54 protein-coding genes and 5 tRNA genes (2 of these 59 running past the window's edge) are annotated in these 57,671 nt (G+C 53.8%); 41 read left to right on the forward strand and 18 right to left on the reverse strand.

Going from position 1 to position 57,671, the window contains the following annotated elements; genetic code table 11:
* A protein-coding gene (rsgA, locus tag SHEW_RS02855) for a small ribosomal subunit biogenesis GTPase RsgA (RefSeq protein ID WP_041406337.1) crosses the window boundary here: on the reverse strand, positions 1-293 show its start. The gene continues 763 nt to the left of window position 1, outside the view; only the first 293 of its 1,056 coding nucleotides appear in the window; it begins with the start codon at positions 291-293; its stop codon lies beyond the left edge, outside the window.
* Positions 294-408: 115 nt separating this feature from the next.
* On the opposite strand from rsgA, the gene orn reads away from it, so the two are divergent.
* The 28 genes from orn (at position 409) to SHEW_RS02990 (ending at position 27,179) form a co-directional block, all read left to right on the forward strand.
* Positions 409-954: an oligoribonuclease gene (gene orn / locus SHEW_RS02860; RefSeq protein WP_011864365.1), complete on the forward strand. Its 546-nt coding sequence runs from the start codon at positions 409-411 to the stop codon at positions 952-954.
* 186 nt (positions 955-1,140) lie between these two features.
* Positions 1,141-1,216 (forward strand) — tRNA-Gly (locus tag SHEW_RS02865).
* A 45-nt stretch (positions 1,217-1,261) separates the two neighbouring features.
* A tRNA-Gly gene (locus tag SHEW_RS02870) sits at positions 1,262-1,337 on the forward strand.
* Positions 1,338-1,344: 7 nt separating this feature from the next.
* Positions 1,345-1,420, forward strand: a tRNA-Gly gene (locus SHEW_RS02875).
* 8 nt (positions 1,421-1,428) lie between these two features.
* Positions 1,429-1,504 (forward strand) — tRNA-Gly (locus tag SHEW_RS02880).
* A 39-nt stretch (positions 1,505-1,543) separates the two neighbouring features.
* A tRNA-Gly gene (locus SHEW_RS20650) sits at positions 1,544-1,650 on the forward strand.
* A gap of 554 nt (positions 1,651-2,204) precedes the next feature.
* The gene (locus SHEW_RS02885) at positions 2,205-2,660 is read left to right on the forward strand and encodes a hypothetical protein (RefSeq protein ID WP_011864366.1); all 456 of its coding nucleotides are present in this window, start codon (positions 2,205-2,207) and stop codon (positions 2,658-2,660) included.
* A 436-nt stretch (positions 2,661-3,096) separates the two neighbouring features.
* Complete coding sequence (locus SHEW_RS02890) at positions 3,097-4,575, forward strand: bifunctional ADP-dependent NAD(P)H-hydrate dehydratase/NAD(P)H-hydrate epimerase (protein WP_011864367.1); 1,479 nt, start codon at positions 3,097-3,099, stop codon at positions 4,573-4,575.
* Between the two features lie 100 nt (positions 4,576-4,675).
* Positions 4,676-5,149 (forward strand): tRNA (adenosine(37)-N6)-threonylcarbamoyltransferase complex ATPase subunit type 1 TsaE, encoded by a 474-nt coding sequence (tsaE, locus tag SHEW_RS02895; protein WP_011864368.1) that lies wholly within the window; start codon positions 4,676-4,678, stop codon positions 5,147-5,149.
* Positions 5,136-6,455: an N-acetylmuramoyl-L-alanine amidase gene (locus SHEW_RS02900; protein WP_011864369.1), complete on the forward strand. Its 1,320-nt coding sequence runs from the start codon at positions 5,136-5,138 to the stop codon at positions 6,453-6,455. Before tsaE ends, SHEW_RS02900 begins: the two co-directional genes overlap by 14 nt.
* 9 nt (positions 6,456-6,464) lie before the next feature.
* A complete protein-coding gene (gene mutL / locus SHEW_RS02905) occupies positions 6,465-8,360 on the forward strand; it encodes a DNA mismatch repair endonuclease MutL (RefSeq protein WP_011864370.1) in 1,896 nt (631 codons plus the stop codon).
* The gene (gene miaA / locus SHEW_RS02910; protein ID WP_011864371.1) at positions 8,353-9,279 is read left to right on the forward strand and encodes a tRNA (adenosine(37)-N6)-dimethylallyltransferase MiaA; all 927 of its coding nucleotides are present in this window, start codon (positions 8,353-8,355) and stop codon (positions 9,277-9,279) included. Before mutL ends, miaA begins: the two co-directional genes overlap by 8 nt.
* 92 nt (positions 9,280-9,371) lie before the next feature.
* Positions 9,372-9,650, forward strand: coding sequence for an RNA chaperone Hfq (hfq, locus tag SHEW_RS02915; protein WP_011864372.1), 279 nt, complete (start codon positions 9,372-9,374; stop codon positions 9,648-9,650).
* 20 nt (positions 9,651-9,670) lie between these two features.
* Positions 9,671-10,969, forward strand: a complete 1,299-nt coding sequence (gene hflX / locus SHEW_RS02920; RefSeq protein WP_011864373.1) for a ribosome rescue GTPase HflX — start codon at positions 9,671-9,673, stop codon at positions 10,967-10,969.
* 43 nt (positions 10,970-11,012) lie between these two features.
* On the forward strand, positions 11,013-12,155 hold the full coding sequence (gene hflK, locus SHEW_RS02925) for an FtsH protease activity modulator HflK (RefSeq protein ID WP_011864374.1): 1,143 nt from the start codon (positions 11,013-11,015) through the stop codon (positions 12,153-12,155).
* 2 nt (positions 12,156-12,157) lie between these two features.
* Positions 12,158-13,036 (forward strand): protease modulator HflC, encoded by an 879-nt coding sequence (gene hflC / locus SHEW_RS02930; RefSeq protein WP_011864375.1) that lies wholly within the window; start codon positions 12,158-12,160, stop codon positions 13,034-13,036.
* 334 nt (positions 13,037-13,370) lie between these two features.
* Positions 13,371-13,961: a ubiquinol-cytochrome c reductase iron-sulfur subunit gene (gene petA, locus SHEW_RS02935; protein WP_011864376.1), complete on the forward strand. Its 591-nt coding sequence runs from the start codon at positions 13,371-13,373 to the stop codon at positions 13,959-13,961.
* Positions 13,961-15,175, forward strand: a complete 1,215-nt coding sequence (locus SHEW_RS02940; protein WP_011864377.1) for a cytochrome b — start codon at positions 13,961-13,963, stop codon at positions 15,173-15,175. The genes petA and SHEW_RS02940 overlap by 1 nt, the downstream gene beginning before the upstream one ends.
* Entirely contained in the window at positions 15,175-15,876 is a 702-nt protein-coding gene (locus SHEW_RS02945) for a cytochrome c1 (protein ID WP_011864378.1), read from the forward strand. The genes SHEW_RS02940 and SHEW_RS02945 overlap by 1 nt, the downstream gene beginning before the upstream one ends.
* Positions 15,877-15,984: 108 nt before the next feature.
* Positions 15,985-16,614 (forward strand): stringent starvation protein SspA, encoded by a 630-nt coding sequence (gene sspA, locus SHEW_RS02950; RefSeq protein WP_011864379.1) that lies wholly within the window; start codon positions 15,985-15,987, stop codon positions 16,612-16,614.
* Between the two features lies 1 nt (position 16,615).
* Positions 16,616-17,074 (forward strand): ClpXP protease specificity-enhancing factor, encoded by a 459-nt coding sequence (locus SHEW_RS02955; protein ID WP_011864380.1) that lies wholly within the window; start codon positions 16,616-16,618, stop codon positions 17,072-17,074.
* Between the two features lie 205 nt (positions 17,075-17,279).
* Entirely contained in the window at positions 17,280-17,867 is a 588-nt protein-coding gene (locus SHEW_RS02960; RefSeq protein ID WP_011864381.1) for an anthranilate synthase component II, read from the forward strand.
* Positions 17,868-18,037: 170 nt separating this feature from the next.
* Positions 18,038-20,524, forward strand: a complete 2,487-nt coding sequence (locus SHEW_RS02965) for a S9 family peptidase (RefSeq protein ID WP_011864382.1) — start codon at positions 18,038-18,040, stop codon at positions 20,522-20,524.
* Between the two features lie 110 nt (positions 20,525-20,634).
* Positions 20,635-21,780, forward strand: a complete 1,146-nt coding sequence (locus tag SHEW_RS02970; RefSeq protein ID WP_011864383.1) for an HDOD domain-containing protein — start codon at positions 20,635-20,637, stop codon at positions 21,778-21,780.
* Positions 21,781-22,394: 614 nt separating this feature from the next.
* Positions 22,395-23,612, forward strand: coding sequence for an aspartate aminotransferase family protein (locus tag SHEW_RS02975; protein ID WP_011864384.1), 1,218 nt, complete (start codon positions 22,395-22,397; stop codon positions 23,610-23,612).
* Positions 23,613-23,748: 136 nt separating this feature from the next.
* Positions 23,749-24,768 (forward strand): arginine N-succinyltransferase, encoded by a 1,020-nt coding sequence (gene astA, locus SHEW_RS02980; protein ID WP_011864385.1) that lies wholly within the window; start codon positions 23,749-23,751, stop codon positions 24,766-24,768.
* 9 nt (positions 24,769-24,777) lie between these two features.
* The gene (gene astD, locus SHEW_RS02985) at positions 24,778-26,238 is read left to right on the forward strand and encodes a succinylglutamate-semialdehyde dehydrogenase (RefSeq protein WP_041406340.1); all 1,461 of its coding nucleotides are present in this window, start codon (positions 24,778-24,780) and stop codon (positions 26,236-26,238) included.
* 140 nt (positions 26,239-26,378) lie between these two features.
* Entirely contained in the window at positions 26,379-27,179 is an 801-nt protein-coding gene (locus SHEW_RS02990) for a DUF1338 domain-containing protein (protein WP_011864387.1), read from the forward strand.
* Positions 27,180-27,276: 97 nt separating this feature from the next.
* Here the strand turns inward: SHEW_RS02990 and SHEW_RS02995 are convergent, their stop codons facing one another.
* The 4 genes from SHEW_RS02995 to crp form a co-directional block, all read right to left on the reverse strand.
* On the reverse strand, positions 27,277-28,614 hold the full coding sequence (locus SHEW_RS02995; RefSeq protein WP_011864388.1) for an ATP-binding protein: 1,338 nt from the start codon (positions 28,612-28,614) through the stop codon (positions 27,277-27,279).
* A complete protein-coding gene (locus tag SHEW_RS03000; RefSeq protein ID WP_011864389.1) occupies positions 28,611-29,285 on the reverse strand; it encodes a response regulator in 675 nt (224 codons plus the stop codon). Before SHEW_RS03000 ends, SHEW_RS02995 begins: the two co-directional genes overlap by 4 nt.
* A 110-nt stretch (positions 29,286-29,395) precedes the next feature.
* On the reverse strand, positions 29,396-29,734 hold the full coding sequence (locus SHEW_RS03005; RefSeq protein WP_011864390.1) for a PepSY domain-containing protein: 339 nt from the start codon (positions 29,732-29,734) through the stop codon (positions 29,396-29,398).
* Positions 29,735-29,815: 81 nt separating this feature from the next.
* Positions 29,816-30,451, reverse strand: a complete 636-nt coding sequence (crp, locus tag SHEW_RS03010; RefSeq protein WP_011864391.1) for a cAMP-activated global transcriptional regulator CRP — start codon at positions 30,449-30,451, stop codon at positions 29,816-29,818.
* Positions 30,452-30,894: 443 nt separating this feature from the next.
* Between crp and SHEW_RS03015 the strand changes: the two genes are divergently transcribed.
* On the forward strand, positions 30,895-31,674 hold the full coding sequence (locus SHEW_RS03015; RefSeq protein ID WP_011864392.1) for a tetratricopeptide repeat protein: 780 nt from the start codon (positions 30,895-30,897) through the stop codon (positions 31,672-31,674).
* A 336-nt stretch (positions 31,675-32,010) separates the two neighbouring features.
* On the opposite strand, the gene SHEW_RS03020 is transcribed toward SHEW_RS03015, so the two are convergent.
* From SHEW_RS03020 to SHEW_RS03030, 3 genes are all read right to left on the reverse strand, one after another.
* Entirely contained in the window at positions 32,011-32,898 is an 888-nt protein-coding gene (locus SHEW_RS03020; RefSeq protein ID WP_011864393.1) for a phosphoribulokinase, read from the reverse strand.
* An 83-nt stretch (positions 32,899-32,981) separates the two neighbouring features.
* On the reverse strand, positions 32,982-33,245 hold the full coding sequence (locus SHEW_RS03025; RefSeq protein ID WP_011864394.1) for a YheU family protein: 264 nt from the start codon (positions 33,243-33,245) through the stop codon (positions 32,982-32,984).
* A 2-nt stretch (positions 33,246-33,247) separates the two neighbouring features.
* A complete protein-coding gene (locus SHEW_RS03030) occupies positions 33,248-34,231 on the reverse strand; it encodes a hydrolase (RefSeq protein WP_011864395.1) in 984 nt (327 codons plus the stop codon).
* A gap of 134 nt (positions 34,232-34,365) precedes the next feature.
* On the opposite strand from SHEW_RS03030, the gene SHEW_RS03035 reads away from it, so the two are divergent.
* Both SHEW_RS03035 and SHEW_RS03040 read left to right on the forward strand, forming a co-directional pair.
* Complete coding sequence (locus tag SHEW_RS03035; RefSeq protein WP_011864396.1) at positions 34,366-34,872, forward strand: twin-arginine translocation signal domain-containing protein; 507 nt, start codon at positions 34,366-34,368, stop codon at positions 34,870-34,872.
* A 150-nt stretch (positions 34,873-35,022) separates the two neighbouring features.
* A complete protein-coding gene (locus tag SHEW_RS03040; protein ID WP_011864397.1) occupies positions 35,023-36,612 on the forward strand; it encodes a GMC family oxidoreductase in 1,590 nt (529 codons plus the stop codon).
* A gap of 56 nt (positions 36,613-36,668) precedes the next feature.
* Here SHEW_RS03040 and SHEW_RS03045 read toward each other — a convergent pair whose 3' ends face one another.
* Complete coding sequence (locus SHEW_RS03045) at positions 36,669-37,118, reverse strand: TIGR02444 family protein (protein ID WP_011864398.1); 450 nt, start codon at positions 37,116-37,118, stop codon at positions 36,669-36,671.
* Positions 37,119-37,185: 67 nt separating this feature from the next.
* Positions 37,186-39,096: an ABC transporter ATP-binding protein gene (locus tag SHEW_RS03050; RefSeq protein ID WP_011864399.1), complete on the reverse strand. Its 1,911-nt coding sequence runs from the start codon at positions 39,094-39,096 to the stop codon at positions 37,186-37,188.
* A 174-nt stretch (positions 39,097-39,270) separates the two neighbouring features.
* Between SHEW_RS03050 and SHEW_RS03055 the strand changes: the two genes are divergently transcribed.
* Positions 39,271-39,471 (forward strand): YheV family putative zinc ribbon protein, encoded by a 201-nt coding sequence (locus SHEW_RS03055; protein WP_011864400.1) that lies wholly within the window; start codon positions 39,271-39,273, stop codon positions 39,469-39,471.
* A 65-nt stretch (positions 39,472-39,536) separates the two neighbouring features.
* On the opposite strand, the gene SHEW_RS03060 is transcribed toward SHEW_RS03055, so the two are convergent.
* Both SHEW_RS03060 and SHEW_RS03065 read right to left on the reverse strand, forming a co-directional pair.
* Positions 39,537-39,848, reverse strand: a complete 312-nt coding sequence (locus SHEW_RS03060; RefSeq protein ID WP_011864401.1) for a hypothetical protein — start codon at positions 39,846-39,848, stop codon at positions 39,537-39,539.
* 100 nt (positions 39,849-39,948) lie between these two features.
* Complete coding sequence (locus SHEW_RS03065) at positions 39,949-41,871, reverse strand: methyl-accepting chemotaxis protein (protein WP_011864402.1); 1,923 nt, start codon at positions 41,869-41,871, stop codon at positions 39,949-39,951.
* A 274-nt stretch (positions 41,872-42,145) separates the two neighbouring features.
* On the opposite strand from SHEW_RS03065, the gene SHEW_RS03070 reads away from it, so the two are divergent.
* The 7 genes from SHEW_RS03070 (at position 42,146) to SHEW_RS03100 (ending at position 49,358) form a co-directional block, all read left to right on the forward strand.
* Positions 42,146-43,555 carry an MFS transporter gene (locus SHEW_RS03070; protein ID WP_041406349.1) on the forward strand — a complete coding sequence of 470 codons (1,410 nt, stop codon included), beginning with the start codon at positions 42,146-42,148 and terminating at the stop codon, positions 43,553-43,555.
* 225 nt (positions 43,556-43,780) lie between these two features.
* Complete coding sequence (dbpA, locus tag SHEW_RS03075; RefSeq protein WP_011864404.1) at positions 43,781-45,187, forward strand: ATP-dependent RNA helicase DbpA; 1,407 nt, start codon at positions 43,781-43,783, stop codon at positions 45,185-45,187.
* A gap of 544 nt (positions 45,188-45,731) precedes the next feature.
* Complete coding sequence (locus SHEW_RS03080) at positions 45,732-46,508, forward strand: nucleotidyltransferase domain-containing protein (RefSeq protein ID WP_011864405.1); 777 nt, start codon at positions 45,732-45,734, stop codon at positions 46,506-46,508.
* Between the two features lie 65 nt (positions 46,509-46,573).
* Complete coding sequence (locus tag SHEW_RS03085) at positions 46,574-46,888, forward strand: hypothetical protein (protein ID WP_011864406.1); 315 nt, start codon at positions 46,574-46,576, stop codon at positions 46,886-46,888.
* Positions 46,889-47,196: 308 nt separating this feature from the next.
* The gene (locus SHEW_RS21040; protein ID WP_502577621.1) at positions 47,197-47,403 is read left to right on the forward strand and encodes a hypothetical protein; all 207 of its coding nucleotides are present in this window, start codon (positions 47,197-47,199) and stop codon (positions 47,401-47,403) included.
* Between the two features lie 79 nt (positions 47,404-47,482).
* Positions 47,483-47,869, forward strand: coding sequence for a hypothetical protein (locus SHEW_RS03095; protein ID WP_011864407.1), 387 nt, complete (start codon positions 47,483-47,485; stop codon positions 47,867-47,869).
* Between the two features lie 835 nt (positions 47,870-48,704).
* A complete protein-coding gene (locus SHEW_RS03100; protein WP_011864408.1) occupies positions 48,705-49,358 on the forward strand; it encodes a methyltransferase in 654 nt (217 codons plus the stop codon).
* A gap of 24 nt (positions 49,359-49,382) precedes the next feature.
* Here SHEW_RS03100 and SHEW_RS03105 read toward each other — a convergent pair whose 3' ends face one another.
* Both SHEW_RS03105 and SHEW_RS03110 read right to left on the reverse strand, forming a co-directional pair.
* A complete protein-coding gene (locus SHEW_RS03105; protein WP_011864409.1) occupies positions 49,383-49,802 on the reverse strand; it encodes a GFA family protein in 420 nt (139 codons plus the stop codon).
* Positions 49,803-49,975: 173 nt separating this feature from the next.
* Positions 49,976-51,451, reverse strand: a complete 1,476-nt coding sequence (locus tag SHEW_RS03110; protein ID WP_011864410.1) for a DEAD/DEAH box helicase — start codon at positions 51,449-51,451, stop codon at positions 49,976-49,978.
* Positions 51,452-51,714: 263 nt separating this feature from the next.
* Here SHEW_RS03110 and SHEW_RS03115 point away from each other — a divergent pair, with 263 nt between their 5' ends.
* Positions 51,715-52,050: a DUF3622 domain-containing protein gene (locus SHEW_RS03115; protein WP_011864411.1), complete on the forward strand. Its 336-nt coding sequence runs from the start codon at positions 51,715-51,717 to the stop codon at positions 52,048-52,050.
* 84 nt (positions 52,051-52,134) lie between these two features.
* On the opposite strand, the gene nrfD is transcribed toward SHEW_RS03115, so the two are convergent.
* From nrfD to SHEW_RS03135, 4 genes are all read right to left on the reverse strand, one after another.
* Positions 52,135-53,076 (reverse strand): NrfD/PsrC family molybdoenzyme membrane anchor subunit, encoded by a 942-nt coding sequence (gene nrfD / locus SHEW_RS03120; RefSeq protein WP_011864412.1) that lies wholly within the window; start codon positions 53,074-53,076, stop codon positions 52,135-52,137.
* Entirely contained in the window at positions 53,073-53,645 is a 573-nt protein-coding gene (locus SHEW_RS03125) for a 4Fe-4S dicluster domain-containing protein (RefSeq protein WP_011864413.1), read from the reverse strand. The genes nrfD and SHEW_RS03125 overlap by 4 nt, the downstream gene beginning before the upstream one ends.
* A 12-nt stretch (positions 53,646-53,657) precedes the next feature.
* Positions 53,658-55,940, reverse strand: coding sequence for a thiosulfate reductase PhsA (gene phsA / locus SHEW_RS03130; RefSeq protein WP_011864414.1), 2,283 nt, complete (start codon positions 55,938-55,940; stop codon positions 53,658-53,660).
* A 290-nt stretch (positions 55,941-56,230) separates the two neighbouring features.
* Complete coding sequence (locus tag SHEW_RS03135) at positions 56,231-56,830, reverse strand: response regulator transcription factor (protein ID WP_011864415.1); 600 nt, start codon at positions 56,828-56,830, stop codon at positions 56,231-56,233.
* A 203-nt stretch (positions 56,831-57,033) separates the two neighbouring features.
* Between SHEW_RS03135 and SHEW_RS03140 the strand changes: the two genes are divergently transcribed.
* Positions 57,034-57,671: the 5' portion of a sensor histidine kinase gene (locus SHEW_RS03140; RefSeq protein ID WP_011864416.1), read on the forward strand. Its footprint extends 1,243 nt past the window's final position; the window shows 638 of its 1,881 coding nt (coding positions 1-638); its start codon is at positions 57,034-57,036; its stop codon lies beyond the right edge, outside the window.

Genomic DNA, 57,671 nt, shown 5'->3' on the forward strand with positions numbered 1-57,671 from the left:
ACGCCGGCTATGGTGGCTGTGGTTTCACTGGCTTGGCGCATGATCACCTTATCGCCGGTGACCAGGCTTTGAATATTTCGGCGAATGTTACAGCGAACCAGTTCACCGTTTTCCGTTTCGACATCAGCGTGTTGGCCGAAGCGAGAGATGACGGTGCCCAGCTGTTCTGGCCCCAGTGAGCTATCCTGTAACTCAATGGTTGTTTCTTTTGCGTCTTTGCGCTGCAGCCGTTTCTCATGATTGGCGCGCATGCGGCGGCGTTGGCCTTGGCTTAGGGGTTTCTTTTTACTCACAGTGTCGTCATCGTCAAAATAAGGTTATTTTGTGTCTTCTAAAAAAGCAGTATGATACACGGTCTTAAATAAAAAAGCCTGAATTTAGGCAAACACGCATTGATAAGGCAGATATATGGCTGCAGATGAAACAAATCTGATCTGGGTAGATCTGGAGATGACGGGACTAGAGCCCGAGGTCGACAGAATCATTGAGATAGCTACGATTGTGACCGACAAGGAGTTAAACATCTTGGCGGAAGGGCCAGTGATTGCCATCCATCAGAGTGAAGATGTGCTTGCGGCGATGGATGACTGGAACCAGAAGCATCACGGCGAGTCGGGTCTGATCGACAGAGTCAGGGCGAGTGATTTTAGCGAGCAAGATGCCATCGAGCAGACGATTGCCTTCTTATCTGAGCATGTACCTGCCGGTGTATCGCCAATGTGCGGCAACAGCATAGGTCAGGACAGACGTTTCTTGAATCGTTACATGCCGACTTTGGAAGATTATTTCCACTACCGCAACATAGATGTCAGTTCTGTCAAAGAGTTAGTGCGTCGCTGGAGGCCAGAGGTGATGGACGGTTTTAAGAAGCAGGGCACACATCAGGCACTGGTTGATATCCAGGAATCGATCGCCGAACTCCGATATTATCGTGAGAAAGTATTTAAAATTTGACCAAACGGTAGAAAATTTTAAATTAGGGGGTTGCAGAGGGGCGAAATTCTCCTATAATGCGGCCTCAACTTTTTACTGGCGTGTTCGCTGGTAAAGATTGAAATGCGACATTAGCTCAGTTGATAAAAGGTGAAAGACGATACCTTTTGTTGATAATGACAGTTAATTTAGCTCGAAAAAATTTATGCGACATTAGCTCAGTTGGTAGAGCGATACCTTGCCAAGGTATAGGTCATCGGTTCGAACCCGATATGTCGCTCCAAATTACAAAAGTTTGGCTACACCAATATCCAGACTCACAGATTTTGCGACATTAGCTCAGTTGGTAGAGCGATACCTTGCCAAGGTATAGGTCATCGGTTCGAACCCGATATGTCGCTCCAAAATTATGCGACATTAGCTCAGTTGGTAGAGCGATACCTTGCCAAGGTATAGGTCATCGGTTCGAACCCGATATGTCGCTCCAAAATTTATGCGACATTAGCTCAGTTGGTAGAGCGATACCTTGCCAAGGTATAGGTCATCGGTTCGAACCCGATATGTCGCTCCAAATTTTCTCCCGCTAGTACCAATCATCTAATTCGGCCTTGCGACATTAGCTCAGTTGACTCTTTGTATAGAGCAAAAGGGCGATACCTTGCCAAGGTATAGGTCAAGTTTTTAGATTTACCGATTCGAATCCGATATGTCGCTCCAAATTTTCTCCCGCTAGCACCAATCATCTAATTCGGCCTTGCGACATTAGCTCAGTTGACTCTTTGTATGGAGCAAAAGGGCGATACCTTGCCAAGTCTTAGATCGAGAAGACATAGGTCGAGTTTTTAGATTTACCGATTCGAACCCGATATGTCGCTGCAAATTTTCTCCCGCTAGTTTCAGCTTCCAGTTTTCCTTTGTTTGTACCCTGAGAGTCATCTAGTCGTCTGTTTTTTTGCTGTAATCGATTCCGCGCCATGGTTTTACTTTGGTGAATTTTTATTCATTTTAGGACGATTATTTTAGTGAGTCGTTCATCGTCTGTTTTGTCCATAAAGCCCTTAAGCTAGCGATTATTGGCCCTTTATCGGCGTGAAGATCACAAAAATGCCATTTGCGTGATGTGAGATAAAATTCTTTAAGCTTGTCTAATGTAGCGACTTCAGAAGTGCGCAAACTATGACATTGTTCAAAAAAAACTGTGCTAATTACTCCCATAATGAAATTAAATCAGTATTAACGCCTAAAACTTGGCATCGATTGGAGAAGGAAAGATGAGATTTCAACAACTTAATGAACAGTTGGCATATGTCTCTAAGTGTCGCTTGGAAATGGCCCGTTTATATGCGCGTTTGCACAGTGCGGTAGACTCGTCTCGCGTGAAATTGATGCTGGAGTATTTGCAACAACATGAGAAAGAAGTTTCTCAGAAGATCGATGACTACATCGAAGAGGCGCCACGCCGTCTGCTGGAACTCTGGTACAACGATATCGTGTTTGAAGACTTCATCAAACGCTGCCAGGAGGTGATTCCTGCGGCCAACATGAACGAAGATGATCTGTTGGAGCTGCACCTGGATCTCGACAACCGTCTGATCGGCTTATTTGAGAAGACGGCGGAATCCTCTGTACCGGGTGATGTGAAGAACGCACTCAACGATCTGGTGCGTGTCGAGAAGATCCAGCAGCAACGTCTGGTGCACAGCAGCCTGAGAATGGAAGACATATAATCTGAGCTCATTTAAGTTGAGCTTTCTAGCCGGTTGCTAGTGAGAAACTTAATAAAAAGGCGCCTTGGGCGCCTTTTTTCATTTATGCCGAGACAATTGCAAGCAGGCATTTATAGCTAATTATTTTTCATTGCTTTTTTCTTCTTACGTTAGAGCAAAATTATCACTTTCTTGCATCTATATCGCGATTTCTGGCGCATCTAGCTCAGTAATTTGACTGACTGATTAGCGAGTTCAATTCAGTTTGATGAAATGTTTTGTTATCGCCTCGTTGGCCTTTTTGTCGCTGAGGCGGTGGATTTATTGTGCCAGATCAAACTTCTTACATTCTCTGGCGTTTAAGCGGAATCTATTGGCGATTAAAAACTCAAATATCGAATATGCTTAGGCATAGGGTAACCCGCCCCGGTGATGAGTCTTGTTAAGGAGAATCCAGATGTTGTTTAGTGACGGGCAGCTACCATCGGCCTTATATACGGCGCAGATGATTCGTGATGCCGAAGCGCGCTTGATCGCGTCCGGTGAGGCTAACTTGTGCCAATTGATCGACAGCGCCGGACAGTCGGCCTTCGAGTTGCTGCAACGAGAGGGTAAGCTCAATAGTAAAATTCTGGTGTTGGCGGGTTATGGCAACAATGGCGCCGATGCCTATATCTGCGCCACCCTGCTGCTCGAATCTGGCTGTGATGTCGCCCTCTATGCGGTGGAGCGTTCTGAGGCGGGCGAGGGGATCAGCTACGCCAAGGCGGCCTTTCTCGCCGCGGGCGGGCATCAGTTATCTGACTATGAAGAGGCGCTCAAGGAGGCCGAGGTCGTCGTCGATGGCCTGCTAGGCACGGGTGTCAAGGGTGAGCTACGTGCCCCCTTTGCCGAGATGATAGTGGCGATCAATCGTTATTCTCCCTGGATCTTATCCTTAGATGTGCCATCGGGTATCGATGTGGATACCGGCGCCGGTCAGCTAGCGGTAAAGGCCGATGTGACCTTGACCTTCGGCGCGCCGAAACAGGGACTGATCACGGGTAAGGCCAGGGACTGTGTTGGCAGGCTCTGGTTTGCCGATATCGGTCTGCAGGAGTATCTGCCAGAGTCTAAGGTGCTTAACATTGCCCACAGGCTGACGGACCTCGGATTGCCTGCCAGGGCGCAGAACAGCCACAAGGGGGCCTGCGGTAAGGTGACCGTTATCGGCGGCGATATCGGCATGGCCGGGGCACCACGTCTGGCTGCCGAGAGCTGTCTGCGGGCGGGCGCCGGACTGGTGGCGGTGATTTCAAGACCCGAGCATTTGACCGTGGTGAACTCGGGGCGACCGGAAATTATGTTCTGGGGCTGCGAGCTGGTGGATATGGAAGTGTATCAACGCTTGGGCTGGGCGGATATTCTGCTGATTGGTCCAGGACTGGGTAAACACGACTGGGGCTACAACCTGCTTAAGGCGACAGGGCTGAGCGACAAGTCCTGTGTGATGGACGCCGATGCACTTAATCTGCTGGCGCTCGAGCCTTCACGCCAGAGTAATTGGGTGTTGACCCCTCACAGCGGTGAGGCCGCCAGGTTGTTGGGGATTAGCATCGCCGAGGTGGAGGCGGATCGCTTCGCCGCCGTCTATGCCTTGCAGGCTAAATATGGCGGCGTGGTGGTGCTCAAGGGCGCAGGCACACTTATCTATGACGGTAAGGTGTGTCATGTGGCGCCGGTGGGAAATCCTGGTCTCGCCAGCGGCGGCAGCGGTGATGTCCTAGGTGGCATCATAGCGGCCTTGATGGCCCAGGGAATGGCTAAGATGGAGGCGGCGAGCGCCGGAGTGGTGGTTCATGGGGCCGCAGCGGATCTGGCCGCGAAAGATGGCGAGCGAGGCATGCTTGCCTGCGATCTGTTTGCTCACATACGCGCCCTGGTCGATAAGATTTAGCCTCAGCATTAAAATACAGTAATGTCTGTTTAGATAAACGCCGGTTTAGGTTAAAGTATCTGGCTCAAAAAAGGATTGTCCTTAATTAGCGATAGATACGATGACACCAGTAAAAGTTTATCTTGAAAATGAAGCAGAAACCGTTAGCTTAGGTCAAAGGCTAGCCAGTGCGATCAAGCCGCCATTGACCCTCTATTTGAGTGGTGAACTGGGGGCGGGTAAAACAACCTTTAGTCGTGGCCTCATTCAGAGCCTGGGACATAAGGGGGCGGTGAAGAGTCCGACCTACACGCTGGTTGAGCCCTATGAGCTAGGTGATATTGATGTGTATCATTTTGATCTATATAGACTAAGTGATCCAGAAGAGCTCGAGTTTATGGGGATTCGAGACTACTTTACCGAGTCGAGCCTGTGTATTGTCGAGTGGCCCGATAAGGGCGTCGGCCTACTGCCCGAGGCGGATCTGGCGATCCATATTCAGTATCATCAACAGGGCCGAGAGGTCATGCTGACGGCGCACTCGCGCGCCGGAGAGATTTTGTTAGATAGTTTACATAATAATGATAAGAACTGAGTCACTAATAAAACGCCTATTATTGATAGTCTTGCTATGCATTCCTTCCGTTGCCTATAGCGCAAATAAACTGGAAGGCGTGCGTATCTGGGCGGCGCCAGAATCCACGCGGGTGGTGTTTGACCTGCGCGAGCCGCCAAAATATTCCCACTTCACCCTCACCAGTCCCTACCGTTTGGTGGTGGATCTGACGACCACGGCTACCGGGCTGGATCTCAATAAGATCGAGAACAACAGTAAGCTGGTTAAGCGGGTGCGTATCAGCAAGCCGCCCAAGAAGGGCACCCTTAGGCTAGTGATCGATCTGGTTAAGCCTGCCAAGGCTAACCTCTTTGCCCTGTCGCCCACGGCGCCTTACGGCAATCGGCTGGTGGTGGATCTTGAAGGGGGCAACCAGAGTCCTAAGACGGTAAAGGTCGAGCCTGAGCAGAAGCTTAGGGATATCATAGTGGCCATCGATGCCGGCCATGGCGGCGACGATCCCGGCTCCATCGGCCCCTCTGGCATCTATGAGAAGAAGGTGGCGCTGCAGATAGCCAAGAAGGTGGAGGCCAAGATCAACGCCACGCCGGGCATGCGCGCCATCATGACACGTTCCGGTGACTACTTTGTCAATCTGAACAAACGCTCGGAGATCGCCCGCAACAGCAAGGCCGACCTGCTGGTGTCGATTCACGCCGACGCCTTTACCTCACCGCAACCACAAGGAGCCTCTGTGTGGGTGCTGTCGATGCGCCGCGCCAACAGTGAGATTGGTCGTTGGTTAGAGCAGAAAGAGAAGCACTCAGAGCTGCTGGGCGGTGCCGGTGAGATTATCCAGAATGCGGATAACGAGCAGTATCTGGCCATGACCCTGCTGGATATGTCGATGGACAGATCCATGGCGATTAGCCATAACATCGCCGGAGATGTGCTGGCTAATCTGGGCAAGGTGACTCGCCTGCACAAGCACAAGCCTGAGGCGGCCAGCCTGGCGGTACTCAAGTCGCCGGATATTCCCTCTATCCTGGTGGAGACAGGCTTTATCTCGAACCACAAAGAGGAGCGCCTGTTGACCCAGAGGGATCACCAGAACAATATCGCCAACGCCGTCCACAAAGGCGTGGTGCGCTATTTCGAGAATAATCCTCCGGCCAATACCATGATGGCCAGTAAGAGCGGCATCAAACACAAGGTGACCGCAGGTGAGTCACTGTCTGTGATCGCCCACCGTTACCAGGTGTCGGTCGATAGCATCAAGAAGGCCAACAAGCTCAAGTCTAATACCCTCTACATCGGTCAGAAGCTGATCATTCCCCGGGCCTAAGGAGCCAAGATGACCATACGTATTTTGCCTCCTCAACTGGCTAACCAGATTGCCGCCGGGGAGGTGGTAGAGCGTCCTGCCTCTGTGATCAAGGAGTTAGTAGAGAACAGCCTGGATGCCGGTGCGACCCGGGTCGATATCGAAATAGACAAGGGCGGCAGCAAGCTGATTAAGATCACCGACAACGGCTCAGGCATTCCCAAGGAGGAGCTGAGTCTGGCACTGTCCCGTCATGCCACCTCTAAGCTGGCCTCGTTAGACGACCTCGATGCCATCTTAAGCTTTGGCTTTCGCGGCGAGGCGCTGGCCAGTATCAGTTCGGTATCCCGCTTGACGTTAACCTCCCGCACCCAGGAGCAGAGCGAGGCCTGGCAGGCCTATGCCGAGGGCTCCGAGATGGCGGTTCGGGTGATCCCGGCGGCGCACCCTGTCGGTTCGACGGTGGAGGCGGCGGATCTCTTCTTCAATACCCCGGCCAGACGTCGATTCTTAAAGAGCGATAAGACAGAATTTACCCATATCGATGAGTGGCTTAAACGTATCGCTCTGGTGCGCAGCGAGATCCATTTTACCCTTAAGCACAACGGCAAGCAGGTGCGTAATTACCGCCCGGCCAAGACAGAGGCGCAGTATCTGCAGCGCCTGGCGCAGGTCAGCGGCAAGGCCTTCGCCGACAATGCCCTCAGGGTAGATTGTAACCATAATGGTCTTAGCCTCAGCGGCTACATTCAGTCGCCATTTAGCGAGATGGCGGTTGGCGATACTCAATATTTCTATGTAAACGGCCGCCTAGTGCGTGATCGCCTGGTCAATCATGCGGTGCGTCAGGCCTTTGCCCAGCAGCTGCAGGGGGAGCAGGTCGCCTTCGTGCTCATGCTGAACCTGGATCCCCATCAGGTGGATGTCAACGTGCATCCGGCCAAGCATGAGGTGCGCTTCCACGAGAGCCGATATGTGCATGACTTTATCCTGCAGGCGCTGGAATCGGCACTGCGTCAGTCGAGCGAGTTAGCCTTCGAGGCAGCACTCGACACTCAGGTAACTGACCAGAATAGATCCGCCTCCTATATTCGTCCGCTACAGACTCAGCAAAGTGACACAGGCTCTAATCAGATTGCCCATGGCGATACCGAAGAAAACGCCTTATGGCTTGCGAATGAACGCCCAGCCTATGGCGAGCGCGAAGCCAGTCGCCAAGCAGGTGGCCAGAGAGTGCAAGAGACCCAGATGAGCAGCTATGGTAGCGGCCAGTCTGGCGGGCGAGGGCGCAGCTATGCCAGTACCGAGCTTCCTAGCCAGGCGGCAGTCGATAGTTATGCCCAGTTGATGACCACGCCAGGCGTGTCGAGTCAGGCAAACCAAGCAGATGACAGCCATCTTCCGCCCATGCCTCAGGTGCTCGACGGTCAATATTGGCTCTTAGTCAGGGGTAGTGAGCTGGCGCTATTGAGCCTTAGCTGTGCGGCGCGCGAAGTGACCCGCCGCGAGATTGAAGCCAAGCTGGATGCGGGGCTGATTGGTCAGCCGCTGTTGATGCCTGTGTCGGTCAAGGTGGATGAAGATTGGCAGCAAACCTTGGTCGAAAGAGAGCTTTTGGTTAGAAAATTGGGTTTAGAGCTAACTATTCGCCTCGGCCAGTTGATAATTAAAAAAGTGCCCCCATATCTAAGGCAGAGTCAGCTGGCGAGCGTGATCCCTGAGTTTCTCCAGTGGATTCGCTTCGAAGAGCCGACAACGGAAGCCCTGGTTAACTGGTTGGTGAACCAGTCGGGTGAACAGTTTAATTCGGCGAGCCGACTCTGGGCCGGCCTCATGGGGTTACCCGAGTCGCAGCAGCAAGAAATTTTATCTTTGGCCAAGGTGATGCCTTGGCAAACATGGTTAGGTGAGCAAACGAGTGAATAGCGAGAGTCAGCCGACAATTATCACCCTGATGGGGCCGACGGCGTCGGGTAAGACAGCGCTCGCGATGGCATTGGCCGAGCAGCATAACTGCGAGATCATCTCGGTCGACTCGGCGCTCATCTATCGGGACATGGATATTGGCAGCGCCAAACCGACCCAGGAAGAGCTAAGCCGCGCGCCGCACCGTTTGATCGATATTCGCGATCCCAGTGAGAGCTATTCGGCGGCGGATTTTCGCAGCGATGCTATTGCCAATATCGAAGCGATCCTCGCTGCGGGCAAGACGCCTCTGTTGGTGGGCGGTACCATGCTCTACTTTAAGGCGCTACTCGAAGGCCTGTCGCCATTGCCATCGGCAGATGAGGCGATTCGGGCCGAGATAGCCAAAGAGGTCGAAGCCAAAGGCTGGCAGGCGCTACATGACGAGCTGCGTCAGATTGACCCTGTATCGGCTGATCGGATCCACCCTAACGATCCCCAGCGTCTGTCGCGGGCGATCGAGGTGTACCGGATTAGCGGCAAGAGTCTGACCGAGTTGACCCAGGTGAAGGCCGAAGCCTTGCCCTATAAGGTGGTGCAATTTGGCATAGCGCCGAAAGATCGCAAAGTGCTACACCTTGCTATAGCAGAAAGATTCAAATTGATGTTAAATCAAGGTTTCGTCGAAGAGGTGCAGCGGCTCAAGGCGCGAGCGGATCTGCATCTAGACCTACCTTCGATGAGATGTGTCGGATATCGCCAGGTGTGGCAGTATCTCGATGGGGAATATGACTATGATACTATGGTCGAAAAATCCATAGTTGCGACTAGGCAATTGGCCAAGCGTCAATTAACATGGTTGCGAGGATGGGCTGATCTAAATTGGCTGGAGAGTGGGGATGAATCTAATCTGGCGCGACTATTAGAGCATTGTCGCTAGCTAATTCATTCACTCTATATAATACTAAAACCAAACCAGAAATTGATGCTGTATTAGGTTTTAATTAATTTTAATAAAAAGGAAATTACATAATGGCAAAGGGGCAATCTTTACAAGACCCATTTTTGAACGCATTACGACGTGAACGCGTTCCGGTATCTATCTACCTAGTTAACGGTATCAAGCTTCAGGGACAAGTTGAGTCATTCGATCAGTTTGTTATTTTATTGAAGAACACTGTCAGCCAGATGGTTTATAAGCACGCTATCTCTACCGTGGTGCCTGCGCGTCCATTTAACGTGAGCAGCCATCACAATACGCCTAACCAGGCGGCGGGTTACAATGCATCACATGACGATAGCGCTGAGTAATTTCCTGAGGAGTTCGATTTTTGTTTGAACGCTATGAGGCGGGAGAAGCTGCAGTACTTGTCCATATCGACTTTTCAGATGAAGACAGTAGGGAAGATATTACCGAACTTCGTTTATTGGTCGAATCGGCAGGCGCTGAAACCGTTGGCGTGATCACGGGAAGTCGTCGTTCTCCAGATAGAAAGTATTTTGTTGGTACAGGTAAAGCGGAAGAGTTGGCAGCCATGGTTGCCGCCACTGACGCCAATGTGGTGATTTTTAACCACGCCTTGAGTCCTGCACAAGAGCGTAATCTTGAGCTGATCTGTCAGTGTCGGGTCTTAGACCGTACGACGCTGATTTTGGATATTTTTGCTCAGCGCGCCAGGACCTATGAGGGTAAGTTGCAGGTGGAGCTAGCGCAATTGCGCCACATGTCGACGCGCCTGATTCGTGGTTGGACTCACCTTGAACGGCAAAAAGGTGGTATCGGCCTGCGGGGACCGGGTGAAACCCAGCTGGAAACCGACAGACGTCTGCTGCGTGGTCGCATTAAGACCATCAACAAGCGGCTGGAAAAGGTCGATAAACAGCGTGAACAGAGTCGCCGGGCGAGGCAGCGAAGCGAGCTCGCCACCGTGTCTTTGGTGGGTTACACCAATGCCGGTAAGTCGACCCTATTTAACGCCTTGACCGTCTCCGAGGTCTATGCCGCCGACCAGCTGTTTGCGACACTCGATCCGACCCTGCGTAAGTTAGACTTACAAGACGGTTCGGTCATTTTGGCCGATACGGTCGGTTTCATCAGACACCTTCCCCATGATCTCGTGGCGGCGTTTAAGGCCACCCTGCAGGAAACCCGCGAAGCGGATCTTCTGCTGCATGTGGTCGACAGTGCTGATGAAAACATGGGCGACAATTTTGAACAGGTACAGCTGGTACTCAAAGAGATTGGCGCCGAAGAGATTCCACAGTTGATCGTCTGTAACAAGATAGATCTGTTGGAAGATGTGGGACCTAAGATCGACTATGACGGCGATGGGGTCCCTATACGTGTTTGGGTTTCGGCCCAGCAGAGTCTAGGCTTGGATTTGCTCGAAAAGGCCATCAACCAGTTGGTTGGACGGGCCATATTGGAGCTTACCTTGCGAATTCCGGCGACGGCCGGGCATTATCTTGGTCAGTTTTATCGACTGGATGTGATACAGCAGAAAGAGTATGACGATCTGGGGAACTGTATCTTGTCTGTTCGTTTGTTGGAGGCCGACTGGCACCGATTAGCGAAGCAGAGCCAAGGGGAGTTGGAAACCTTTATTGTTGAAACCGCAGCAATAGAGTAGTTTTTAGTAATCTCGTTTATTTCATACACCTATGGAGTGCTAAATGGCTTGGAACGAGCCCGGTAACAAGGGTCAAGACCCTTGGGGAAACAAGAACGGCAATGACAAGGGGCCGCCAGATCTCGACGAAGTATTTAAGAATATTTCGAAGCGTTTTGGGGGTAAAGGAAATGGCGCTGGCGGTGGATTCAGCGCGCTAGGTTTTATCATTGTATTAGGCATCGCCGTTGTCGTATGGGGCCTGTCAGGTTTCTATACGGTGAAAGAAGCCGAAAAGGGTGTGGCGCTACGCTTTGGCAAGTATATTGGCCAAGTGGAGCCGGGCCTACAGTGGAAGGCGACCTTCATCGATGAAGTCTTCCCAGTGAACGTGAGCAACGTTCGCTCAATTCCAGCCTCGGGCAGCATGCTCACCGCCGACGAGAACGTCGTCCTGGTGGAGCTGGATGTACAGTATATTGTGGTCGATGCCTATCGCTACCTGTTTAGCGCGGTCGATGCCAATTCGAGCCTACGTGAGGCTACCGATAGCGCGCTGCGTTATGTGGTGGGCCACAACAAGATGGACGATATCCTGACCACAGGTCGTGATCAGATCCGTCGTGACACCTGGGAAGAGGTCGAGCGCATCATCAAGCCTTATAACCTGGGCATAGAGATCCGCGACGTGAACTTCTTGCCGGCCCGTCCGCCGGAAGAGGTGAAAGACGCCTTTGATGACGCTATCGCCGCACAGGAAGATGAGCAACGTTTCATTCGTGAAGCCGAAGCCTATTCTCGTGAAGTCGAGCCTAAGGCTCGCGGTACGGTGCAGCGCATGGAGCAGCAGGCGAACGCCTATAAAGAGCGTGAGATCCTAGAGGCTCGCGGTAAGGTGGCTCGCTTCGAGAAGCTGTTGCCTGAATATAAGGCGGCGCCGGAAGTGACGCGTGCTCGTCTCTACATAGATGCCATGTCTAATGTCCTCTCGGGTACCAACAAGGTGCTGGTGGATTCGAAGGCGGGCAACAACATGATGTATCTGCCACTGGATAAGTTAATGGAGCAGCGTCCACAGACCAAGACCAGCAAGCCTGTCGAGGCAGACTCGGTCAATGACTCAGTTAACAGCATAGTAAATAGTGTTGGCATGCCGTTAGATGGAAGGCCTTCTCGTAGCGACCGCACTCGCCAGGGGAGAAACTAATCATGGGTAGATTATCTGTTATTATTGCGGCCATCTTAGTCGCTATGGGTCTATCGTCCCTGATGGTGGTCAACGAGGGTGAACGCGCTATCGTGTCGCGCTTTGGTAAGATCATCAAAGATGAGGGGGTAACCCGCATCTATAAGCCGGGTCTGCATATCAAGCTGCCGGTGATCGATAAGATCAAGTATCTCGACTCTCGCATCCAGACCATGGATGGCGCGGCGGATCGTTTCGTCACCTCAGAGAAGAAAGACTTGATGGTCGACTCTTACGTGAAGTGGCGCATCAAAGATCACGAGAAGTACTATCTCGCGACCAATGGTGGTAATAAGGTTCAGGCGGAGTCTCTGCTTCAGCGTAAGATCAACAACGACCTGCGTACCGAGTTTGGTCGTCGTACCATTAAGGATATCGTCTCTGGTAGCCGCGATGAGCTGCAGCAAGATGCGCTTCGAAATGCCTCTGATAGCGCCCAGGATCTGGGTATCGAGGTGGTCGACGTGCGTGTTAAGCAGATCAACCTGCCTGCCAACGTGAGCTCTAGCATCTACCAGCGTATGCGCGCCGAGCGTACCGCTGTGGCGAAAGAGCACCGCGCTCAGGGTAAGGAGCAGTCTGAGATCATTCGTGCCAAGACAGACGCCAGCGTGACCATTCAGATCGCAGAAGCCGAACGTAAGGCGTTGCAGGTGCGTGGTGAGGGGGATGCCATCGCAGCTAAGATCTACGCCGATGCTTATAAGAAGGACCCTGAGTTCTTCTCTTTCCTGCGTAGTCTTGAGGCTTATCAGGCGAGTTTCGGTAACGGTTCTAACGTTATGGTGCTCGAGCCGGAAGGTGATTTCTTCAAGTATATGAAGAGCGCCGACGCGAAATAGTTCTCATTGAGGATTATTGAGATTAAAGCCCGACGAGTTCGGGCTTTTTTATCGCTTATTTCTGCAAGTTACTAATTTAGTTTTGATTGTTATTCTCGTTTACCATTTTATCAGGTAAAATCCTGACAGTTTTATCCCGCTCTTGCTGCACATTTTCTTCTAGAATGAGCAATTTCCTAACATAGTTAACTTTGTGCTTTGTTTTACTATGATCTGCTTCTAATTTTTGGCTATAATGAGCCCCGCCTCAAATTTGATTTTTGCGCTTTGGGGTAAAACCCCAATTTCAAAAATTTTTAAAACAAAAATTCCAACACTCTCTGGAGATAAGTGGATGAGCAATGCGCCAGTCGATACCGGACGTCGCAGATTCCTGACCGCAGCAACCGCCGTAGTGGGTGGTGCTGGTGCCGTCGCTGTAGCGGTTCCTTTTATAAAGTCGTGGAATCCGAGTGCCAAAGCGAAAGCTGCAGGTGCGCCGGTAGAAGTAAATATTAGTAAGTTAGAGCCGGGTCAGCTGATCCGTGTTGAATGGCGTGGAAAGCCTGTATGGGTTGTCCGCCGCACTGAAGAGATCTTAAAGGGTCTTGCTACTCACGATGATAAGTTGCGCGATCCAGCGTCTAACGAAGAGCAACAACCTGCCTACGCGCAGAACGCCGTTCGCTCAATCAAGCCTGAGTACTTTATTGCCGTTGGTCTATGTACGCACTTAGGTTGTTCTCCAACGTATCTGCCTGATACATTCGGTGAACAGGTTGAAGGCGTCGCTTCTGGTTTCTTCTGCCCATGTCATGGCTCTAAGTTTGATATGGCTGGTCGTGTATTCCAGGGTGTTCCAGCGCCGTTGAACCTAGTTGTTCCACCTCATCAATACATTGATGACGGCAACGTGATCATCGGTGTCGACCAGGGGGCTGCATAATGGTTAAGAATATTATCGATTGGATTGATGCGCGCATCCCTATGACGGCGACCTACAACCGTCACGTAGGTCAATATGCGACGCCGACCAACTTCAACTTCTGGTACTTCTTTGGCTCGCTAGCCATGCTAGTACTGGTTAACCAGCTGCTGACCGGTATCTGGTTGACCATGAACTATGTACCAACCGCAGAAGGTGCCTTCGCCTCTATCGAATACATCATGCGTGATGTCGAGTACGGCTGGTTGCTGCGTTACATGCACTCAACCGGTGCATCGGCCTTCTTCGTGGTGGTTTATCTGCACATGTTCCGTGGTCTGATCTACGGTTCTTATCAGAAGCCTCGTGAGCTGCTGTGGCTGTTCGGTATGTTGATCTTCCTCGTACTGATGGCTGAAGCTTTCATGGGTTACCTGCTTCCTTGGGGACAGATGTCTTACTGGGGCGCACAGGTAATTATCTCTCTGTTTGGTGCTATCCCTGTTATCGGTGACGACCTGACACTATGGATTCGTGGTGACTTCGTTGTTTCTGGTGCGACACTGAACCGCTTCTTCGCGCTACACGTTATCGCGCTGCCATTGGTGCTTGTGGTACTGGTGTTCCTACACCTGATCGCTCTGCACGAAGTGGGTTCTAACAACCCAGACGGTATCGAGATCAAGAAGAACAAAGATGAGAATGGCTGGCCGAAAGACGGTATCCCATTCCACCCTTACTACACAGTAAAAGATATCATGGGTGTCGCTGGCTTCCTGATCGTCTTCTGCTACGTATTGTTCTTCATGCCTGAAGGCGGTGGATACTTCCTCGAGAAGCCAAACTTTGAAGCGGCTAACCCGATGAAGACACCTGAGCACATTGCGCCAGTTTGGTACTTCACACCATTCTACGCCATCCTACGTGCGATTCCTGACAAGCTGTTAGGGGTTGTGGGTATGGGTCTAGCGATTGCCGTACTCTTCGTTCTACCTTGGTTAGATCGTTGTAAGGTTAAGTCAATCCGCTACCGTAGCATGATTCATAAGCTGAACATTGGTCAGTTTGCCGTATCTTTCGTTATCTTAGGCTACCTGGGTGCCGTACCTGCGACGCCAACGCTGACAATCGCTGCGCGCGTCTTCACTCTGACATACTTCGGTTTCTTCTTAGCGCTGTGGTTATACAGTAAGAATGAGAAAACTAAGCCTGTACCAGAGAGGTTGACCCACTAATGAAAAAATTACTGATTGCATTAGTTACATTAGTACCATCTCTTGCGTTTGCTGCAGGTGGTGCCCATGTTCATCTAGAAAGTGCTAACGTCGACCTGAAAGACAAAGAGTCACTGCAACGTGGTCTGGATACTTTCCAGCACTACTGCTCAGGCTGTCACAGCACTCAGTACCAGCGTTACAACCGTGTAGCAGAAGACCTGGGTATCTCAGTTGACGATATGCGTAACAAGTATATGCTCAACGGCGATGCCAAAGTCGGCGACCTGATGGAAAATGCTATTCCTGAAGTCGACGCGGCGAAATGGTTCGGTGCAGCGCCACCGGATCTGACTCTGGTTGCACGTGTACGTGGCGAAGATTGGATCTACACCTACCTGAAGAGTTTCTACAAAGATGAGACTCGTCCATTTGGTGTAAACAACACTGTCTTCCCGTCAGTGGCTATGCCGCACGTACTGCAAGAGCTGCAAGGTCTGCAGGTTAAGCAAGAAGACGGTAGCTTCGTTGCTACTGGTGGAAAGCTGACTGCTGAAGAATATGATCAAGTCGTTCGTGACATCACAGGCTTCCTGGTTTACTCAGGCGAGCCGGTAAAACTTGAGCGTGAAAGCTTAGGTTGGTGGGTAATGGGCTTCCTGTTTATTTTCTTTATTGTGGCCTACCTCTTGAAGAAAGAGTACTGGAAAGATGTACACTAACCCCCAATAGAGGTTAGAATATATTATCCGCATATTATAAACGGGGGGCTTTGCCCCTCGTTTGTTTTTGCTTTTTTAGCTTTCATATTTAAATCTTGGAGGGTATCAATGGCTGTTGCTGCCAATAAACGCTCAATCATGACCCTGTTTTCAGGCGCCGACGATCTCTATAGCCATCAAGTCCGTATCGTCTTGGCGGAAAAGGGAGTGACTGTCGATGTTCTGCAGGTGGATCCTAGCGATATGCCTGAAGATCTTATTGAGCTAAACCCATACAACACAGTGCCAACTTTGGTTGACCGTGAGTTGGTGCTATATAACTCACGCATCATAATGGAATATCTGGATGAGCGTTTCCCGCATCCACCTTTGATGCCTGTCTACCCGGTTTCCCGTGGCCAGACGCGTCTGATGATGCACCGTATCGAAAACGACTGGTATAGCCTAGTCGATCGCATCCGTAAGGGTGATCGTGCCGATGAGGCGCGTAAAGAGCTTCAGGAGAGCCTGACCTCTATTGCCCCTATCTTTAACGAGATGCCTTACTTCATGGCCGAAGAGTTTGGTCTGGCCGACTGTTACCTGGGCCCACTGTTGTGGCGTCTGCCAGTACTGGGCATCGAGCTGGACAGCCGTACCGCCAAGGAAGTTAAAGCCTACATGACACGTCTATTTGACCGTGACTCATTCAAGGCGTCTTTGACCGAGGCTGAGCGCGAAATGCGCATGGGTATCTAAGATGAAACCTATGACCCCTAACCGTCCTTACCTGTTACAGGCCTATTACGACTGGCTCATGGATAACGAGCTGACCCCTCATGTGGTGGTCGACGCTTATGTGCCCGGTACCCAAGTACCGCAGCAGTATGTGAAAGATGGACAGATAGTGCTTAATATTACCGCCAGTGCCGTGGGTAATTTGCAGATAGGTCATGACTTCATCGAGTTTAATGCCCGCTTCGGCGGCGTACCGCAACAGGTGGTACTGCCTATGGCCTCGATTGTCGCCATCTACGCCAGAGAAAATGGCGCTGGCACAGTGTTCGATCAGGAAGAAGCCTATCAGCTCGAGGCCGATGCCCGCGACTTGGGCCTTTCAGTGGTTGATGAGCCCAAGACAGATGAGCCGGCTGTGGCCGAAGCTTCTGCCGAGAATGATAAGCCGAAACGTCGCGGTCATCTCACCCTGGTGAAATAACCAGCGCAAACTAAAAAAACCAGCTTAGGCTGGTTTTTTTGTGCCCGAGAAAAGACAGGCATGGGTGAGGGCATAGCGGGAGGTAAGCCCGAGGCGTCAGTAGAATGGATGATCCCGCCTGGACTCTGTGTTAGCATCTGCGCCAGAAAAATGCGGCGTAACTCACACCCGCAACTCACACCCAATATACACGAGCACTCTATTCATGATCCTGATGATCGACAATTACGACTCCTTTACCTTCAACCTGGTGCAGTATTTTCAGCAGCTGGGGGAGGAGATTGTCGTCAGGCGCAACGATGAGCTTAGCCTCGCCGATATCCAGGCTTTAGCGCCGAGCAGGTTAGTGATCTCACCCGGTCCCTGTTCGCCTAACGAGGCGGGTATCTCCCTCGAGGCCATTAAGGCCTTCGCCGGTAAGCTGCCCATATTGGGGGTCTGTCTCGGCCATCAGGCGATCGCTCAGGCCTTCGGGGCTCAGGTGGTACGCGCCAAGCGGGTGATGCATGGCAAGACCAGCGCCATCGCTCATGCAGGCAAAGGTCTGTTTACCGGGCTGAATCAACCGCTCACCGTCACCCGTTATCACTCCCTCCTGGTCGAGCAGCTGCCCAAGGACTTTACCCTGGATGCCTGGTTCGACGACCCGGTTCACGGCAGGGAGATCATGGCCATGAGCCGGCCCGAGCTTGGCTTGTTTGGCGTACAGTTTCATCCCGAATCTATCCTCACCGAGCAGGGACTCGAACTGCTGGCAAATTTCGTTAAGCAGAGCATTCCTTCCAGTAACTAAAAGGGTGCTCGAGCCTAGTGCCAAGAGCGAATTAGGCCAATTCTTTTTCAAACTGTTACAAGTTTTATCCCGCCCACATCCTCGTCCCACTCCCATTTTGTGATATAAAAGGCAGCAAAATAACAAGGCTGGGGCCTTAGCCTCGGCGACATAAATAATAAGGAAGGACGATGACGGGCGCGTTTCGTGGATTTGGTCTCAGCATTTTGACCCTCACCATCTTGGGGGGCTGTGCAGCCACCCCTTCAAGCGATACTCAACAGACTCAGGTAACGACTCAGGCAAGCACTCAGGTGGCGTTGGCCACGCCGCCAAGCGTGGATCAGCCGCTGACCCTCAAACAGATCATGGCCAATCCAGATTGGATGGGGATCCTGGCTAAGGGCGAATATTGGAGTGACGACAGCCAGTCGGTTTACTTTGCCCGTCAGGCCCATCAATCGCCGCTACTGGACTACTATCAACAGCCACTCGTCTCGGGTGAGGCCGCCAAGCTAGCGCTCGATGCCCTGCATCAGGCGGATCAGCAGTATGGCGTGATGGACGAGGCCCGCAGCCGCAAGGCCTATATTTATCAGGGCAACCTGTTCGTTAAAGATCTGCTCAGCGGCAAGGTGTCGCAGCTGACCCGTCAAAACACTAAGGTGGACGGGGTGCGTTTCCTCACCAACGGCGATATCGCCTACTGGCAGGGCGAGCAGGTGTTTCGCATTCACGGCGACAGTGGCCTGTATGAACAGATCGCCAACATCAAGATGGTCAAGCAGCCCAAAGGGGTCGAGGCGCCTAGCAGTTATATCGCCAAGCAGCAGCATAGACTGATTGAATATGTCGCCCTCAAGCAGAATCAGGCGAAAGAGAAAGAGCAATATCAGGTGGAACTGGCCAAGCAAGACCCTACCATGACGGCCAAGACCTGGTATCTGGGTGACGAGGAGACAGTTTCCCAGATGAGCCTGTCACCGGATGGTCGCTACCTGCTACTGTCATTGGTGGACAAGAATTACAGCTGGCGCGCCGAGCATGACATCATGCCTAACTATCTGGGCAGCCAGGGTTATGTGGATGCCGTACCTGCAAGGGCGCGTGTGGCCGAAGATAAGTATCCCGGCGAGCGCCTGGTGCTTTTGGATCTCGAGCAGCATGAGAAGCGTGATATCACCATCGAAGGCCTGACCGGCTTCGATGAAGACGTGCTGGCCTCGGTGAAGGCTGAAAATGCCAAGGCCAAGGGTGAGACCTACAAGAGTGAGAAGTCGCCGCGTAAGGTGCAGCTGATGCAGGACTGGGGCTGGACCCAGAGTGCCATGCAGTGGCAGGCCAAGGACAACAAGGTCGCCATCATGCTCGAGGCTGTGGACAACAAAGACAGATGGATTGCCACCCTCAACCTCAAGTCGGGCTCATTGAAGACAGAGCACAGGCTACATGACGATGCCTGGGTTAACTACAACTTCAACCAGTTCGGCTGGTTGCCACAGAGCGATACCCTCTATTACCTCTCGGAAGAGACCGGCTATTCCCACCTCTACCTCAAGGCGAGCGGCGCCAAGCCACAGGCCCTGACCCAGGGTAAGTATGTGGTCAGCGATATCACCCTAGGCCCCAAGGCAGAGTATATCTACTACAAGGCCAACAAGGACCATCCAGGTATCGACAACGTCTATCGCGTTAACATTGCCGATGGCCAGAGCGAGCAGCTCACCCAGTGGGATGGTCAGCTGGATTACAGCCTGAGCCCAGATGGCAGCAAGCTGCTGCTCAAGGCCTCTCGTCGTACTCAGCCGAGCGAACTCTACGTGCAGGCGATCGGTGGTGAACTTAAGCAGCTGACCCACTACACCTCGGATGCCTTCAAGCAATATGCTTGGCAGGCCCCTGAGGTGGTTAAGGTGCCATCTACCCATGGCGCCGGCGATGTCTATGCCAGAGTCTATCTGCCACAGGGCTTTGATAAGGCGCGTGCCGATAAGTACCCTGCGGTGATCTTCAACCATGGCGCCGGTTATCTGCAAAATGCCCACTATGGTTTCTCCGGCTACTTCCGCGAGTTCATGTTTCACAATTTGCTGACTCAGCAGGGTTATGTGGTCATGGACATGGACTATCGTGGCTCTAAAGGCTATGGCCGCGACTGGCGCACGGCGATCTATCGCAACATGGGCCATCCAGAGGTGGAAGATCTGAAGGACGGCGTTAACTGGATGGTGGCCAATACCCATGTGGATCTTAAGCGCGTCGGCACCTATGGTGGCTCTTACGGTGGCTTCCTCACCTTCATGGCGCTGTTTACCGAGCCCGAGCTGTTCCAAGCCGGTGCGGCGCTGCGCCCCGTGAGCGACTGGGCGCACTACAACGCGCCATACACCTCTAACATTCTTAACACACCGGATGTGGATGCTATTGCCTATGAGCGCAGCTCGCCTATCGAGCACGCACAGGGACTGCAGAAGCCGCTGTTGGTGATGAGTGGTGTGCTGGATGATAATGTCTTCTTCCAGGACAGCGTGCGTCTGGTGCAGCGCCTGATCGAGCTGGAGAAGCCTATGTTCGAGACTGCCATCTATCCGGTCGAGCCCCACGGCTTCCGTCAGCCTTCGAGCTGGTTAGATGAATACCGCCGCATCTTCAAGTTGTTCGAGCAAGAGCTTAAATAACCGACCAGGGCCTCATTCGAGGCCCTTTTTATTGCAAGGGGATCTGCCAAGTGCGTGATTTGGTGTAATATAAGCCTAATGCGCTCAATTAGCTGAGGAGAACGGCTTAGGTGGCAAAGTCCATTGCCGGTGGTGTCCGTCCGGGCATCATCATAGATATCGAACACAGGCTTCTGAAACAGATCATAGTGGGTAAGCAGAAGGCTGCGGCCTCCATGTTTGATGACTTAGACCGTGAACTGGAAAACGATGCCAATAAGCTCGCCATCGAGCGCGACGCCGTGTTCGAGCGCCTCTCCAAACAGATCCAGGCACGGCAGGTGTACGAGGCGGTATCCAAGCAGCTGATCACTACGGTCAACAGCACCCTGGATAATCAACTGGCGTCTCCCGAGCTCTTGATCCAGCACTCGGGCATCAACGCCAGTCAGATGTTGATGCTGGAGCTGCTACAGCAGAAGAACCTGGATCTGAGCCGGTTGCGCCTGCTTATAGCCGATCTGCCCTGGCTGGCGCGGGATCTCACCAACATGGTCAACAGTCCTTCGTTTCGTCACAAGCGACAGCAGCGCTCGGACGTGAAGGTCACTGAGATAAAGCTGGTGCTCAACTTCATCGGTGTCGAAAACCTCAGGCTGCTGATCCCCTATTACTGCTTGCGCAACTGGCTGCCAACCGGGCATGCCAATCTGCTTTGGACCACTCGTAAGCTGTGGCGTTACGCCATGGTCACCGGCATCGCCGCCAAGGCGCTGGCGCAGCTAAACGAGCAGGACATGGCCACCGCCTACACCAGCAGCCTGCTCTATCAGCTGGGGGTCTCTGTGGTGCTCAAGAATGGTGCCAAGGTCTACGAGAGCATCTGGGGCAACTGGCTCAGGGAGGCCAGTGCCAGTCGTGACAAGGAGCTGCATGACGCCGTACTGGCCACAGAATTTCCCGCCGAGGATATCTACCAGCAGGTGCTGCAACACGCCCATACTCTCAACTGGCGTCTGCCAGAGCTGCTGGATTTTTCCGCCAGCGGACTGACCCAGACTCAGAGGGAGCTGGATACCTGTCTCAGCTATAGTGAGTTGTCGACCGAGGCGGCTCTGGTCGCCCGGGCCAGCTGTTATGCCAAGGTGTTGATGCTAGATGAGATGCGGCTGATCTCGCCTAAAGAGAAGCAGATGATGTTCGACTATTATCAGCTCTCGGAGCAGGAGCAGATCCGCCTCAAGGGACAGAACTATCGCAAGCTAGACCTTTATTAGAGCTCTGCTAGCACATCGCGTGCTGGCCTATAGCGCTTCGCGTTAGCCCTTAGCCCGTAAAGCGCAGCTTCTCCCAAGGCGCCCAAAACTCAGCTTAACAGTGGCGCCTTCTCCTTACCCTTCGCTATGTATCCCATTGATAGTGATGACATCATTCACCTTACAGGCCGCGTCTGTCAGGTCACTCGCATCCTACTAATAACGAGTGGAAACGGCGGTGTACAACAGGGCAGTGAGAATGAACTGTTTTACTGATGCTTTTTAGTGTTATTTGCTGTGGAAATGTTTTACTATCCACGCCACGTCAAAATGTGACTATATATTCATAAAAATTATATTATTAGTTGAATTTTGGGTCGATAAACTTTTTTCTGACTATTTATGCTCAAGCCTAGGTTATAAACGCTTGTATAACCTTTAAGCTCAAATCTTTATGCATTTGTTATGCACATGCTAAGAAGGCTCGACTGGAGGAACTGGTATTTTGATCACGTTTTCGCTATTAATGTCCCCCTAGATAACAAAATAACCGTCACCGATAGGCGTCGCTTTTTGGAAAAAGACGGGTACGACAGGCGATTGAAGCCTTCGGCAACATTGAAAGGATGAGTAGAATGAGCGTGAACCATAAGCTAACCCGAGCCCAGTTTGATGAAGTAATGGTGCCTAATTATGCACCTTCGGCTGTGATCCCTGTCCGTGGTGAGGGTAGCCGTGTTTGGGACCAGGAAGGCAACGAGTTTGTCGACTTCGCCGGCGGTATCGCGGTGAACTGTCTTGGTCATTGTCATCCTGCGCTAGTGGGCGCACTGAAAGAGCAGGGCGAGAAGATCTGGCACCTGGCCAACGTGATGACCAACGAGCCAGCACTGGCACTGGCTACCAAGCTGGTTGAGGCCACTTTCGCCGAGAAGGTTTATTTCGCGAACTCAGGTGCAGAAGCCAACGAAGCGGCCCTTAAGCTGGCCCGTCGTTACGCCCTGGACAAGTTTGGCGCCGAGAAGGATCAGATAATCGCCTTCGACAAGGCCTTCCACGGTCGTACCTTCTTCACCGTGAGCGTGGGTGGTCAGGCGGCCTATTCAGACGGTTTCGGTCCTAAGCCACAGTCTATTACCCACCTACCATTTAACGACATCGCGGCGCTGGAAGCCGAAGTGTCTGACAAGACCTGTGCCATCATGCTCGAGCCACTACAGGGCGAAGGCGGTATCATAGACGCCGATCCTGAGTTCCTGCGTGCCGTACGTGCCCTGGCAGATAAGCACAACGCCCTGGTGATCTTCGATGAAGTTCAGACTGGTGTGGGTCGTCTTGGTGAGCTTTATGCCTACATGCGCACCGAAGTGACGCCTGACATCCTCACCACAGCCAAGGCGCTGGGTGGTGGTTTCCCTATCGCGGCCATGCTGACCACTACAGAGATCGCCTCTCACCTTAAGATTGGTACCCATGGTTCAACCTACGGCGGTAACCCATTAGCCTGTGCAATCGGTAACGCGGTACTGGATGTCGTGAACACGCCTGAGGTACTCGATGGTGTTAAACGTCGCGAGCAGCTGCTACGTGATGGTCTGAATCAGATCAACGAAAAGTACCATGTGTTCACCGAGGTTCGCGGTCAAGGCCTGCTGCTGGGCGCCGTGCTCAACGAGCAGTATCAGGGGCGCTCGAAAGATTTCTTGGTTGCCGGTACCAGCGAAGGCCTGATGTGCCTGATAGCCGGTCCAAACGTGATCCGCTTTACTCCTTCTCTTGTTATCCCTGAGGCCGATATCGCCGAGGGTCTTGCTCGTTTCGAACGTGCAGTAGCCAAGGTTGTAGCTGGCTAAGCGACAGCATAAGCGCGGCATAACAACCGCGCTTTTTTGTCTGAGAGAAAACCTTGAACCTCAAGCGTGGCATATAGGTCTTAATTGTTAAGGCTGTCTGCGTTTGAACGACAAGGACAAGTGAGGAGACCCGAAGATGTTAATTATCCGCCCCATACGATCGAGCGATTTCGATGCCTTGTATCAGATCGCCATCGAGTCAGGTCATGGATTCACGTCTTTACCCGTCAATGAAGAACTATTAAGAAATAAGATTGCCCGCGTCGAGGCCTCGTTCGTTAAAGAGATCGAGAAGCCGTTCGACGAGGGCTATCTTATGGTGCTGGAAGACACAGAGACTGGCGAAGTGGTCGGTACCTGTGGCCTCGAGGCCGCGGTCGGCATGGTCGATGCGTTTTATCACTACCGTCTGGGCACAGAGGTCTACTACTCTGAGCAGATCGACGTGCGCAACGAGGTGGAAACCCTGACCCTGTGTCACGACTACACGGGCGCCGCCGAGCTATGTACCCTGTTCCTGCGCGACACCTACCGTAAGAACAACAACGGGCGCATGCTGTCTCGCAGCCGTTTCCTGTTCCTGGCACAGCACGCCGAACGCTTTGGCGACACAGTGATCGCCGAGATGCGCGGCGAGAGCGACGCCGAGGGCAACTCACCTTTCTATGGCTGGCTGCAGAAGAACTTCCTCGGCATCGACTTCGTGCAGGCCGACTACCTGTCGGGCCTGGGTCAGAAGGCCTTCATGGCCGAGATGATGCCGAAAAACAGCGTCTATGTCTGTCTGCTGCCCGAAGAGGCGCAGAAGGTGATCGGCGAGGTGCACACCAACACTCGTCCTGCGCTTAACCTGTTACAGGCAGAGGGCTTTAGATGCCGTGGCTATGTGGATATCTTCGACGGCGGTCCAACGGTCGAGTGCAATCTTAACGATATTCGTTCGGTGAGAGAGAGCCGTCTGCTGACGGTCAAGGTGGGCGAGATGCCTGTCTCGAGCAGCAGTTTTATTATCTCAAATACTTTGTTAGCGGGTTACCGCGCCACCTCGGCCAACTTGATGGTCAGCGATGAAACCGATGAGGTGATCCTGTCACCCGAGCTCGCCGGTGCGCTGCTGGTGGCCGAAGGCGAACAGATCCGTGTCTTGGCAATGTAGGAATATATGATGAGTCAATTTATTAACGGCCAGTGGGTTGCCGGTCTGGGCCACGATGTGGTCTCGAAGAACCCAGCAAATCAAGAAGTGATCTGGGAAAGCAAGACGGCGACCCCAGAGCAGGTTAACGCAGCAGTAGAGGCGGCGCGTGCCGCTCAGTTCGACTGGTTCATGCTGGGCTTCGATGCCCGCCTGGCGATTGTCGAAGCCTACCGCGACCAGCTCGAGGCTCACAAGGGCGATATCGCCGAGGTGATCGCTCAGGAAACCGGTAAGCCACAGTGGGAAACCGCGACCGAAGCAGGGGCCATGATCGGTAAGATCGGCCTGTCGGTCGCTGCCTACCACAAGCGTACCGGCACCTCTGAAAACGACACCCCAGCCGGCCGCGCCGTGCTGCGTCACAAGCCACACGGCGTGGTGGCGGTATTTGGTCCCTACAACTTCCCGGGCCACCTGCCGAACGGCCATATCGTGCCTGCACTGCTTGCGGGTAACACAGTCGTGTTCAAGCCATCTGAACTCACCCCTAAGACGGCCGAGCTGATGCTCAAGCTGTGGGAGAAGGCGGGTCTGCCGGCTGGCGTGATCAACCTGGTTCAAGGCGAAGTGGAAACCGGCAAGGCGCTGGCGTCACATCCGCAGATCGACGGCCTCTTCTTCACCGGTAGCTCACGTACGGGCCACATCCTGCACCAACAATACGCGGGTCATCCGGGTAAGATCCTGGCGCTGGAGATGGGCGGCAACAACCCGCTGATCATCAAGGGCGTTAAAGACACCCTGGCGGCGGTTCACGATATCATTCAGTCGGCTTACATCTCATCGGGTCAACGCTGCACCTGTGCCCGTCGTCTCTATGTGGAGAAGGGCGCCGAGGGCGATGCACTGCTGGCTAAGCTGGCCGAGGCGGTTAAGCAGATCAAGGTGGGTCCTTGGAATGCGCAGCCACAGCCATTCATGGGCTCTATGATTTCTGAGGCCGCGGCCAAAGGCATGGTAGAAGCTCAACGTAACCTGATCAACCTGGGCGGTACACCGCTGGTTGAGCTTAAGCATCTGGAAGCCGGTACCGGCCTTGTGTCTCCTGGTCTTATCGATGTGACTCAGGTGATCGAGCTGCCAGACGAAGAGTACTTCGGCCCACTGCTGCAGGTGGTGCGCTACACAGACTTCGACGAGGCGATCAAGCTGGCGAACGACACCCGCTATGGCCTCTCTGCCGGTATCTTGGCGGACAGCCGCGAAGACTACGACTACTTCTTGGCGCGTATCCGTGCGGGTATCGTCAACTGGAACAAGCAGATCACAGGCGCATCAGGTTCGGCACCTTTTGGTGGCGTTGGCGCCTCGGGTAACCACAGGGCGAGCGCCTTCTATGCCGCCGACTACTGTGCCTATCCGGTCGCTTCGGTCGAGGCCGATGCCCTGGCCATGCCAGCCAGCCTGAGTCCGGGTCTGACCCTTTAGTAAACAAGCATGGGAGTGGGCGTCTTGCCTGCTCCCATTTTTATAGGCGTACACGAAAATTCTCGTTGTACTTATATCGTGAAAACAAACAAACCGGCGCGATAACGACCGGTAACACGATGATGTTAAGGAAGAAATTGATGCATACCGATGTAAACCAGCTATTTGCCGCCCTATGGGACGACTATGTTGAAATGACCCCCTCAGCCGCCAAGGTACACCAGCTATTGGCCAAGGGTGAGACCATCATCAACGATCATATCGCCCTACGTACCTTCAACATTGCCAAGGTAAACCTGAGCGTTCTGGCGAAGCATTTCGAGTCTTTGGGCTATGTGGCCTGTGGCGACTACGACTTCGAAGCCAAGAAGCTTAAGGCCAAGCACTTCGAACATCCGGATCCGACTCAGCCTAAGGTGTTTATCTCTGAGCTGATGGTCGAAGCCTTCAGTCCTGAGCTGCAAGCCATAGTTCATGGTCTGGTAGAGCAGGTGGATGAAGCCGCAACCACCGCGGATAACTTCCTCTACTCTGGCCGTCACTGGGAGCTGGATTACGCAACCTACGAGCAGCTACTGGCCGAGAGCGAGTACGCGGCGTGGGTAGCGGCCTTCGGTTACCGCGCAAACCACTTTACCGTGTCGATCAACCACCTGCCTGGATACAACACTATCCTTGAGGTGAACGAAACCCTGAAGCAGGGCGATTTCGTGCTCAACAGCGTCGGCGGTGAGGTTAAGGGGTCGGCGGACGTACTGCTCGAGCAGTCATCGACCATGGCCGACAAGGTCAATGTGGCCTTTAAAGACGTCCAGAAGACGATTCCAAGCTGTTTCTACGAGTTTGCCTTGCGCTACCCTAAGGCAGACGGCGAGCTTTACACAGGCTTCGTGGCAGCTTCTGCGGACAAGATCTTCGAGAGCACCAACAACGCAGGTTAATCCTGGGGTGAATCTCTGACAGTAAAAAGCCGATGCACTGCATCGGCTTTTTTTGTGGGCGAATGGGTTGTTTTAACTGGGTCTCGAAAGTTATCCGTTAAAGCCTATCCTTTAAGCCAAGGGTGATCTTCAGTCCGCCCAGCTGCTGGCTGTGCTCGAAGGCTAGGCTTATCTCATACTGCTCGGCAATATCCTTGACGATTGAGAGCCCAAGGCCATGGCCCATGATCGCCTCGTCTAGGCGCTTGCCCCTCTGGGTCAGCAGGCTGAGGGCCTCGTCGGCGACCCCCGGGCCATCATCTTCTATGGTCAGCAATATCTGCTCATCGGTTTGCGCCGTCGACACCGCCACCTTGCTGTCAGCCCACTTGAAGGCGTTATCCAGCAGGTTACCGATAAGCTCCATGCCATCTTCTCGGTGAATAGGCAGGCGGCTTAAGCGCTCGTCCAGGCTAAACTCGCAGGCGATCGCCTTGTGGCCGTGCACCTTGGTGAGGGTCTGGGCCAGATCCTGTAGATCTTTGGGTAGCTGCATCTGGGCCGCGGGCAGCATGTCGCCGGTAATTCGCGCCGCCGCCAACTTGCGCTCTATCATCTTGTGGATCTGATCCAGCTGGCTCTGCATGGCGCTGGCGGCCTCGGGATCTTTTAGTCCCAGCACCTCGACCTGCTGCTGCATCACCGCCAGCGGCGTCTTGAGGCCATGGCTGAGGTTGCCCAGGTTGTTGCGGCTGCGCTCCATCTGCTTGCTCGAGTATTGCAACAATTCGTTGTAGGTCTGGGCCAGGGGCGCCAGCTCTGGTGGGATCTTGCTGGTGTCCAGCGCGGTGATCTCCCCCTCTCTGAGCTTCATCAGCGCCCGCTGCATGTCGTTGATCGGTTTGAAGGATTGCCTCAGCAGAATGAAGATCCCCGCCACCATGGTAAGCAGCATGGCCAGGTTGACCGACAGCTTAGTGCCATAGACCTGGGAGAATACCTGGCGGCCGATACTGAGATCCTGGGCGACCGTGAGCGTCGCCTGCACCTTGGCATCGGCGCTGCTTAGTCCCAGGGAGAGCAGTTGAATATCGTGATTCTGTGGCCCCTTGGTCTGCCATACCCGGGTCTGGCCCTTGGAGAGGGGTTCTATCTCCAGGCGTTGATCCCAAAGGGAGCGGGATCTCAGCTCGATATCTTTGAGGTTGAGTTGGTAGTAGCGCCCGGAATAGACGGGCTTGTAGAAGTTAGAGACCTGGTTGGGGTCTATGCTGATGTCGCCGTTGTCGAACTGAATCGCCAGTAACACCTGCTCTAAATCTTCTTCGAGGCGGTCGATGATCGAGTCGTGAAATGCCTGACGCAACATGGACTCGAAGATGACGATCGCCACGAAGGTGGAGATGATGACTAAGGCCGACAGCCATAGGCTGAGCTTAGTGCGGATCGATATCATGGCTTGAGGCCGTGGAAGATGTAGCCCTGTCCCCTGCGGGTCTCGATGGCCGTCTTACCCAGCTTCTTACGCAGGTGGGTCACATAGACCTCCACCACGTTACTCTCCTTCTCGTCATCAAACTGATACAGCTTGTCGGTCAGCTGCGCCTTGGAGAGCAGTTTCTTGGGCGACATGAGGAAGATCTTCAGCAGGCGAAACTCCATGGCGGTGAGTTCGAACTGCTGCTCGCCAACGGTGACGCTCTGCTGGCTCTCGTCCAGGGTGACTCCCTCGAAGCTCAGCTCCTTGGTGGGGCTGTTGGTCTTGCCGTGGGCACGATTGATCAGGGCGTGAATGCGCGCCAGCAGCTCCTGGCTGTGGAAGGGCTTGCCCAGGTAATCGTCGGCGCCGGCGTTGAAGCCTTCGACCTTCTCGTGCCACTGGCTGCGGGCGGTGAGCATGATCACCGGCGTGTCTATGCCCTGGTTGCGCCAGGTCTCCAGCAGCTGCAGACCGTTGCCGTCGGGCAGGCCGATATCCAGGATGACACAATCATAATGGGTTTCTTTGATCAGGTAGTCGGCTTCGGCGGCTCTGTCGGTGACATCTGTGACATAGCCGGCCTGCTTCAGCTGTTTGGCAAGCTCATCGACCAGTAGGGTGTTGTCTTCAACCAGCAGCAATTTCATCGTTTTTCTCTACCTTAGCGCGGCAGGCGCTTCTGTCTACATGGAGGTGGCCGAGTCGCATCGACCTGAATTGATAATACACTTTTTCACCCTAAGCGGATATTTCGGCGCTAGTTTTTGTGCGGTACGCAGGCCTGGGGCAGGGGCTTGTTGGTGCTGTGACGGCCGGTGGTGGCGTCGATATCCAGGGAGATCAGCTCGCCATTGGCCGATTTGATCTGCAGATCGTAGCGCCAGTGGCCCTGGGCATGAAACAGGTGGGCGTCCACCAGTTTGCCATCGCAGTAGGCCTGTACCTGGCTGAGGGTGAGATCGAGAGAGAGGATTTTGCCTTCGCTGACCAGCTCTTGAGCCTGGTTGTGCTCCAGTTCGATAACGGCGGTCGCGGCAGGACTGAGCAGTGAGCAGACACTAAGCAGTAAGGTGCTGATAACGGCGGTCGGTTTCACTGAGGCTGTCCTAAAAAAATGGCCTGACTAAGGAGTCAGGCCACTTTAACTAAGATCTATTAAATCTAACTTAATGTTAGCTTAGCGGGTACCGTAAACCACGATAGTTTTGCCGTGTGCTTGGATCAGATTCTGCTCTTCAAGCATCTTGAGGATACGGCCCACGGTTTCGCGAGAACAGCCCACGATCTGACCAATCTCTTGGCGAGTGATCTTGATCTGCATGCCGTCTGGATGGGTCATGGCGTCTGGTTGCTTAGCCAGGTGCAGTAGCGTCTGCGCGATACGACCGGCAACGTCCAGGAAGGCAAGATCGCCCACTTTCTGGCTGGTGCTTTGCAGACGGTAAGCCATCTGAGAAGAGAGCTTCATCAGGATCTCAGGGTTAACCTGGATCAGCTGCTTAAATTTCTTGTAAGAGATCTCAGCGATTTCACAGGCTTGCTTGGCACGAACCCAAGCGGTACGCTCGGCTTGCTCTTCAAACAGACCCAATTCACCGATGAAGTCACCTTGGTTCAGGTAAGAGAGGATCATCTCTTTGCCTTCTTCATCTTTAATCAAGACGGCAACAGAACCCTTCACTATGTAGTACAGCGTGTCAGAGTCTTCACCCGCATGGATCAGAGTGCTTTTGGCTGGGTACTTATGAATGTGACAGTGTGATAAAAACCATTCCAACGTTGGATCAGGTTTAGGCTTACCAATCAGAGCCATGCCTATGTTCCTCGACTGATTAATGTAAATACAAGAATATGCTAAATAAGCAGATTACGTCAATTAGGGCCAAAAAACCTCGTCAGAGATCAAATTATTGCAATAAGTATGCAGCCGGTAACGTAATTTACTTTGCTGTCAATAGTGGGAGTTCATTTTGATACATTAGTAATATATGTCAACTAATACCGTAATCGGGCCAGTTTATTTGGCCGACAATGTTGCCCATATCACATCTGCCTAGGTGCTTATTGTCCGCCCAGGAGATAACACCTGTGATTTTCATGCAGTAAAACACGGTTTTTACTCGACTTGGCGGGGGGATTATTGATAGTGTTAGTCTCTGCGCCGCCGAATTTTATTCGGGCCTGGGCAGCTCAAAGTTGTGGCTATTTCGTGTCGCCCCCTAGGTGACATGAACTGGTGAAGGAGAGTCTTGAATCGTGACAAAGCATGTTTGGAAATTGGCCGCAGGCCTACTGGCCCTGTTTGCCGTGCAGCAGCCTGCCCTGGCATTTTCTGTGCCCGCTACCGAAGCGGCGGCGCCTGCCAGTAAGTTGGCCCATATTCAGCTAAAAGCCAGCCAAGGCGAGTCTGAGGCGCAATTTCTTCTCGGTTTGATGTATCTCTCCGGCCGTTTCGTTAGCCCGGATCCTCAGTTGGGTGCCAACTGGGTCGAACGCGCCGCCGAGACCGGCCACAAGAAGGCGGCCCAGACCATAGCGGATCTGGCCTTCGACGGTAAGATCATTCCTCGTGACTTGGCCCTGGCCGAACGTTGGTATCTGAGCCTGGCGAGCGAGCAGGACAAGTGGGCCCAATTCCGTTTAGGTTTCATCTATGCCGCCGGTGGTAATGGTGTGGCGCGCAACTGTGGTAAGGCGGTCGATAACTTCATGGCGGTGGGCGATGAGATCTCCCTGGGCAACGTGGTGTGGATCCTCTCTACCTGTCCCGAGGCCAAGTATCGTGACGGCGGTAAGGCCCTGGCCATTGGCAAGGGGCTGGTCGAGGCCAACAAGCAAGACCCGACTAACTTGGATAATCTGGCGGCAGCCTATGCCGAGATTGGCGATTACAGCTCGGCGGTGGATCTGCAGAAGCAGGCGATCAAGGCGCTCAAACAGACGGCCGAGTTCGATAAGTCAGATGAATTTGAATTAAGGCTGGAAAACTATCGCCAGCAGAAGCCATACCGTGAAGTGGTACCGCTGTCACAGTAGCTCTTACGTCAGTAAATACCGGTTTCCTAAAGATTAAGACGTCGACTCGGGTCGGCGTTTTTTATGTCTGAACGCTTTATGTTTGAAGTATTCGGCCTGAAATAGTTAGGACGGTAACGCAGGGAAATTAATGCAGAGTGGCGTGCAAGAGGTGGTGTCGGGACGCTAGCATACTCGAGGAAGCAAACAGATCAAGATGGGGGAATTCACTCCCAAGAGTATACTAACTATCAGTCTTTCGCCTGAAATCCCGATAGCCAGCATTGTATGTGAGCAGACTTAAATAAAGCTTAAGCGAATCTATCTCTGACTGAAGCGGGTGCGAGCGGTGAAAATTTATTCGCTATCCAGATCCAACAGGTGCTGACGCTTCTCCAGCAGATCCCGAATCAGCGGGGTAAGGATCAGCTCCATCGCCAGCGACATCTTGCCGCCGGGCACCACCAGGGTGTTGATGCGCGACATGAAGGAGCCATCGATCATCTTCAGATAATAGGGGAAGTCGACGTTCTTGATGCCACGAAAACGGATCACCACGAAGCTCTCATCCAGGCTGGGGATGGTCTTGGCGCTGAAGGGGTTAGAGGTGTCTACCGTAGGGACCCGCTGGAAGTTGATATGGGTGCGGGAGAACTGCGGCGTCATATGGTTGATATAGTCTTCCATGCTGCGCACGATAGAGCCCATCACCTTCTCGCGGCTGTGGCCTCTGTCTGAGGTATCGCGGATGATCTTCTGGATCCACTCCAGGTTAACTATGGGCACCATGCCGATCAGCAGGTCCACGTGCTGGGCCACGTCGCAGTCATCGGTTACCACGCCGCCGTGTAAGCCTTCGTAATAGAGCATGTCGGTGTTTTCCGGCAGCGGTCGCCACTGGGTGAAGGTGCCGGGCATCTGGTTGAAGGGCACGGCCTCGTCGAAGGTGTGCAGGTAGGAGCGGGTCTCGCCCTGACCTGTGGCGCTATAGTCGCTAAAGCACTGCTCCAGCTTGCCAAAATCGTTGGCCTCGGGGCCGAAATAGCTGATGTTGCGGTTCTCGTTCTGTGCCTGACGGATCTTCAGTTCCATCTCGGGACGCGTGTAGTGGTGAAAGCTGTCGCCCTCGATCATCGCGGCATTGATCCCCAACTGACGGAAGATATGGCTAAATGCTGTCGTGGTCGTCGTGGTGCCCGCTCCAGAGGAGCCGGTTACGGCAATAATGGGGTGTTTAGCAGACATTCTTTTACCTAAATAGCGCTAAGCTGATGCCCGATAACGGGCAATTGTGAACCAATAGTTATACGGCACGGATAACCTAAAGGTCAACAGGGCCCGTCATCTTGGCTCTGTTGTGTCAGGGTATCTTGCCGGTAGCGTATGGCGATAGATTCATCTTCTTCGCTGTATTCGACCACAAGTTCGCTGCGGGCCAACGCCTGGCGGCACTGTTTGATGGCGCGGGCCAAGGCCTCGCCATCCAGGCTGGCGAAGCTGCCATCCTCGGTCTGGGTGAAGAGAAACTCCTTGATCAGATTATCCAGGGTCTCGGCCGGCAGTTGCAGCAGGGATTGATAGGGGACCAGCATGGTTAAGCCTCCAGCAGAAAATGGACGATGCGCTGCTCCAGATAATATCTGGGTTTGAAGGGATGGCCGCCGTCGATAAAGCCAACGTGACCGCCCTGTGGGTGCAGCTCATAGGTGACCTGGGGCGAGAGCGCCTCCTGAGTCGGGATCACCTCATCTGTCATGAAGGGATCGTCCTTGGCGTGGATCACCAGGGTCGGCTTAGCCACCTGACTCAGGTAGGGCAGACCACTAGCGCGCCGGTAATAGTCTTCGACGCCATCGAAGCCGTGCAGCGGCGCGGTGACCCTGTCATCGAACAGATGAAAGGTGGTTAGGCTCTCCACCTCGGCCTGGGTCACCGGCATCTGGGCACTCAGATCTGGCAGGGCCAGCTTGTCGCGCACCTTCTGTTGTAGCTGCTTGATGAGATAGCTCTGGTAGACCTTGGAGAAGCCGTGTCTGAGGCGCTTGGCGCAGGCGCCCAGCTGCAGCGGCGCCGAGATCACCACGGCGCGATCCACCAGGCTGTCACTGCCATGCTCGCCCATATATTTGGTCAGCACATTACCGCCCAGGCTGTAACCCACCGCCAGCAGCGGCGAGTCGGGATAGTCCCTTCGCAGCTGGCTGAGAGTGGTGTGCAGATCTTGCGTATCGCCGCTGTGATAGCTGCGGGCGAGACGATTGGTCACGCCAGAACAGCTGCGATGATGATGCACCAGGGCGGCAACCTTGTGGTCGTCCAGCAGAGTGAGCAGACGTCTGGCATAGTGAGAGTCGGCGCTGCCTTCCAGCCCATGCACCAGCACGACTATAGGCTCAATCTGTGTGGGTGCCGTCTGTGTGGGTTTAGCCAGCCAGTCGAGATCGATAAAGTCGCCGTCTTCCAGCTCCAGGCGCTGGCGAGTGAGGGCGGGCTTGTTCACCTTGGTCAGCACAGGCAGGATAGTTTGCACATGGGGATTTCTTGCCCACCAGGGGGGCGTGAAGGTACGCTGGGTCATAAATCGCTGTTGCCGAAAATTAAAACATGTGTTTAATTGTTAGTTATCTAGCTAGTGTAACATAGATTCGAGTCGCTCCTTGTTTTCGAAGGGAGCTCATGGAATATCGCTAATCACAGAGCACAGGGAATAAGATGAATCGACGCACCTTTCTAACCACGGCCCTGGTGGGGACCGGCGCCCTGGCACTGGGGGTAAACCTGTATCACCCGCCGCAGGTGAGGGTGAGTGCATCTCTGGATCAGTCCCATCGCCTGCTGTTTAGCCTGCTGGTGCCCGTGTTTCTCGACGGCGCCTTGCCCCATACCCAGTCGCTGCGCGTGGCGGCGCAAAACCGCACCTTAGATGCCATAGTGGCGACCATGGATCTGCTGCCCGAGGAGTCCCGCGACGAGCTCGAGCAACTGCTGGAGCTGCTTGAGTCGCGCCTGGGACTGCTACTGCTTACCGGCAACATGACCCCCTTGCTGATGCGTCAACCCCAGGAGCTGGTGGCCATGCTGGAGGCCTGGCGGACGAGTTTTCTCGACCTTATGGTCACCGCCTTTCAGGGGCTGCGGGAGCTGGTGCTGGCAAGCTATTACAGCTGCCCCGAGCATTGGACACGATTAAATTACGAGAAGCCGCGGCTGTTTAATTGAGAGCTATTTTTTTGAGAGCCTAAATCCTTGAGAGCTTGAGAGCCTAAGTCCTGAGATCTTAAGTCATTAAGATCTTTAGCCCAAGAGAAGCCGAGCGATTAGCCTCGGATAGATAAACACTGACCCCGACAACGGGGCAAAGGAGCGCCATTGGCCATCGAAGATCCCATAGTGACCGGCCTTGCAAACGGCTGGAAACATATAGATGCCAGTCAACTGACCCAAGACCAAACCCTTGAGGCCGACGTGGTGATCGTCGGCAGCGGCGCCGGTGGTGGCGTGGCGGCCGAGATCATGACCGAGGCGGGGCTGTCTGTGATTATCATCGAAGGTGGGCCACTGAAATCGTCCGAGAGCTTCAACATGGAGGAAAGGCGCGCCTATCCCAACCTCTATCAGCAAGCTGCCTCGATGAAGACCAAGGACAAGGCGATCGGCATCTTTCAGGGACGCGCCGTGGGTGGCTCCACCACCATCAACTGGACTACCTCTATCCGCACCCCGGAAAATGCCCTGGCGTTCTGGGCCGAACACAAGTCGGTCGAAGGCCTCTCCAGGGAGGCGCTAACGCCCTGGTTCGAGAAGATGGAGCAGCGGTTGAGCATCACAAAGTGGCCCTTCGAGCCCAACCGCAACAACATGGCGCTCAAGCAGGGTTGTGAGGCTTTGGGCTGGGACTACACCGTCATCAAACGCAACGTGGCCGGCTGCTGGAACACTGGCTACTGCGGCATGGGCTGTCCGGTCAACGCCAAGCAGTCTATGCTGGTCACCACCATACCGGCGGCGCTGGATCGCGGCGCGACCCTGGTGAGCCGCGCCAAGGTGAGCAAGATAGAACACCATAACGACAAGGTGTACGCCCTCAAGGCTCAGGCGTTAACCGAGTCGCTGCGCCCCAGCGGTGTGCAGCTGATGTTAAAGGCCAAGCACTATATTCTCAGCGCTGGCGCCATCCATACGCCGGCCCTGATGATGCGCTCCCGCCTGCCGGATCCGCAAAAGCTGCTGGGTAAGCGCACCTTCCTGCACCCAACCGTACTCAGTGGCGCCCTGTTTAACGACGCCATCAATGGCCATAGCGGCGCCCCACAATCCATCTATTCGGATCAATTTGTCTGGCAAGATGGCGCCGACGGCGAGCTGGGCTATAAGCTGGAGGTGCCGCCCATTCATCCGGTGTTAATTGCCTCGAAATCCCTAGGATATGGCCAGAGTCACGCCGAGCTGATGGCCCAGTTTAATCAGCTGCAGGTGACGATTGCTCTGATGCGAGATGGCTATCATGCCGACAGCCCGGGTGGCCAGGTGCTGCTGACAGACAAGGGCTATACCCTGGATTACCCACTGACCGACGCCTTCTGGCGGGCCGCACGGCGCGCCTTTGCCAGCATGGCCGAGCTACAGTTTGCCGCCGGGGCGCAGAAAGTGTTGCCTATGAGCGAGGGGATGCCCTATCTGCCGAGTTGGCAGGCGGCCAAGGAGGCTATCGCCGATATGACGCTGGCGCCCTTTAAGACAGTGGTGGCCTCGGCTCACGTGATGGGCGGCTGCCCGCTGGGCGAAGATAAGCAGATGGCCATGGTAGATAGCCGGGGGCGCAGCCATTATCTGGAGAATTTGTCGGTGATGGACGGCTCGCTGTTTCCCACCAGTCTCGGTGCCAACCCTCAACTCTCCATCTATGGCATTACCGCCCGCAACGCCAGTCTGCTGGCCGAAGAGCTGAGCGGCGCTTAAATAGCTGGGCTCGGGATTTGGATTTGGGATTTGGCTTTGGTTTTGATTCTTAGGCCTTAGCGGATCAGTGTCTGTGCCAGCTGGTGGTATTGGTCTATCTCTATCTGAAACAGGCCGAGATAGCGGGGCAGGTTAGCCTGGCCCTGCTCATTGGGAAGCTGTCTGAGTTGGCGCAGTATCATCCCCTGGGACTTGCGCTCCAGCATGAGTTCTACCTCTAGCATCTGGCGATACTCGGCCTCGGCCAGGTTGTGTTTGCTCAGCTTTCTCAGCCTGCGGTAGGGCTTGAGCACCTTCAGCTCCCAGGCTTCGACCTGCTCGCTGAGCTGGCGCCAATCCTGGTCGCTCAGGTAGTAGTGCTGCTCGTCGAGCCACTGGGCCAGCAGCAGGAGATTGACGTTGAGCCCGTAGTCATCTTGCAGCTTGAGGTAGAGCAGCTGCCCCTTCTCGTAGAGGCTGTCGCAGGTCTGCCACAGGCTGGCGTCAAAATGATTTACATGGCTCATACTTCATCCTTGTATCGCTTAGGTTTTCCCTTTGGTGCTGGGTTGGCTTGAGTGAAAGCTTCGCGCGTTAGCTCTGCAGCTTGGCCTCTTGCTCTATGGCCTCTATGTTCTCTTGCAGCTCCAGCCACTCCATCTCGCTCTCTTCAAGCTGTTGAGTATGCTGGGTTCGCTCGGCCAGGATCTGGGTGAGCCTGGCCTTGTTATCGGCCTCATACAGGCTGGTGTCGGCCAGCAGGTTTTCCAGCTCGGCCAGCTTGTCGCTGCAATCTTGTTGGATCTTCTCAAGCTTGGCCTGAGCCTTCTTCAGCGGTGACAGCTTCTGTCTCAGCTCCGCTTCCAATCGTTTCTGCAGCTTCTTATCCTGGGCTGGTGTCGCATCATCCTGGGCGGCAGGTTTGTTAGCCTCCTTGGCAGCGTCCAGCAGCCACTGATGATAGTCGTCGAGATCGCCGTCGAAGCTCTTCACCTCGCCGCCATCCACCAGGTAGTAGTCGCTACAGCTCAGGCGCAGCAGGTGTCTATCGTGGGATACGATGATCATGGCACCTTCGAAGTCCTGCAGCGCCATGGTCAGGGCGTGACGCATCTCGAGATCCAGGTGGTTGGTGGGCTCATCGAGCAGCAACAGGTTAGGGCGTTGCCACACCAGCAGCGCCAGCACCAGACGGGCCTTTTCGCCGCCGGAGAAGGGGCGAACCGGAGACAGGGCCATGTCGCCGTTAAAGCCATAGCCGCCGAGGAAGTCCCTCAGCTCCTGCTCCCGGTTGTTTGGGGCGAGTCGCGTCAGGTGTTGCAGCGGCGATTCATCCAGGCGCAAAAACTCCAGCTGATGCTGGGCGAAGTAACCGATATTGAGGCCGGGATTTGGCTCATACAGGCCGCTCATGGGCTTGAGCTGTTCGGCCAGCAGCTTAATAAGCGTCGACTTACCCGCGCCGTTACGCCCCAGTAGACCGATGCGGGCACCGGGTACCAGATTCAAATGCACATGGTTGAGGATCGCCTTGTCGCCATAGCCGACGGAGACCTGCTCCATCTTCACCAGCGGGTTGGGCAGGGCCTCGGGGGCGCGAAACGCCATGTAGAAGGGGCTGTCGGCCTTGGAGGGCAGCAGCTCAGTCATCCGCTCCAGCGCCTTGAGACGGCTCTGGGCCTGCTTGGCCTTGCTGGCCTTGTAGCGGAAGCGGTCGACGAAAGATTGCATGTGGGCGCGCTCTTTCTGTTGGCGCTCATAGGCCACCTGTTGCTGGGCCATACGCTCGGCGCGGATGCGTTCGAAGGCGGTGTAGTTGCCCTTGTAGTAGTTGAGCTTATGGTGCTCGACATGCACTATCTCGTCGACGATGGCGTCGATAAAGTCCCTGTCGTGGCTGATGAGGATCAGCGTGCCCTGATAGGCCTTGATCCAGCTCTCTAGCCAGTACATGGTGTCCAAGTCGAGGTGGTTGGTGGGTTCGTCCAGTAGCAGGAGTTCGGAGCGGCAAAGCAGCGCCTGGGCCAGGTTGAGACGCATGCGCCATCCCCCCGAGAAGCTCTTCACCGGATTTTGCTGCTCGGCCTCACTAAAGCCTAGGCCGGCCAACAGGCTGGCGGCGCGGGCGCGGATGCTGTAGCCGCCGATGGCGTCTATCTTGCCATGCAGCAGGGCGATCTGGTGACCGTTATCTTCTAGCTGCGCCTTGTGCAGCGCTTCTTCCAGCTCGCGATATTCGCGGTCGCCGTCGATCACATATTCCAGCGCGCTCACCTCAAGCGCCGGGGTCTCCTGGGCAACTGTGGCGATCTGCCAGCCCGTGGGCACGCTAATCTCACCCTTATCCAGGCTGAGGTGTCCCATGATCAACGCAAGCAGAGATGACTTGCCCGTGCCGTTGGCACCCACCAGGCCGACCTTGTGGCCGGGGTAGACAGTCAGAGAGGCTTCATCCAATAGGGTCTTGGAGCCGCGAATAAGTTGCGCTTGGGTAATGGTGATCATTGAGGTCGACTTGATGCATAGCTAAGGATTAATAGGCTTGGGATGATAGCCCAGTTGGGGTATGGCTTGCCACTCTTTAGCCGGGACATTTTGAATCCGATAGGGTGTTTTGCCGCGCCTTGTGGCAAAATGGCCCCATCGACAGAGTTTTTATCCCAACAGGTTGAGTCAAGCGTGAGTAGAGTCAGAGTCAAGAAGCGTTTCGTTGCCGGTGCCAAGTGCCCCAAGTGTCATGCCCAGGATAGCATAGTGCTGTTTAAGGAGCAGGGAGTCGAGACGGTCGAGTGCGTCGAGTGCGATTACCGAGAGCAGCAGGCCGAGGCCGAGGTGGCCAAGCAGGCCACAGGCGCAGTGATCGGGGTGTTTAAGCCCTAACGCTTTTAGGCGTGAAAAGCCTAGTCGCGAAAAACTTCGTCGTGAAAAAGTTAGTCGTGAAAAACTTAGTCGTGAAAACCCTGTTGTAGAAACAGGTGGCGCGTCTGATTGAAGCGCGCCTCGTCGGCGAGGATGAAGTCGATCGCCAGCTGAGCATTTTCCTGCCTGAACTTCTCCGTCTTGGCGATCTCATATTCGTTCATCACGATATTCATCGCCTCCACAGTCCATTCGCACTCCCCCTGGCCTATGCTGACCTCGTCGGGATCATAATGGGTCACCATCCAGTCCTGTAACTCTTCGTTATCTTTCTTGCCCTGCTGCCAGGCGGTGAGCTGGTCGATGAGTTGCTGTTTGCTGATGTTGGCTTGGCTCATTTTCTGTATGTCTATTGTTTGGGGGATAAGTGGCACACATGATAGCGATAAAATCGCTTTTATACGAAGGCGCCGAGATTATTGCCCGGCGCCTTCGAGATTAAAACTTAAAGCGAGACACCAGTTCGTTGAGTTGTACCGCCATCTCTCTTAGATCGCTACAATCGAGCGAAGTCTGGCGAACCACGTCACTGCTGCTGCGTGAGATATCGGCAATAGCTGTGACATGAGGATTGATTTCACCAACAACGTTGGACTGCTCTTCCGTCGCCGTGGCGATCTGCATACTCATCTCGCTCATGGCCTGAATGTTTTCGGCGATGCTATGCAGGTGTTCGCCTGAGAGGCTGGCTTCCTGTTGGCTCTGTTGACTCTGGTTTGTACTCTGGCCGATGGCGTTGACCACCTCGGTCGTTTTCGCCTGTAGCTTCTCTATGATGTGACGAATATCCTCGGTAGAGGCATGGCTGCGAGAAGCCAGTGTGCGGACTTCATCAGCCACTACCGCAAAGCCGCGGCCCTGTTCGCCTGCTCGTGCAGCCTCGATTGCTGCGTTCAGTGCCAGCAAATTAGTCTGTTCCGACACGCCGCGGATCACCTCAAGCACAGTGTCGATGGAGCTGGCATCTTCTGCAAGTTGCGATACCGTCTCGCTGGTGGTCAGTAGCTGCTCACTCATGCTTGCTACTGAGGCTATGGTATTTTGTACCGACTGATTGCCCTGATTAACCGATTGGTCGGCGACCTGGGCATTCTCGGCAGCATTGTTGGCGCTGCTGGCGATCTCTTGGGCTGTCATGCCCATTTCGTGAATGGCGGTTGCTACTTGCTCTATCTTGCTGACCTGATCGTTGATCTCATGTTCCATATGTTTAGCTTGATTGTCGATCCGCTCGACCGCCTGAAACAGATCGTTGGCTGTTGCCGATACGCTTTGCAGTGTCTTACTGAGATAGGTGACAAACTGGTTATAGCTGGCAGCCATGCTGCCGGTCTCATCCTGACGACTGTCGTCCAGTCGCAGTGAGAGGTCGCCCTCTCCCTCACCAATGCTTTTCAACATATCTGCAAGCTCGCCAAAGGGAGAGATAAGGCGGTTGATCAGCCAGGCGCTGGTGAACATGATAATGGCGGCCAGTATCAGCCCCATCAGTGCCAGTTGCCAACTGGCTTTATTGATGGCGCCAAACAGCTCGTCTTGTGGGACTTCGGCAATAAGATACCAGCCGATTGAGGGAATGTAGCGACTGGCGACTAGGGTGTCGACACCATTGTTATCATATTCTGAGGTGGCAAAGGTCTGCTGAGACAGCAATGCTTGCGGATCTTTGATGCCCAAGGCGCTCAGTTGCTTGCCGGCAAACTGGCTTTGGCCGTGGATCTTTATCTGGCCATTGCCGTCGGTAAGATAGACGCGCCCCTGTTCACCAATCTTATATTGTTTGATGTTGTCGGCCAGACTGTTGAGTGACAGCCCCACGCCCGCTACACCGCTCGGCTTACCCTCTATCTGTACTAGATAGTTGATAAACAGGGTGGGCGTTTGGTTGAGATCGTCGACATCGATACTCAAATCGTAATCTTTACCGCTACCTAAGAAGCGATAAAACCAGGCATCTCTGTCATCACTTGGAGAGACGGTTTTAAAGAGTCCTTCATGGGTGAAGTAGCGTCCCGTGGTATTAGAGACCAGAAAGGCGGTAATGGCGCCAAATCGCTGACGAATATTGGCGAGGGAGGCTATAAGTGTCGCCTGGCTAGCTTCGGGTTCACCTTGACGTATCATGGCCTGATATTCGAGGTTATTGGCCATCACCTTGGAAACTGTAATCGGCATCAATAACTGGGCGTCAATATCGTTAGCGACCTCACCTAAAACCGCTGGTAATTCTCGGTTTAGGGTGCTGTCGAGAATGATCTCCCGACTATTGGACATTGCATAGAGGCTGATCAAAAAGATGGATAACACGACAGAGGCCAGGGTGGCGAGTACGACTTTACGACGGATGTTGAGTTTTAACATTAGCATCTCTCCTAATCTGACCTAAGTATAGGAGACTATGATGAATCTGCAGGTGAGAAATACATTTAGAAGTTGCTGATATTTAATGGCTAATCGATCGATTTCAGTATGGAGAACTAGGCTCGTCCTGTAGAGGAGTGCATTTAGTTGTTGCGGACTTCTTGTAAGTTTGTCGCCCACTTTTGCCAAAAATTGATCCCCATCATGACGCTAAGGTTGCGTCTGGGCGCGGCTCGGGGTAGTTTGAGGTGTTTTTTTGCCTGGAAGACTAAAAATGAATAATAACTCTAAGTCCACAGAGGCGCCGCGCTTCCCCAGAATCTTCTGGATCGCCAACGGCGTCGAGCTGCTCGAACGAGCGGCCTATTACGGTGTGTTCATCGTTATCACCCTCTATTTGTCACGTATTCTCGGTTTTAGCGACGTCGAAGCCGCCTGGCTGGCGGGCTCTTTCTCGGCCGGTCTCTACTTTTTACCTACCTTCAGCGGCGCCCTGGCCGACAAGATAGGCTTTCGCGGCGCCCTGTTGCTGGCGTTTGGCCTGTTAACCATAGGCTATGCGTCGCTGGCGATATTCCCTGCGCTGATCGAATCTCAAGGGCTGGTGGAATATGGCAAGGAGACCATATATCACGGCCTTAAGGAGGCGGATATTCGCTGGGCGATCGTGCCTATTCTTATCGTCATCATGATAGGTGGCTCCTTCATCAAGGCGGTGATCACAGGTACCGTGGCGCTATCGACCACGGCCGAGACCCGTGCCAAGGGTTTCTCTATCTTCTACATGATGGTTAACATTGGCGCCTTCTCGGGTAAGACAGTGGTGAAGCCGCTGCGCGAATCCATGGGCGACCTGGGGCTTATTAACCTCAACTACTTCGCCGCCACCATGACGCTGATCGCCTTCTTCAGCATCATGCTCTTCTTCAAGAGCACGGAGGAGAACCGCTCCGGCAAGAGCCTGGGCGAGATCTGGCAGGCGCTGCTCAAGGTACTGTCTAACGGTCGATTGATAGCCCTGATCTTGATCATCACAGGCTTCTGGATGGTGCAGCATCAGCTCTACGCCACCATGCCAAAATATGTGCTGCGTATGGCCGGTGAGGGCTCATCGCCGTCCTGGTACGCCAACGTCAACCCTCTGGTGGTCTTCCTCTGTGTCAGCTTCGTCACAGGTATGATGGCCAAGCGCAGCGCGCTGACCTCTATGACGGTGGGGATGTTTATCATGCCGGTATCGGCGCTGCTGATGGCCTCGGGTAACATGTTTGCCGGTAGCGAGACCATCTTGGGCATGCACCCCATCGCCGCCATGATGATCATAGGCATCGTATTCCAGGGCCTGGCCGAGTGCTTCATCTCGCCGCGTTTCCTGGAGTATTTCTCGCTACAGGCGCCTAAGGGCGAAGAGGGTCTCTACCTGGGCTTCTCGCACCTGCACTCTTTCATCAGTTCATTGCTGGGCTTCGGTCTGTCGGGTTACCTGCTGGAGGCCTACTGTCCGGATCCGCGCGTCTATAACGACCACGCCGCCTGGGTCGAGGCTTCGGCACATGCTCACTACATCTGGTATGTATTTGCCGCTATCGCCAGTGTGTCGGCGGTGTCACTCATCATCTATGGCGCCGTGATCAAGCGTATCGATGCCAAGAATGATACCGACGCCGAGATGGCAACCGCCTAACTGTTTGACTCAGTTTTGGTTGGTTTAATCCTGAATGCCGTCGCGATCCCTCGCGGCGGCTTTTATTTTCTTCCCCGTCTAATTGGCGCATTGCCGCCCGATTGCTGCTATAATCGCCGCCATATCCACGCACGCCCTTGAAGATTCATCGGCTGCTGCCATCACATAGCTTTATTTGTGCCTGATCTAACTCAGTTTTTCTCGGCACAGCATTAGGAAATTACCGTGAGTCAATCTGACGCTACTACGCCAAGCGGGGCTTTTGACAGTCTGCCGCTTAACCCCGCTTTGCTCGATACCCTGAAATCTATCGGCTTTCACCAGATGACGCCTATTCAGGCCCAGAGTCTGCCTGCCATCCTCAATGGGCAGGACGTCATAGGCCAGGGCAAGACGGGCTCGGGCAAGACAGCCGCCTTCGGTTTAGGCCTGCTCAACAAGCTGGATGTGAAGCGTTTTCGTATCCAGACGTTAGTACTTTGTCCTACCCGTGAGCTGGCGGATCAGGTAGCGGCAGAGCTTCGCACCCTGGCGCGCGGTATCCACAACATCAAGATCCTTACCCTGTGTGGTGGCGTGCCCATGGGGCCGCAGATAGGCTCGTTGGAACACGGCGCCCACATTATCGTCGGCACGCCGGGTCGTATCATAGATCACCTGGACAGAGGCCGCTTGGATCTCGACAACGTCGATACTTTGGTGCTGGATGAGGCGGATCGCATGCTGGAGATGGGCTTTCAGCGTGAGCTGGACGCCATCATGCAAGAGGTGCCCCGTGAGCGTCAGACCCTGCTGTTTAGTGCCACCTTCCCCGAGCAGATCCAAGGGCTTAGCGAGCAGTTCATGATCGATCCCCTCATGGTGAAGGTCGAGGTACAGCACGGCGGCGAGAGCATCGAGCAGCACTTCTACGAGTGCGGCAACAACAACGATCGCATGAAGGCGCTGCAGCTTCTGCTGCTTAAACATCAGCCCGAGAGCGCCGTGGTTTTCTGTAACACCAAGCGTGAGACCAAGGATGTGGCGGCTAAGCTGACCAATGCCGGTTTCAGCGTGGTGGCCCTGCATGGGGATCTGGAACAGCGGGATCGCGACCAAATGCTGCTCAAGTTTGCCAACAAGAGCGCCAGCGTCATGGTGGCCACCGATGTGGCGGCCCGCGGCCTGGATATCGACGCCCTGGACATGGTGGTCAACTACCATATGGCCTATGACACTGAGGTGCATATCCACCGCATCGGCCGCACCGGCCGCGCTGGCAGCAAGGGCGCCGCCCATACCCTCTTTAACCACGAAGATGGCTACAAATTATCCCTGCTGGCAGATGCACTTGGCCGCGAGATAGACGGTGAGGCGCTGCCCGGTGAAGCCCTGCTGGACACCATGCCGCCTCAACCCAGAATGGTCACCATTCAGATCGACGGCGGCAAGAAGCAGAAGGTGCGTCCGGGCGATATCCTCGGCTGTCTTACCGGTGACAACGGCATAGAGGGTAGTGAAGTCGGCAAGATCAAGATCACTGAGTTCCGCTCCTACGTGGCGGTGGATCGCAAGGTGCTGCGCAAGGCACTTAACAAGATCGTCAAGGGTAAGCTCAAGGGTAAGAGTTACCGGGCGTGGGAGTTAAAGTAATTAATCGCGTAATCTAGCGCGGTGATTGGAAAAGGAGCTGACTTAGGTTGGCTCCTTTTTTGTTGCCTGGGGTTTGGTGGTGGCTACTCATCGAGATATCCTATCTCTTTGTTTGAGTAGCGTTTGGCAGCATGTTTATTTGTTGAGTGAGTTTGAAGGTCGACCCATCACTGAAAATTATTGCCTGCCGCAGGCTTTATGTGCAGATACGCCCGTGACACGCTGTGCGCCATCCCTGGCCGCTCTACGGTTTCATCCATGAAACCGAAGGTCACTGGCGTATCTACACTCGGTATCTAACGCCTCTTCGATTTGGCCGCATTTTGCCGTTATGGATAATGTAAATCCATTTAAAATCAAATTATTGAATTCCATACTCAGTAGGTAATAGGTTTGGAAAGCGCGTATGCGCATCTTTTCGGATGGTATATTTAGCAAAATGCTGATAAGTTCATTATATACAGATAGTTAACTGTGCGCGTTTTCACTGGTTCAACGAGGTAAACGCGCATGCGCACTAGTAAAATGTTAGCTCACTACAATTATGATCACAGAAAACATCAAGAAAGAAATTCTGCGAAGAATCAGAAACGCAGAAAAAGAACATAACGTGAAAGTTCTCTATGCTGTCGAATCTGGTAGCAGAGCTTGGGGATTTGAATCTCCAAATAGCGACTATGACGTTAGATTTATTTATGCTCATCCTAAAGACTGGTATGTTTCTGTTGACTTGGAATACAAGCGAGATGTTATTGAGTATGAGATCGTTGATGAGATTGATATAAATGGCTGGGATATCAGAAAGGCCTTGCAGCTATTTTCCAAGTCCAATCCAGCTTTTGTAGAATGGATTCAATCATCAATTGTTTATGTCGATGATCACTCATTTGCAAAAGGAGCAAGGCAGCTTCTCGATACTGTATATTCCGTAGAGAAAGGAATTTACCATTATCGTAGCATGGCGAAGACAAACTACAGGGGCTATCTTAAAGAAGAAATAGTGCCAATCAAAAAGTATTTCTATGTTCTTCGTCCTTTACTTTCAATCATGTGGCTCGAAAAATATCAAAAGCCAGCACCAATTGAGTTTGTAAAACTTCGGACATTAATACCCACTGGTTCAACTATAGATCAGGCTATTTCAGATCTTCTGGAGCGTAAAAAGAGAAGCCTAGAAAAAGAGTATGCACCTGCTGTTCCAGTGTTAAATGCTTTTATTGAGTCAGAACTTGATCGTTTAGAAAACTATCAAGATTCACCACAAAGAAATAGCTCACATATGGAATCGTTAAATTCACTGTTCCGTGTAAGCATAAGCTAACAAGTAAATCCAGGTGACGCTTACGGCGCACCTGATTTGGGCGTTAACTGCCCAAGAGAAATCGAGTGAAGTACGAGATTCAAAGACAAGATAAAGTCATTGGCATAACCGAACTAGAAGGCGGCGATCCTCCCATGGGTTTCGTTTTTGGTGCAGTCGATCCAACGGACTTTTATTTATCGGGTGAAGGGAAAACCGACTACAAAATATATACATGTGATACCAACGAAGAGATAGCTAGTGAGTCCATTACCATTGAAGATCTTTCGGAGGCGATGGGTGAGCAATGTATAGAAGTAACAGTTTTGGTTAAATCGGCAGAAGAATATGAAAGGTTCTTCAAACACCACCTAGATGCTTATGGCAAACAATTTAGCTAAGCAGCAGTTAACAAGCAAAGGCAGTATCGCTCACGTAAAAGGCGCGTGGGCTGGACTCGCTAACGCTCACCCCTGCTTTGGGGGTTAAATCTAAGAGCATGTGGAAGTTCATCAATACAATACTGCTAGTGTTTTGTTTTTGCTTCGGGGCTGCAGAGTCAATTCTGTTCGGGGATATGATGGATATACAATGGGGAAGAGATGACTTTCTTCTGGCACCCTTAGTGTTTGGAGCTATGTGCTTTCTCTCCATATGGAGTTGTAGAATCTTTAGCAAAGACTCTAAGTGGTACACCCCTTCTTATAACATGAACCTCTTTGCCAATGACAATCCGTTAAAATTTCCTTTCGCGTTAGGTGGTCTGTTTGCAGTATTGGGCTTAGGGGGGGGAGCTGCAGACATCTACCAAAGTAGGGAAATTAGCAACATCGCAATTATGCTACTTTTCTCCGGGATTGGAGTTTTTGCCACTGGGTTTATATCAGTTAAGGTGTTCTCCCATGAAACGATTTAACAATCACAGGCAATCGGATCTAAGCGAGCAAGCTTGCTCCGTCCGTTGCAGTATGGGTTAAGTAACTAAAGGAAATCTTATGGATAAGTTGAAAAAAGGGAATTTATTCACGCGAACAGAGATACAGCAGCTAGTTGGTGGTGAAATACAAACATACCTACCTCAGAAAAATAAAGTGATTTTAGCTGGGTGTTTTAACCGAAAATTAAATCCTGATTGCCCAACGGAAGTTCAAGCTGGCAACGCTAAAAAAGTAACTCAAAAGGCAGCTTTACTAATTAGCCAACCAAATACTATTTTTCCGGTTTTCACCAAAGGATCTGATACAGACAAACACTATGAGTTTATCGGAATGTACCGTTGTACAGGAGGAACAAATGCTCCAAAAGTCCTTGCTCAAGCAGAGAAGAAATCAGGACGAATCGATCAGTTGTCATACGTTTTCCAACTTGAGAACGTTACTTAACAAACAAAATCAGCAGCGCCCGAAAGCGGGCCGGACGTCGCTTCGCTCCGCCGCTGTTTAGAGCATTAGCACATACAAACATTAATCTGAAGCCCACATATATAGCTCTAAAGTTCTAATTCATTTTTGTCCAAGAATGTTTTAAAGCTAGGTTGTGCAATAACGTTAAATCGAAGAGACGATAGATACTGGTGTAAACACATTTGTGACCTTCCGAGGCATGGATGCCGAGGCAGAGCTCACATGGATGTGCTCGTAGCGTGTCACAAATGTGTTTGCACATAAGCCTGCCGCAGGCAATTCAAAACCATGAAGGTCAACGCTGCCATCAGCGAAGTAAAAACCTATGCTGCTAAAGGTTACAAGCTAAAAAACCAAAACCTTCATTCGAAGGTCTAAATTCTTTTGTCCAAAAATAAGTCAGCTTGTACGAGTTACACAATCAACCCTATATCGAAGAGACGATAGAGCCCCAGTGTAGATACGCTAGTGAACTGTCCGTGACAGGGCCGCGTTATGACATCCATGTCATTGCGGCATTCGTGAATCCATACACATCAGATGCCACGGCATAGTCTGTAGGGAACGTACTTGCGGCGTCTCACAAGCGTATCTGCACATCAGCCCTGTGCAGGTGATAAGTACACCAAGACGCCATGACTCGACATCCCCAGCTGTATTCGCCCTACCGGGTTAAGAAAGCGTGTGAAACTAGATGAGCTAGGCAGCCGCTAGGGTTAATCTTAGTAAGGTCATTTTGCGTAAGGTAATTTTGCCTTGCAGGGCGTTTTAGTATAGATTCCGCCCTCGTTAATCTATTGGTATGTAAGAAAAAATGAATAAAGAGGCCGTTGTAGCGGGTCAGGCGATCTACTCCAAGAGTGTGCTCGCCATCTATGATCTCTGGGTGCTGGGATTTTCCAATCACTATCTGTGGAAGTGTCCTACAAAGCTGATCGCCGAGCAGTTTGCCGCCTTGACCTCAGCCAATCACCTGGATGTCGGTGTCGGCACAGGCTACTACCTCAAGCATCATATGCCCGCGCATACCCGGCGCATCGCCTTGATGGATCTTAATGAGAACAGCCTGGCATCGGCCTCGGCCGTGGTGCGTCATCTTTCCCCTGAGATCTATTGCCGCAACGTCCTGGCGCCGCTTGAGCTGACATGCGATGGCTTCGATTCGGTCAGCGTGAACTATCTGCTGCACTGCCTGCCGGGCACCATGACAGAGAAATGCGAGCTCTTCTCTCATCTCGAATCTGTGATGAAGCCGGGCGCCGTGCTGTTTGGCAGCACAATTCTAGGCACAGGCATCACGCCCAATGCCTTCGCGGCCAGGCTGATGGCTGTCTACAACAAGAAGGGGATCTTCTGTAATCAGGCCGACGATATCGATTCCCTGACCCAGGAGTTAAGCGCCAGATTCGATCGGGTCAGTATCAAGCAGGTGGGCTGCGTAGCCCTGTTTAGCGCCGTGAAGCGCTAGAGGTCGTTTCTTTCTAAACCGGCCTCAGCCTTCACTGCGGCTCTGGCGGTATTTGGGGAGGTCGTCGTCAATCTTGAGCCAGTCTGGCTGATTGCCCGTGTAGATGTGATATCTGGGGGCGACGGCGTTGGCATCGTCCAGGCTGGCGATGCTCAGGGTGTAGTAATCTGGGTAGTCGGTACTGCGATAGCTAATGCTGGTACCACACTGCTCGCAAAAGCCGCGACGTATGCTGTCTGAAGAGGCGTATTCCTTGGGGGGCCCTTGTAACCAAGTGACCTGGTCGGCCTTAAAATCCATCCAGCAGGCGGCCATCGCGCCAGTGCTCTTTTGGCATTGGCTGCAGTGGCAGTAATCGCTATCGAACGGCTGCGCCGACACCTTATAACGCAGCGCGCCGCACAGGCAGCCGCCTTGTAAATACTGATCGTTCTGTATCGTCATGCCCGGCTCCTTGTTCGCTAAAGGCCCCTTGCTGTTTAAGGGCTACTGTCGGTAAATCGTCCCGATAAGTCAATGCCATGGTCATCCTATCGCAACTAAATGCTTAGGTGGGGATATGAAAAAGCCTGTCGGATGACAGGCTTTTAGGCGTTCGTTGTTAAGTGCTAGCTCGACTAATTAGTGGCCGGTTTAGGCGTGCCCTGGCTAGGGCGACGACGTCTGCGGCGGCGGGCTGGGGCGTTACCGTCCCTATGCTCTTGCTTGCCTTGGTTTTGCGCTTGTTGACCTTCGCTCGCAGGCTTGCTGGTACCAGTACTTGCGCCTGTTCGGCGACGGCCCTGACCCTCTTTGTTGCCCTGAGCTTGATCGCCTCGGCGAGGCTGTCCAGCCTTATCTGACCTCTGGCCGTTGCTTGAGCGATTGCTGCTGCGTTGGCTGTTGCTTTTAGGCTTAGGATTACGCGGTCCCTTGTGCTGGCCGTGGCGCTTAGGCGTCAGGTTGGTCTCGGGCAGGGTGTGTGTCGGCTCGAAGCCCTCTACTTCAGCACGCGGCAGCAGCTTGCCGATCAGGCGCTCGATATCTGCCAGCAGTTTGGCTTCTTCGTCGCTCACTAGGGAGACCGCTTTGCCATCGGCGCCCGCGCGGCCGGTACGACCGATGCGGTGCACATAGTCTTCGGGCACGTTAGGCAGGTCGAAGTTGACCACTTGAGGCAGCTGGTCGATATCCAGACCACGGGCGGCGATGTCGGTGGCTACGAGCACGCGCACGTCGCCCGACTTAAAGTTAGCCAGCGCCTTGGTGCGGGCACCCTGACTCTTGTTACCGTGGATGGCTGCGGCGGTGATCCCCTTGGCCTCGAGATGCTTAGCCAGACGGTTGGCGCCATGTTTGGTACGGCTAAATACCAAGACCTGTTGCCAGTCACCTTGCTGGATAAGCTTGACCAAGGCTGCGGATTTCTTGTTCTTGTCTACCGGGCAGATCAGCTGCTGTACCGTGTTGGCTGTGCTGTTGCGCGGGGTGACCGAGATCTCCACCGGATTGTTCACCAGCCCCTTGGCCAGGGTACGGATCTCATCGGAGAAGGTGGCGGAAAACATCAGGTTCTGCCGCTTGGGCGGTAAGATGGCGAGGATCTTCTTGATGTCGTGAATAAAGCCCATGTCCAGCATGCGGTCGGCCTCATCCAGCACCAGTGTCTCCAGCTGAGAGAAGCTCACGGCATCTTGCTGATAGAGATCCAACAGGCGGCCCGGTGTGGCCACCAGGATATCTACGCCGCGTTTAAGTTGACTGATCTGTGGGCTGATGCCGACACCGCCGAACACTACTGCGCTGCGAAGCGGCAGATGCTGACCATAGGTGGTGACGCTTTCTGCGATCTGGGCCGCCAGTTCGCGGGTTGGCGTCAAGACCAGGGCGCGTACCTGTTTGCTGCGGGCGCGAGGGCCCTGGCTGAGTAGTTCCAGTAGTGGCAGAGTAAAGCCGGCTGTCTTGCCCGTGCCTGTCTGCGCCGCCGCCATCACATCTTTACCCGACAATACTGCTGGGATAGCCTGGGCCTGGATGGGCGAGGGGGTTTGATAACCTTTGTCGGCTACAGCTTTGAGTATGGGGGCGGATAACCCCAGGGAGGTAAAACTCATAGATGGATCTCTTGGGCGACGGGGCCGGATAATTGGGAGCCAGCATGCTGGCGGGCGTGCAGCTTACATTAAGCGATAGCAAAGTGCTATCGAATTCGCCAGTTATGCCTGGGCAACTTTTTCGTATTTTGTGCGCGCTAATGATTGAGTTTTATCCAGAGGAGACTACAATAGCCGCCTTTCTGACGACAGTGGTATATTAGACCGCTGTTTCCCTCAATGAGCGCCACGTTTGCACTCGAAGATCGAATTAGGAATTTAACATGACACAAAACAAGAAATACGGTCTTCGCGTGAGCGAAGCCGAAGGCAGCTGGACCGCCGAAGTCACCCGTCGCATGACGGCACGCAAGACAGTGGTAACTAAGGCGCAAACTGGCTTTGCCAGCGAAGCCGAGGCGACGGCCTGGGGCGAAGAGACCCTCAAGGGCATAGTCGATAACCTGATGCTGCGTAACGAGCGTCGCGCCAAGCAGCGTGTCGAGCGTAACGAAGCCGCTGCCGCCAAAGAAGCCGCCGCCGAGAAATGGCGCGCCGAGCGTGACGCCGCCGGTGACAGCGATCTGGATGACGACTTCTTCGACGAAGACGACGAGTAACGGGACGAAGACGACGAGTAATCGCTCGCAAGTACATAAAAAAGCCCAGCAGATGCTGGGCTTTTTGCGTTTATGGAGATGAGATTAGCTGATGTAGCTTTGACCCGCGTAGATCACGAAGTGTCTCAGGGCCAGCACGCCGGTGAGGCTGCAGCAGGCCACGGCGATCATCACGCCCTTGCTGTGACGTGTCTGCGACGGCATCAACATGGTGAGCAGCGGGATGGCAAAGCCGATACCGACCACACCGACCCAGAACACGCTGGCCCAGACACCTGTAGTGAGTGACGCCAGCGCCGCCGCAGCAGCTCCACCCTTGAAATAGAGGGCGCAGAACAGCATGAAGAGGAACATAATCTCGCTCAGCATCACGGGCAGTTCCAGGCCATGCATCTTACTTAGGTTGGCATCATGGCTGTGGGTGTTAAACATCAGCAGTGCGCCGATAGCGTTAGCCGCCGCGCCGGCTGACAGGCCAGACACCAGGAAGAGCGCCGGTAGCACAGCCGTGTTCAGCATAGGGTAGGCGTTCATCGCCGAGATGAGGAAGCCGGTATAGGCGCCCACACCTATGGCTAACACAAACAGCACCACTTCAATCGCCTTGCGCATCGGCATGATGGCGTTTGCCACAGGTACCAGGAAGCCCAATTTCCACTTGGTCAGCTCATCTCTTAGCACGATCAACGAGTAGGCGATGCCGATCGGTGAGTAGAGCAGCAGTGCCAGCACCCCGATAGACATGACAGAGCTGAAGTTGTAGTTGACCAAAATCAGCCAGAACTCAAACGGCTTGGTCAAGTCAAACACCAGACAGGCCAGACCCAAGGTGATGGCCAGTGGACTGATGATGGCCGCGGCTTTTAAAATCGCGCTCTCTATTGCCTTCTCTTTGCTGTACCAGCGCAGGCCGATGCCGATCAGGATAGAGCCCGCCGAGAGGCCTGCCATAAACAGGTAGACTGCGATAACCCAGTTCCAGGTGACTGGATCATATTGCGCCATATCGCCCCAGGTATTGTTCATGACTGTATCCCCCCACGTTTCGTTGGAATGCGATAGACCCTAGGCTTGGTCCCCAGATGGGTCTTCTCCTGATAGGTCGCTTTGGTGTTGATGAGTTTGGCTACCTCGCTGCTCGGGTCATTGGCATCGCCAAAGGTCAGTGCATCTGTGGGACACACGGTCACACAGGCGGGCAGCTCGCCGCGGGCCAGGCGGGTGTCCTTACAGAAGTTACACTTGTCGGCCGCCTTGGTTTCAGGGTTGATGAAACGCACCTTGTAGGGGCAGGCCGCCACACAGTACATACAGCCGACGCATTTATCTTCCTTGATGGAGACCAGGCCATCGTCGCCCACATAGGCCGCACCCGTCGGACAGACGGTGACGCAGGGGGCGTTCTCACACTGCTGGCAGGAGACGCGGTTATATTTAAAGTGCAGGTGCGGCGCATCGCCGAAGGGGCCTTCTACGCGCACTTGCAAGCGGGTGACTCCCTCGGGGACGCCATTTTCGCTGCGACAGGCGACGCTACAGGCCTGACAGCCGATGCAGCGGTTCTCGTCGTGCACCATTACATATCTTTTACTCATACTGGACTCCTATTAGATCTTGGCTAGCGTGATGCCAGTAGTGTGGATATTCATGCCGCACACGGCCGCGGTTTTGTTGGGCAGCAGGTTACCGCAGTGAACCCCCTTGCCGGTCGCTCTGGCGAGCTCTTTGTTTTTAGAGCCAAAGCCCATGTAGGCAAACACGGTATCCTGACGAATACCCGGCGTGACCAGGGCCGTACCCTCTTCGCTGCCGACGCTGCTGGTGAGGCGGATCTTATCGCCGCTGGCAATGCCTAAGCGTCCTGCTGTGATAGGGTGGATCCACACGCCGTTGTCAGACATCAGGTTGGCCAGCATGGGCACGTTGTGGGTGGCACCATTGGTGTGCACCGCTACCTTGCCTTGGATGAAATAGAGCTCGTTGTCCTGTTTGAGTTTGACCTCGCGGTACTTGATTACCCCGCGACCGGCGGCCATCTTCTCCACCTTGTCTGAGCTGAGTTCAATCTTGCCGCTCGGGGTCTTGAAGCTCATGGCGCTGGCATAGGTGCCGTCATCATCTGTGGGCTTGGCATTGGGGTATTGCTTGACGAATGCCGCCACCATAGACGGTTCGCGCAGCATCAGCGGTTTGCCGTAGCTGACATAACCCTTCTGCTTGATCTCGTTGAAGCGGGCCATGTCGCGATCGACTTGCAGCAGTTGCAAGCTCTCCATGTTCTCCCAAGGGAAGTATTGCCCCAGGCCCATCTCGTGGCCTAGCTCCTTGAAGATCTGCCAGCTTGGCTTAGTGTCGCCTATGGTCTCGACCACACGTTGGCGCACATAGTAGGCAGGGCTCTTGCCCGACTTGTCGGCGATCTCTTCGTCCCGCTCCAGATAGGTGGACTCGGGCAAGATGATATCGGCGTAGGCGGCAGTTTCGCTGATGTAGACGTCGCAGCTGACCACAAACTCCAGCTTCTTCAGGGTCTCAACCACCAAGGCTCTGTCTGTCATGGTCTGCATAGGGTTGGTGCGGCTCATCACCCAGGCCCTGAGTTGATAGGGCTTGGCCTTGAGGGTGGCATCCAGAATGGTTTGATAGATACCGCCCGATGACCACATCATGGCGTACTGCTCATCCACCTGGTCGATACGCTTGGCCGCAGGCTTAGGCATGCCCTCGACGCCTGGCTTACCCAGGCCGGGTGCGACCTTGTCGCCGGCAAACTTGTTGTAAGTTTTAGCCTTCTTGCCCAGGTAGAGGCCGCCCTTACGCTCAATGTTGCCGATTAACACGTTGGCGGCAAACAGGGCGCGGCGCATCTCGAACTCTTCCGGGGTGAAGGTGGCGCGGTGACCAAAGTCCACCACGGCGTGAGGCGCCTTGGCGGCAAACTCGTGGGCGATGCGGCGGATGTCCTTGGCGGGCACGTCGCTGATCCCCTCGGCCCACTCTGGAGTATAGGCTTTGACCTCCTTGGCGAAGGCATCGAAACCTTCGACATGGCGCTCGATGAAGGCCTGGTCGTAGAGGTTGTCGTAGATCAGCACATGACACAGGGCCAGGGCGACGGTGACATCTGTCCCCGGACGTATGGCAAACCATTCGTCGGCCTTGTCGGCCACAATTGAGAAGCGTGGCTCGAATACCACCAGCTTGGCGCCCTTGCTCATCTGCGCCTTCATCAGGCCGCGGGTCTCGGACATGTTGATCCCTTCATAGAGATTGTGACCGAAGTTGATGATGTACTTGGAGTTACTTAAGTCGCGTTTCACCTTAGTGCCAAACATCGCCTTGGCGGCGATCACATAGCCACCGGGGCAGGTGGAGGCGTGGGTGAAGGTGTTGGGTGAGCCGAAGGCCTTGCCCAGGTGGAACAGGTGTCCCGATAATGAGCCGGACTTGGAGGAGAAGGCCACGGCCTCTGGGCCATGTTGCTGCTTGATGTCGTTAAGCTTGTGGGCGATCGTCTTATAGGCCTCTTGCCAGCTGATCTCTTCCCACTTGCCTTCGCCGCGCTCGCCCACCCGGCGCAGTGGCTTAACGATACGCTGTGGATCGTACAGCAGGCTGTGACCTGCGCCGCCACGGGCGCACACCTTGCCGCCGAAGGATTTAGCGGCGCTATTGCCCTGGATAAACACATTCTTGCCATCGACGACCCGCGCCGAGATAGGGCAACGTGTCGAGCACATCTCACAGATGCTGGCGACTTCCTTGCCCATACCCTGTAGGGGTTTCTGTTCCAGCGCTGCCAGCGAACCGGGTAATAATGTTGCCAGCGCACAGCTTGCACCCCCTGCACCGGCACCCTTAATAAACGTTCGTCTATCAAGCTCTATCATGGTTTCCTCCTTCATCTGCAAGGGCAGATGAAATCACACACTGTTATTGGTTTTTGTTCCCTCCCGCAGGAGGTCTGAGTCCATTGTTATCCCGCACAAAATTAAGGGGTATTGTGGTAAACCACATAGGCGGGGGGCGCGTGATCTGGCGCAGCGATTTTTAGCCAGAATGTGAAAAAAGTGTGACCTTTATTCACACCGGGCTTTGGGAATCGGGCCTAATAAGAAAGGCTTATGACTGGTGCTAATGAAAGAGGGGGAATAGAAAACTCGGTTGCTACTTATGCGTCTCAGATCTGGCTGTACTTGGCTAACTCGGCCAGGTTGTGCACCTTGAGCTTCTTCATCACGTTGGATCTGTGTACCTCTATGGTACGCAGCGACAAGAACAGCGCCTCGGAGAGCTGCTTATTGGTCTTGCCCTGGATCAGCAGCTCAAGCACCTGATGTTCGCGATCGCTCAGGGTGGCCAGGTTGTGACTCAGTTGCAGTGCCTCGAAGGCCTTCTGGCTGTGGAGCATGCTCTTGTCGATGGCGGCCGCTAACGCCTGGCCCGATACCGGCTTCTGAAAGAAGTCGCAGGCGCCCTGACGAAAGGCATTGACCGCCATGGGCAGGTCGCCATGGCCGGTGAGGAAGATGATCCCCAGGGGGCTCTGCTTGGTCAGCAGCTCTTGCTGTAGCGCCTGACCGCTGATGGCCGGCATGCGGCTGTCGAGGATGACGCAGCCTGGCCGGCTCAGATCCACCTCTTCCAGGAAGCGCAGGCCAGAGACGAAGGTGGTCATCTCATAGCCGAACTGGCGCAGCATGAAGCTGAGGGAATCGAGGACGGCTTCGTCATCGTCCACCAGATAGAGGGGCATAGGTTGCGGCGTGGCTTGCGGCATAGCTTTAGTGGGTCGTTAGCCTTGGGTTACACCTAGCCTAGCGCCTCTATTTGAGGCTGGCAAAAGGGGCATTTGGGCCTTTGAGACAGATCACTAAATGATAATTTTCTGATGGAGACACAAGGGGATGTTTGCACCGCCTCACATCAAACCGCCCCTTTCTTGCCTAGAGTAGTAGGTTCAATAGAGTGACTGGGCGAGCGATGAAAGGGCGATTGGGTTATTGGTTGAAATCTTGTCTGCGGGCGGGATGGCTAAATCTCTGTATATCTGGCCTGTTTGCGTCAAGCCTGTTGCTGTTTAGCCAGCTAGCCCTTGCCGCGACGCCCGAAACAAGTAGCGACGACCTTATTCATTTCAGGGTCGGGGTGCTGGCCAATCATGGGGTGCAGAAGGGGATAGAGCGCTGGCAGCCCATGATGGACCACCTGTCTCAGGAGGTGCCGGGTACGCATTTCGAGGTGGTGCCGGTAGATTTCGACGAGATGAGCCGCCAGCTGCTGGCCCACGAGCTACAGTTCATCGTCACCAACCCGGGGCAATACTTTAACCTCAGCAGTAACTTCCCCCTCTCCTGGCTGGCGACCATGAAGAGCCATATGCATGGCGGTGCCACCTTTGCCATCGGCTCCACCATCATAGTGCGCGCCGACAGCCAGATCTACACCCTCAAGGATCTCGAAGGCAAACATCTGGTGGCCAGCGATCCCCAGGCGTTGGGGGGCTACCAGGCCGCCATCGGCCTGCTGCATAAGATGGGTTACAACCCGGAGAACTACTTCGGGTCGCTGCGCTTCCTGGGCTTTCCCCTGGAGCCCATTGTCTATCAGGTGCGCGACGG

It is taken from the genome of Shewanella loihica PV-4 (genome assembly GCF_000016065.1).
GTDB lineage: Bacteria > Pseudomonadota > Gammaproteobacteria > Enterobacterales > Shewanellaceae > Shewanella > Shewanella loihica.

Excerpts from the sequence above, each read along its gene's own strand:
- SHEW_RS03070 (WP_041406349.1), top strand. The coding sequence starts at position 42,146 with ATGAATAATAACTCTAAGTCCACAGAGGCGCCGCGCTTCCCCAGAATC.
- SHEW_RS02975 (WP_011864384.1), top strand. The coding sequence starts at position 22,395 with ATGAGCGTGAACCATAAGCTAACCCGAGCCCAGTTTGATGAAGTAATG.
- SHEW_RS03065 (WP_011864402.1), bottom strand. The coding sequence starts at position 41,871 with ATGTTAAAACTCAACATCCGTCGTAAAGTCGTACTCGCCACCCTGGCC.
- SHEW_RS03135 (WP_011864415.1), bottom strand. The coding sequence starts at position 56,830 with ATGCCGCAAGCCACGCCGCAACCTATGCCCCTCTATCTGGTGGACGAT.
- SHEW_RS03045 (WP_011864398.1), bottom strand. The coding sequence starts at position 37,118 with ATGAGCCATGTAAATCATTTTGACGCCAGCCTGTGGCAGACCTGCGAC.
- SHEW_RS03125 (WP_011864413.1), bottom strand. The coding sequence starts at position 53,645 with ATGAGTAAAAGATATGTAATGGTGCACGACGAGAACCGCTGCATCGGC.
- SHEW_RS03115 (WP_011864411.1), top strand. The coding sequence starts at position 51,715 with ATGACACAAAACAAGAAATACGGTCTTCGCGTGAGCGAAGCCGAAGGC.
- nrfD (WP_011864412.1), bottom strand. The coding sequence starts at position 53,076 with ATGAACAATACCTGGGGCGATATGGCGCAATATGATCCAGTCACCTGG.
- phsA (WP_011864414.1), bottom strand. The coding sequence starts at position 55,940 with ATGATAGAGCTTGATAGACGAACGTTTATTAAGGGTGCCGGTGCAGGG.
- SHEW_RS21040 (WP_502577621.1), top strand. The coding sequence starts at position 47,197 with ATGAACCTCTTTGCCAATGACAATCCGTTAAAATTTCCTTTCGCGTTA.
- SHEW_RS02885 (WP_011864366.1), top strand. The coding sequence starts at position 2,205 with ATGAGATTTCAACAACTTAATGAACAGTTGGCATATGTCTCTAAGTGT.
- SHEW_RS02955 (WP_011864380.1), top strand. The coding sequence starts at position 16,616 with ATGAAACCTATGACCCCTAACCGTCCTTACCTGTTACAGGCCTATTAC.
- SHEW_RS02960 (WP_011864381.1), top strand. The coding sequence starts at position 17,280 with ATGATCCTGATGATCGACAATTACGACTCCTTTACCTTCAACCTGGTG.
- SHEW_RS03080 (WP_011864405.1), top strand. The coding sequence starts at position 45,732 with ATGATCACAGAAAACATCAAGAAAGAAATTCTGCGAAGAATCAGAAAC.
- hflC (WP_011864375.1), top strand. The coding sequence starts at position 12,158 with ATGGGTAGATTATCTGTTATTATTGCGGCCATCTTAGTCGCTATGGGT.
- SHEW_RS03050 (WP_011864399.1), bottom strand. The coding sequence starts at position 39,096 with ATGATCACCATTACCCAAGCGCAACTTATTCGCGGCTCCAAGACCCTA.
- hflK (WP_011864374.1), top strand. The coding sequence starts at position 11,013 with ATGGCTTGGAACGAGCCCGGTAACAAGGGTCAAGACCCTTGGGGAAAC.
- SHEW_RS02995 (WP_011864388.1), bottom strand. The coding sequence starts at position 28,614 with ATGATATCGATCCGCACTAAGCTCAGCCTATGGCTGTCGGCCTTAGTC.
- SHEW_RS02890 (WP_011864367.1), top strand. The coding sequence starts at position 3,097 with ATGTTGTTTAGTGACGGGCAGCTACCATCGGCCTTATATACGGCGCAG.
- hfq (WP_011864372.1), top strand. The coding sequence starts at position 9,372 with ATGGCAAAGGGGCAATCTTTACAAGACCCATTTTTGAACGCATTACGA.
- mutL (WP_011864370.1), top strand. The coding sequence starts at position 6,465 with ATGACCATACGTATTTTGCCTCCTCAACTGGCTAACCAGATTGCCGCC.
- SHEW_RS03030 (WP_011864395.1), bottom strand. The coding sequence starts at position 34,231 with ATGACCCAGCGTACCTTCACGCCCCCCTGGTGGGCAAGAAATCCCCAT.
- SHEW_RS03095 (WP_011864407.1), top strand. The coding sequence starts at position 47,483 with ATGGATAAGTTGAAAAAAGGGAATTTATTCACGCGAACAGAGATACAG.
- petA (WP_011864376.1), top strand. The coding sequence starts at position 13,371 with ATGAGCAATGCGCCAGTCGATACCGGACGTCGCAGATTCCTGACCGCA.
- SHEW_RS03100 (WP_011864408.1), top strand. The coding sequence starts at position 48,705 with ATGAATAAAGAGGCCGTTGTAGCGGGTCAGGCGATCTACTCCAAGAGT.
- astA (WP_011864385.1), top strand. The coding sequence starts at position 23,749 with ATGTTAATTATCCGCCCCATACGATCGAGCGATTTCGATGCCTTGTAT.
- tsaE (WP_011864368.1), top strand. The coding sequence starts at position 4,676 with ATGACACCAGTAAAAGTTTATCTTGAAAATGAAGCAGAAACCGTTAGC.
- SHEW_RS03105 (WP_011864409.1), bottom strand. The coding sequence starts at position 49,802 with ATGACGATACAGAACGATCAGTATTTACAAGGCGGCTGCCTGTGCGGC.
- SHEW_RS02945 (WP_011864378.1), top strand. The coding sequence starts at position 15,175 with ATGAAAAAATTACTGATTGCATTAGTTACATTAGTACCATCTCTTGCG.
- SHEW_RS02990 (WP_011864387.1), top strand. The coding sequence starts at position 26,379 with ATGCATACCGATGTAAACCAGCTATTTGCCGCCCTATGGGACGACTAT.
- SHEW_RS03110 (WP_011864410.1), bottom strand. The coding sequence starts at position 51,451 with ATGAGTTTTACCTCCCTGGGGTTATCCGCCCCCATACTCAAAGCTGTA.
- orn (WP_011864365.1), top strand. The coding sequence starts at position 409 with ATGGCTGCAGATGAAACAAATCTGATCTGGGTAGATCTGGAGATGACG.
- SHEW_RS02965 (WP_011864382.1), top strand. The coding sequence starts at position 18,038 with ATGACGGGCGCGTTTCGTGGATTTGGTCTCAGCATTTTGACCCTCACC.
- SHEW_RS03000 (WP_011864389.1), bottom strand. The coding sequence starts at position 29,285 with ATGAAATTGCTGCTGGTTGAAGACAACACCCTACTGGTCGATGAGCTT.
- SHEW_RS02900 (WP_011864369.1), top strand. The coding sequence starts at position 5,136 with ATGATAAGAACTGAGTCACTAATAAAACGCCTATTATTGATAGTCTTG.
- SHEW_RS02940 (WP_011864377.1), top strand. The coding sequence starts at position 13,961 with ATGGTTAAGAATATTATCGATTGGATTGATGCGCGCATCCCTATGACG.
- SHEW_RS03020 (WP_011864393.1), bottom strand. The coding sequence starts at position 32,898 with ATGTCTGCTAAACACCCCATTATTGCCGTAACCGGCTCCTCTGGAGCG.
- sspA (WP_011864379.1), top strand. The coding sequence starts at position 15,985 with ATGGCTGTTGCTGCCAATAAACGCTCAATCATGACCCTGTTTTCAGGC.
- SHEW_RS03035 (WP_011864396.1), top strand. The coding sequence starts at position 34,366 with ATGAATCGACGCACCTTTCTAACCACGGCCCTGGTGGGGACCGGCGCC.
- astD (WP_041406340.1), top strand. The coding sequence starts at position 24,778 with ATGAGTCAATTTATTAACGGCCAGTGGGTTGCCGGTCTGGGCCACGAT.
- SHEW_RS03060 (WP_011864401.1), bottom strand. The coding sequence starts at position 39,848 with ATGAGCCAAGCCAACATCAGCAAACAGCAACTCATCGACCAGCTCACC.
- crp (WP_011864391.1), bottom strand. The coding sequence starts at position 30,451 with ATGGCTCTGATTGGTAAGCCTAAACCTGATCCAACGTTGGAATGGTTT.
- SHEW_RS03025 (WP_011864394.1), bottom strand. The coding sequence starts at position 33,245 with ATGCTGGTCCCCTATCAATCCCTGCTGCAACTGCCGGCCGAGACCCTG.